This window comes from Curtobacterium sp. APC 4022 (assembly GCF_030407555.1).
GTDB lineage: Bacteria > Actinomycetota > Actinomycetes > Actinomycetales > Microbacteriaceae > Curtobacterium.
In genome coordinates this window covers 1-43,025 of sequence record NZ_JASDDD010000027.1, presented here as the reverse complement: position 1 = coordinate 43,025, position 43,025 = coordinate 1, and the positions used below count along the sequence as shown (strand labels likewise).

34 protein-coding genes are annotated in these 43,025 nt (G+C 72.8%); 17 read left to right on the top strand and 17 right to left on the bottom strand.

Features of this window, described 5'->3' with window-relative positions:
• The 4 genes from QL987_RS10155 to QL987_RS10140 form a co-directional block, all read left to right on the top strand.
• On the top strand, window positions 1-566 hold a 566-nt coding region (locus QL987_RS10155; protein WP_290157539.1), incomplete at its 5' end, for a glycosyltransferase.
• A gap of 27 nt (window positions 567-593) precedes the next feature.
• Entirely contained in the window at window positions 594-1,205 is a 612-nt protein-coding gene (rfbC, locus tag QL987_RS10150; protein WP_111074239.1) for a dTDP-4-dehydrorhamnose 3,5-epimerase, read from the top strand.
• Window positions 1,206-1,217: 12 nt separating this feature from the next.
• Complete coding sequence (gene rfbA / locus QL987_RS10145; RefSeq protein ID WP_111074238.1) at window positions 1,218-2,081, top strand: glucose-1-phosphate thymidylyltransferase RfbA; 864 nt, start codon at window positions 1,218-1,220, stop codon at window positions 2,079-2,081.
• Between the two features lie 113 nt (window positions 2,082-2,194).
• A complete protein-coding gene (locus QL987_RS10140) occupies window positions 2,195-4,027 on the top strand; it encodes a glycosyltransferase (protein WP_290157536.1) in 1,833 nt (610 codons plus the stop codon).
• 3 nt (window positions 4,028-4,030) lie between these two features.
• On the opposite strand, the gene QL987_RS10135 is transcribed toward QL987_RS10140, so the two are convergent.
• From QL987_RS10135 to QL987_RS10105, 7 genes are all read right to left on the bottom strand, one after another.
• Entirely contained in the window at window positions 4,031-5,359 is a 1,329-nt protein-coding gene (locus tag QL987_RS10135; RefSeq protein ID WP_290157534.1) for a hypothetical protein, read from the bottom strand.
• Between the two features lie 29 nt (window positions 5,360-5,388).
• Window positions 5,389-6,534 carry a glycosyltransferase family 2 protein gene (locus QL987_RS10130; RefSeq protein ID WP_290157533.1) on the bottom strand — a complete coding sequence of 382 codons (1,146 nt, stop codon included), beginning with the start codon at window positions 6,532-6,534 and terminating at the stop codon, window positions 5,389-5,391.
• A 64-nt stretch (window positions 6,535-6,598) separates the two neighbouring features.
• Window positions 6,599-7,456: a glycosyltransferase family 2 protein gene (locus QL987_RS10125; RefSeq protein WP_290157531.1), complete on the bottom strand. Its 858-nt coding sequence runs from the start codon at window positions 7,454-7,456 to the stop codon at window positions 6,599-6,601.
• Window positions 7,453-8,580 (bottom strand): glycosyltransferase family 1 protein, encoded by a 1,128-nt coding sequence (locus tag QL987_RS10120; RefSeq protein WP_290157530.1) that lies wholly within the window; start codon window positions 8,578-8,580, stop codon window positions 7,453-7,455. Before QL987_RS10120 ends, QL987_RS10125 begins: the two co-directional genes overlap by 4 nt.
• Window positions 8,581-8,582: 2 nt before the next feature.
• The gene (locus QL987_RS10115; protein WP_221849647.1) at window positions 8,583-9,824 is read right to left on the bottom strand and encodes an ABC transporter ATP-binding protein; all 1,242 of its coding nucleotides are present in this window, start codon (window positions 9,822-9,824) and stop codon (window positions 8,583-8,585) included.
• A gap of 4 nt (window positions 9,825-9,828) precedes the next feature.
• On the bottom strand, window positions 9,829-10,725 hold the full coding sequence (locus tag QL987_RS10110; RefSeq protein ID WP_290157528.1) for an ABC transporter permease: 897 nt from the start codon (window positions 10,723-10,725) through the stop codon (window positions 9,829-9,831).
• 69 nt (window positions 10,726-10,794) lie between these two features.
• Entirely contained in the window at window positions 10,795-13,362 is a 2,568-nt protein-coding gene (locus QL987_RS10105; RefSeq protein ID WP_290157526.1) for a glycosyltransferase, read from the bottom strand.
• Between the two features lie 115 nt (window positions 13,363-13,477).
• On the opposite strand from QL987_RS10105, the gene QL987_RS10100 reads away from it, so the two are divergent.
• The 4 genes from QL987_RS10100 to QL987_RS10085 all read left to right on the top strand — a co-directional run bounded on the left by QL987_RS10100 (window position 13,478) and on the right by QL987_RS10085 (window position 19,344).
• Window positions 13,478-14,509 (top strand): glycosyltransferase family 2 protein, encoded by a 1,032-nt coding sequence (locus tag QL987_RS10100; RefSeq protein ID WP_290157525.1) that lies wholly within the window; start codon window positions 13,478-13,480, stop codon window positions 14,507-14,509.
• Between the two features lie 229 nt (window positions 14,510-14,738).
• Window positions 14,739-16,814, top strand: a complete 2,076-nt coding sequence (locus QL987_RS10095) for a hypothetical protein (protein ID WP_290157524.1) — start codon at window positions 14,739-14,741, stop codon at window positions 16,812-16,814.
• 308 nt (window positions 16,815-17,122) lie between these two features.
• Window positions 17,123-17,884: a polyprenol monophosphomannose synthase gene (locus QL987_RS10090; RefSeq protein ID WP_290157523.1), complete on the top strand. Its 762-nt coding sequence runs from the start codon at window positions 17,123-17,125 to the stop codon at window positions 17,882-17,884.
• Window positions 17,885-17,964: 80 nt separating this feature from the next.
• On the top strand, window positions 17,965-19,344 hold the full coding sequence (locus QL987_RS10085) for a hypothetical protein (RefSeq protein ID WP_290157521.1): 1,380 nt from the start codon (window positions 17,965-17,967) through the stop codon (window positions 19,342-19,344).
• Between the two features lie 19 nt (window positions 19,345-19,363).
• Here the strand turns inward: QL987_RS10085 and QL987_RS10080 are convergent, their stop codons facing one another.
• Together QL987_RS10080 and QL987_RS10075 are read right to left on the bottom strand one after the other, a co-directional pair.
• Window positions 19,364-21,238 carry a hypothetical protein gene (locus tag QL987_RS10080; protein WP_290157519.1) on the bottom strand — a complete coding sequence of 625 codons (1,875 nt, stop codon included), beginning with the start codon at window positions 21,236-21,238 and terminating at the stop codon, window positions 19,364-19,366.
• Window positions 21,239-21,302: 64 nt separating this feature from the next.
• The gene (locus QL987_RS10075; RefSeq protein WP_290157518.1) at window positions 21,303-22,604 is read right to left on the bottom strand and encodes an exopolysaccharide production protein; all 1,302 of its coding nucleotides are present in this window, start codon (window positions 22,602-22,604) and stop codon (window positions 21,303-21,305) included.
• 92 nt (window positions 22,605-22,696) lie between these two features.
• On the opposite strand from QL987_RS10075, the gene QL987_RS10070 reads away from it, so the two are divergent.
• Complete coding sequence (locus tag QL987_RS10070) at window positions 22,697-24,121, top strand: hypothetical protein (RefSeq protein WP_290157516.1); 1,425 nt, start codon at window positions 22,697-22,699, stop codon at window positions 24,119-24,121.
• Between the two features lie 94 nt (window positions 24,122-24,215).
• Here QL987_RS10070 and QL987_RS10065 read toward each other — a convergent pair whose 3' ends face one another.
• Window positions 24,216-25,595, bottom strand: coding sequence for an O-antigen ligase family protein (locus QL987_RS10065; RefSeq protein WP_221849639.1), 1,380 nt, complete (start codon window positions 25,593-25,595; stop codon window positions 24,216-24,218).
• A 43-nt stretch (window positions 25,596-25,638) separates the two neighbouring features.
• Here QL987_RS10065 and manA point away from each other — a divergent pair, with 43 nt between their 5' ends.
• The 5 genes from manA (at window position 25,639) to QL987_RS10040 (ending at window position 32,751) form a co-directional block, all read left to right on the top strand.
• A complete protein-coding gene (gene manA, locus QL987_RS10060) occupies window positions 25,639-26,865 on the top strand; it encodes a mannose-6-phosphate isomerase, class I (protein ID WP_290157515.1) in 1,227 nt (408 codons plus the stop codon).
• Between the two features lie 51 nt (window positions 26,866-26,916).
• On the top strand, window positions 26,917-27,879 hold the full coding sequence (gene galE, locus QL987_RS10055) for a UDP-glucose 4-epimerase GalE (protein ID WP_290157514.1): 963 nt from the start codon (window positions 26,917-26,919) through the stop codon (window positions 27,877-27,879).
• Window positions 27,880-28,105: 226 nt separating this feature from the next.
• Window positions 28,106-28,429 carry a WhiB family transcriptional regulator gene (locus QL987_RS10050; protein WP_290157513.1) on the top strand — a complete coding sequence of 108 codons (324 nt, stop codon included), beginning with the start codon at window positions 28,106-28,108 and terminating at the stop codon, window positions 28,427-28,429.
• Window positions 28,430-28,504: 75 nt separating this feature from the next.
• Window positions 28,505-31,357, top strand: a complete 2,853-nt coding sequence (locus QL987_RS10045; RefSeq protein WP_290157512.1) for a glycosyltransferase — start codon at window positions 28,505-28,507, stop codon at window positions 31,355-31,357.
• Complete coding sequence (locus tag QL987_RS10040) at window positions 31,354-32,751, top strand: DUF5719 family protein (protein ID WP_253463523.1); 1,398 nt, start codon at window positions 31,354-31,356, stop codon at window positions 32,749-32,751. The genes QL987_RS10045 and QL987_RS10040 overlap by 4 nt, the downstream gene beginning before the upstream one ends.
• Before the next feature lie 79 nt (window positions 32,752-32,830).
• Here the strand turns inward: QL987_RS10040 and QL987_RS10035 are convergent, their stop codons facing one another.
• Window positions 32,831-33,271 (bottom strand): metallopeptidase family protein, encoded by a 441-nt coding sequence (locus tag QL987_RS10035; RefSeq protein ID WP_111074221.1) that lies wholly within the window; start codon window positions 33,269-33,271, stop codon window positions 32,831-32,833.
• A 68-nt stretch (window positions 33,272-33,339) separates the two neighbouring features.
• Here QL987_RS10035 and QL987_RS10030 point away from each other — a divergent pair, with 68 nt between their 5' ends.
• Together QL987_RS10030 and ahcY are read left to right on the top strand one after the other, a co-directional pair.
• On the top strand, window positions 33,340-33,567 hold the full coding sequence (locus QL987_RS10030) for a DUF3499 family protein (protein ID WP_110904719.1): 228 nt from the start codon (window positions 33,340-33,342) through the stop codon (window positions 33,565-33,567).
• Between the two features lie 108 nt (window positions 33,568-33,675).
• Entirely contained in the window at window positions 33,676-35,154 is a 1,479-nt protein-coding gene (gene ahcY / locus QL987_RS10025) for an adenosylhomocysteinase (RefSeq protein WP_111074220.1), read from the top strand.
• Window positions 35,155-35,201: 47 nt separating this feature from the next.
• On the opposite strand, the gene QL987_RS10020 is transcribed toward ahcY, so the two are convergent.
• The gene (locus tag QL987_RS10020) at window positions 35,202-36,071 is read right to left on the bottom strand and encodes an RDD family protein (RefSeq protein WP_290157511.1); all 870 of its coding nucleotides are present in this window, start codon (window positions 36,069-36,071) and stop codon (window positions 35,202-35,204) included.
• A gap of 77 nt (window positions 36,072-36,148) precedes the next feature.
• Here QL987_RS10020 and QL987_RS10015 point away from each other — a divergent pair, with 77 nt between their 5' ends.
• Complete coding sequence (locus QL987_RS10015; RefSeq protein WP_290157510.1) at window positions 36,149-37,144, top strand: stage II sporulation protein M; 996 nt, start codon at window positions 36,149-36,151, stop codon at window positions 37,142-37,144.
• Between the two features lie 42 nt (window positions 37,145-37,186).
• Here QL987_RS10015 and QL987_RS10010 read toward each other — a convergent pair whose 3' ends face one another.
• The 5 genes from QL987_RS10010 to QL987_RS09990 form a co-directional block, all read right to left on the bottom strand.
• Complete coding sequence (locus QL987_RS10010) at window positions 37,187-38,536, bottom strand: DUF58 domain-containing protein (RefSeq protein WP_290157509.1); 1,350 nt, start codon at window positions 38,534-38,536, stop codon at window positions 37,187-37,189.
• The gene (locus QL987_RS10005; protein ID WP_111074405.1) at window positions 38,536-39,468 is read right to left on the bottom strand and encodes a MoxR family ATPase; all 933 of its coding nucleotides are present in this window, start codon (window positions 39,466-39,468) and stop codon (window positions 38,536-38,538) included. Before QL987_RS10005 ends, QL987_RS10010 begins: the two co-directional genes overlap by 1 nt.
• A 95-nt stretch (window positions 39,469-39,563) precedes the next feature.
• Window positions 39,564-40,877: a DUF4350 domain-containing protein gene (locus tag QL987_RS10000; protein WP_290157508.1), complete on the bottom strand. Its 1,314-nt coding sequence runs from the start codon at window positions 40,875-40,877 to the stop codon at window positions 39,564-39,566.
• Window positions 40,874-41,515, bottom strand: coding sequence for a DUF4129 domain-containing protein (locus tag QL987_RS09995; RefSeq protein ID WP_290157507.1), 642 nt, complete (start codon window positions 41,513-41,515; stop codon window positions 40,874-40,876). The genes QL987_RS10000 and QL987_RS09995 overlap by 4 nt, the downstream gene beginning before the upstream one ends.
• On the bottom strand, window positions 41,512-42,969 hold the full coding sequence (locus QL987_RS09990) for a glycerophosphoryl diester phosphodiesterase membrane domain-containing protein (RefSeq protein WP_290157506.1): 1,458 nt from the start codon (window positions 42,967-42,969) through the stop codon (window positions 41,512-41,514). Before QL987_RS09990 ends, QL987_RS09995 begins: the two co-directional genes overlap by 4 nt.
• Window positions 42,970-43,025 lie beyond the last annotated feature (56 nt).

The window sequence follows — 43,025 nt, the reverse complement described above, 5'->3', positions numbered from 1 at the left end:
AGGTCGTCGCCGTGCGTCGCGGACCCCATGTAGAGGACCCGACCGGCCCCCGCCGGGTCCTCTACATGGGGTCCGCGACGCACGGCGACGACCTGGCGCTCCTCCGGCCCGCCTTCGACGGGTTCGTGGACGACGACGGGCGTGCGGTCCGCCTCGAGGTGGTCGGTGTGACGGACTCCGACGCCGACTGGTTCGACCGCCTGGACCTGCCCGAGGGGGCGACGCACTACCCCGAGTTCGTGGCGTTCCTCCGGGACAATGCGCACCGTTGGTCGGCGGGGGTCGCACCGCTCACCGACGACCCGTTCAACGACGCCAAGAGCGACCTCAAGTTCCTCGAGGTCAGCATGCTCGGGCTGCCGTTCGTCGCCTCGGACCGGCCCTCCTACGCCGGCATCGACGCGCACGGCGGTCTGCTCGCCCCGAACGAGCCGGCCGCGTGGCAGCAGGCACTGCGGACCGCCTTCCGGGAGGCCGACGACCGGGTGGCGCAGGCCCGGTCGTACGTGCGTGCCGAGCGGCTCGTGACGGCCGAAGGCGACTGGCGAGGAGCCCTCGGCCTCTGAGCGCAGCCGTCTTGCTAGGCTGCCCCGGTGCAGATCCGAGAACTGAAGATCCAAGGCGCGTGGGAGTTCACCCCCGTCCAGCACGGTGACGCCCGGGGCGCGTTCCTCGAGGCCTACCGCGCGGACGTGCTCGAGGAGACCGTCGGTCACCCGCTCGACCTCCGTCAGGTGAACATGTCGATCTCGTCGCGCGGCGTCGCGCGGGGGATCCACTACGCCCTGGTCGCACCGAGCCAGGCCAAGTACGTCACGGCCGTCCGCGGAGCCTTCATCGACTACATCATCGACATCCGCGTCGGTTCGCCGACGTTCGGCCAGTGGGACTCCGTCCGGATCGACGACGTCGACCGCCGTGCCGTCTACCTGTCCGAGGGGCTCGGTCACGCCATCGTCGCGCTCGAGGACCAGTCGACGGTGAACTACCTGGTCAGTGCGCACTACGACCCCCAGCGCGAGAAGGGGATCAGCATCCTCGACCCCACCGTCGGGCTCGAACTGCCCGACGGCATCGGCGAGCCGGTGCTGTCCGAGAAGGACACCAGCGCGCCCACCCTCGAGCAGGCCGCCGAGCAGGGGCTGCTCCCCACGTTCGAGGAGTGCCTCGCCTACACCGAGTCCCTCCGGACCACGACGAAGTAAGGACGCACCCCCATGAAGGGCATCATCCTCGCCGGTGGCTCCGGCACGCGCCTCTGGCCGATCACCAAGGGCATCAGCAAGCAGCTCATGCCGATCTACGACAAGCCGATGGTCTACTACCCGCTGTCGACGCTGATGATGTCCGGCATCCGCGAGGTGCTGATCATCACGACGCCGGAGTACAACGACCAGTTCAAGGCGCTGCTCGGCGACGGGTCGGCCCTCGGCATGGACATCCAGTACGCGGTGCAGCCGTCGCCGGACGGGCTGGCCCAGGCGTTCGTCATCGGTGAGGACTTCATCGGCGACGACAGCGTGGCCCTGGTCCTCGGCGACAACATCTTCCACGGCACCGGGCTCGGTACGAACCTCCGCAAGAACACCGAGGTGCAGGGCGCGACGATCTTCGCGTACCACGTGGCCGACCCGAAGGCGTACGGCGTCGTGGAGTTCGACGACGACTTCACCGCCGTCTCCATCGAGGAGAAGCCGGCGGAGCCGAAGTCGAACTACGCCGTGCCCGGTCTGTACTTCTACGACAACAAGGTCATCGAGATCGCCAAGACCATCGAGCCGAGCGCCCGCGGCGAGCTCGAGATCTCGACCGTCAACGAGCGCTACCTCGAGGCGGGGGAGCTCGGCGTGCAGGTCCTCGACCGTGGCACCGCCTGGCTCGACACCGGCACGTTCGAGTCGATGATGCAGGCGTCCGAGTACGTGAAGGTGATCGAGGACCGGCAGGGCTTCAAGATCGGCTGCATCGAGGAGATCGCCTGGCGCAACGGCTGGATCGACGACACGCAGCTCGCCGACCTCGCCGCACCGCTCGTCAAGGGCGGCTACGGCGTCTACCTGCAGAACCTGCTGCGCGGCTGACGATGGCCCGGCCCGGGTGGCGTCGGCTCCTCGGCCGGTCCGACGGCCCTGGCGCGAGCCCGTCGGCGACTGACGGTGCCCCATCGACACCCGACGCGACCCCGGCGGGACCGGTGCCGACGCACCCGGACGAGCCGCGCCTCCCAGTCGACACGTCGCTGGTCACCGGGCCTGCACGAGCCGGTGACCACGGCGTCGACGTCGTCGTCACGGTGGCGGAACCCGCGTTCCGTGACGGCGCCCACCTGCCGGCCGTCCGGGCCGCGCGGGACGCCGGTGCCGCGACCGTGGTCGTCAGCGTGTACGACGTGCACGCGGGGCCCACGAGCGTCTACCCGCCGGTCGTCGCCGGGGCGGACCACGTCGTCGCCCGCGCGACCGTCGCGGCGACCTGGGGCGGTGCCGTCGCTGCGGCGCGACCGCTCCTCGGCAGCGCCGTCGTCGTCGTGCAGGACGCGTCTGTGGCGATCCCCGTCGGCGGGTACGCGACCCTGACGGCGGCACTCGACCGCGCGGCCGTCGCGGTGGGTGTGGTCCGGACCGGTGACGACCTCGTCGCCAGCGCCGGAGCCGTGCTGGTCCGCGGCACCGCCCCGGTTGCCTCCCTGCTGCGCGGCCACCCCGCCGAGGACGCGGACCTGCTCGACGGTGCCGAGGTGTTCGCCGCCGACGAGCCCTGCTTCGCCGTCCGCACCCGGGACCTGGCACTGCCGGTCCGGACCGTCGACACCCGGACCGCCATCGCGCGACTCACGCGGGACAGTGCGGACGCTGCCGACGGGCCCTGCGTCGCCGTCGCACTGGGACGGGTGTACCGGACGAGCGTGCTCCGTGAACGGCGCTACGACACGGATGCGGCATCGGCCCTCGTGCACTGGCGGACGCGGACCGACGACAGCGCGGCTGTGGCCCTCGCCCGCGCCGGACTCGTACCGGGCGTCCCCACCGCCGACCCGGCAGGCGCCCCCGTCGCCCTCCGCGAGCCCGTCGTCCGCGCCGAACGCGGCCCCGAACGGCTGGCGCTGCGTGACCGCGGTGTCCGACTGCGCTGGTCGATCCGGATCGCGGCCCACCCGGGACCCGGTGGCGACGACTGGGGTGACACCTTCTTCGCGCGCGACCTCGCGACGGCGCTGCGGTCGCTCGGGCAGGAGGTCGTCGTGGACCACCGCGAGTCGCACGTCCGTCCGTCGTCCGAGAACCTCGACGACGTCGCGCTGACGCTCCGCGGCCTCGACGACACCCCGGTGCACCCCGCAGCGACGAACGTGCTCTGGGTCATCTCGCACCCCGACCTCGTGTCGGCGGACGAACTGGCCCGCTACGACCTGCGCTTCGCCGCCGGGCCGGTGTGGGCCGCCCGGGTCTCCGCGGAGACCGGCCTCGACGTGGCACCGCTCCTGCAGGCGACGGACCCGGCCCGGTTCCACCCGGGGTCCGCCGCACCGGAGTACGCCGACCTCGACACCGCGTTCGTCGGCAAGACCCGCGAGGTCTTCCGCCCGGTGGTGCGCGACGCGGTGGCCGCCGGACTCGACCTCGCCGTCTGGGGCGAGGGGTGGGAGGGGCTGCTGCCGGACGGGGTGCACCGCGGGGTCTTCATCGCGAACGACGCGCTGCCGTCGCTGTACCGCAGCGCCAGGGTGGTGCTCAACGACCACTGGGACGACATGGCCCGCGACGGGTTCGTGTCCAACCGGCTGTTCGACGCCGCCGCCACCGGGGCGCTCGTGCTCACCGACCCGGTACCGGGCGTCGACGAGTTGTTCCACGGTGCCGTCCGGAGCTACCGGGGCGTGGACGAACTCCGGGAGCTGGTCCGGCAGGGGGAGACCGCGTCGGCCGCAGACCGGGCCGCACGCGGGGCGCGGGTCGGGTCGGAGCACGCGTTCGTCCGCCGGGCCGAGGTGCTCCTCGACGCGGTGCGCCGGCACCGGGGCGTCTGACGGTCAGCGCTGCACGTAGGCGCAGGACGCCGCGAGCTTCCAGTTCGGGTTGGGCGCTGCCGGGATCAGGATCGTCGTGTCGGCGGGCTTGCCGACGCACTGCTCGGTCGCCGTCACCACGCCGTCGCTGAACAGCGGGCCGACGTCGCGGGTGGACCACGGCACCGTGAAGTTGACGACCGCACTGACGACGAGCGTCGCCGTCACCACGCCACCGAGGGCCGGACCGGTCCAGCGGGGCAGTCGGGACCACCGGGTGCCGGCCGCCACGTCGACGACGACGAGCAGCGCCATCATGATGAACATCGACGCGATCGCGGTGTAGCGGACGACGTGGAACTCGCCGAACTGCTCGAGCGTGTAGTGCGCGAAGAGGAACCCGGTCGACGGGGTGATGATGAGCGGCGCCGCCCACGACGCCGCCGATCCGACCACCAACGAGCCGAGGATGATGCGCTGCGGTGCGAGGCCCCGCCAGAACCCGACGGCGACCACCAGGAGCACCACCGCGAAGGGGACCGCGAGGACCCACCAACCGTGCCGGAAGACGATCGAGCCGACGCGGGCCGCGTCGGTCGTCCACGTGCTGGCGAACGGCTGCACGAGGTAGCCGCCCGCGATGTCGGAGAGGCCGAGGTCGACGTCGTTGCGCCCGGTCCGGGGCGCCAGGTTCAGGGAGATCAGCTGCGTCGCGAGCCCGAGGACGGCACCGACCACCACCGGCGACTTCCGGACCCGGTTGATGCCGATGAGCAGCAGCGGCACGAACAGCAGGGTCTGCGTCTCGGACAGTGTCATGAGCAGCGCCGCGACCCCGAGCAGACCGCCGGACACCCAGTGGCGCGGGACGAACGCGAACAGGAACGGCGTGGCGACCAGGACGTACCAGTGCAGGTTCGCCAGGTTGCCCGCGGTCTCCATCGGGATCGTCGGGACGAACGCCGGCACCAGGCCGATCAGCACCCGGACCCAGGTGTGGCGGACGAACTGCGCCGAGAGCACGAACACCAGGGCGCCGAAGAGCCCGGCGATGCCGCAGGAGACGATGGTGACGTCCCTGGCCAGCCCCGAGAAGTCGCCGGCGCGGAGCGCCAGCCACCCGCCGATTCGCGGGACGAACTGCAAGTACCCGCCGTAGGGTATCGCCAGCGACTCGAGCAGACCGACCCGGATGTTCTCACCGACGAAGCGGGACGCGTCGTCGGCCCACATCGTGTTGCGTGCCGTTTCGGGGATCCGGACGAACGTCACGAGGGCGACGACGACCGTGATGGCGGCGGCGACGACCGGGGTGAGGACGCGACGCGAACGGGCCTCGAGAGTCAACTGCACCCGACGACGATACCGGCTACGAGGACCGCTCAGTGTCGACGGAGGCGGCGCGCCATCGCCTGGGCCTTGTCGGCGTAGCGCACGGCTCGACGCCCGCGCATCGCGGCGAGCTCCGACTCCAGCCCGGCCGCCCGGTGCAGCGCGGCCTCGGCGCGGTCCCGCTCGAACTGCACGGTGGCCCGCAGCATCTCGGCGGTCTCCTCGCTCGCGAGGAGGGCGTCCTCGAGCGTCTCGATCCGGTGGTCACGGACGACGACCGCGTGGCCGACGGCCTGCAGGCGCCGCAGCTCGGCCTCTGGCACGACCGGGTCCGGTGCGGTGTCCAGGGCGGTCGACCCGACCGAGCGCAGCACGTCGGCGATGCCGTCGTCACGGGTGAAGGGCCCTGCAGCAGCGTCCTCGTCGGTGACGAAGCGCAGCGCGAAGGTCGCCTGCAGCACGCCCTCCCGCAGGCGGTGGAGGTCCCGCATGCCGTGGTGGCGGGGACTCGGGGTCAGGTCGGGGTTCGCCTCGTACGCCCGGCCGCTGACGTCGACCCGGTGCTCGTACTGGGCCCAGGACCGCCAGGGCAGGTGCAGGACTTCGAGCTCGAGCCCGTCGGGCACCGGGGCGCCGTTCGCGACGCTGACCTGGTGGTTGCCCTGCACGACCGTCACGTCGGGGTCCCCGACGTGTACGGCGTTGGTGCTCGGGGGGCCGATCAGCCCGATCGCCTGGAGCTCGGGCACCGATCGCTCGTCACGCCAGTGCAACCGCTCGACGCCACCGCCGGACTCGGCGAGCATCCCGGTCATGTTGACCACCGGCACCGTGAAGGCACCGACCGCCGGGTCCAGACGCTCGAACACCTGGCGCACGGTCAGGGAGCGGTCGATCGGCAGGATGAACTCGTCGGCGTCGGCGTTCACCACCCAGTCGGCGTGGTGCGTGCGTGCGGCGTCGCGGGCCATCCCGGTGACGACGGTGCCCTGCTGCTTCCGGTGCACCGGGTCGTGCCGGAGGTCCACGGTGACGTCGGTGCGCGCGGCGAAGGCGGTGAGGAGTTCCGTGGTCCCGTCGACCGAGCCGTTGTCGGTGATGACGAAGACGTCGAAACCCTGGGCCACGTGGTGGTCCAGCCAGGCCGGGACGACGTCCGCTTCGTCGCGGACCATCAGGGTGACAGCGAGGGTCATGGGTGGGGCTCTTCCGGGTTCAGGGTCGCCGGGGGAGGCGGTCGGATCGAGCGACGATACCGTGTCAGCGGGTCTTCGTGGCGTGGGCGCGCACAGCGAGGGCAGCACGGAGCACGAGCCGGAGCGGCCAGAGCCACCAGGCCGGGTACTTCCGTGCCAGGAAGCGGTACGCGCTCTCATGGTGTGCGCGGCGCATCCGCTCGGAGGACCCCTGCGTCGCGGTCCCGCCGATGTGGGTCGCGGTCGCGGCGGGCTCGTACACGTTCCGCAGTCCGAGTCGTCCGATGCGCCAGCCGAGGTCGACGTCCTCGAAGTACATGAAGTAGCCCTCGTCGAAGCCGCCGAGCCGGTCGAGGACGTCGCGGCGCACCAGGACGCAGGCCCCGGAGAGCCACCCGGCGTCTCGTTGCCCGTCGTGCTCGCCGTCCTGCCGGTACCGCCGGGTCCACGGGTTGCCGGGCCAGACGTTCGCGAACACCGCGTGCCCGAGGCCGGTGCGGAGGGACGGCACGAGGCGGGCGGAGGGGTAGACCTCGCCGGTGGGTTCGAGCAGCCGGGGACCGGTGGCACCGATGCCCGGGTCGCTCTCCGCGGTGGCGACGAGCCGGTCCAGCGCGCCCGGCTCGAGGACGACGTCGGGGTTCGACACGAGGACCCACCGCACGGCCGGGTCGAGCGTGGCGACCGCCCGGTTCACGGCGCCGCCGTAGCCGCGGTTCTCACCGAGTGCCAGGAACCGGGCGCCGGCGGCCTCGGTCACGGCACGCAGCGCGTCGGCGTCGGCCGAGTCGTTGTCGGCGACGACCACCGGGACGGCGTCCGTGCTCGCCGCGGGCACGGAGGCGAGGAACGCCGGCAGGACGTCGCCGGAGTTGTAGGAGACGGTGACGATCGCCGCGCGTGCCGCGGCCTCGCCGCTCACCGGTACACCCCGAGGTGCGCGCGGGCACAGGCGGCCCAGGTGAACCCGTCGGATCGCCGGCGTGCGCGCGCGATCCGGTCGGCCCGGTCGGCGGGGTCGCCGTCGAGCAGTCCGGCCAGTGCGGTGCGGATGGGGCCGGCGTCGGGCTCGGTGTACGTGACGGTGTCGCCGCCGACCTCGGGGATCGCCAGGCGGTCGGTGGTCAGGACGTCGGCACCGGAGGCCATCGCCTCGAGCACCGGCAGGCCGAAGCCCTCCGCGATGCTCGGGTAGGCCACGACGCGCGACCCGCCGAGCAGCGCCCGCAGCTCGTCGACGGGCAGGTACCCGAGGTGGCGCAGCGGTGCTCCCGGACGGTCACCAGCAGCCGTCAGCTCGCGTTCGGCAGCTTCGTCCCAGCCGAGCCCGCCGGCGACGAGCAGCGCGGGGACGTCGGACCGCTCGGCGCCGAGCGCCCGGTGTGCCGCGATGAGTTCCGGCACGCGCTTGCGCGGTTCGACGGTGCCGAGGAAGGCGATCCACTCGGCGTCCGCCGCCAGCTCGTGCGCCGCGCGGAAGGCGGCGAGGTCGGCGTCGGTCGGCGGGTGGAACAGTGCGCGGTCGACGCCGAGGTGCGCGACGACGGTCGCGCGACGCGGTCGGCCGGCGAACCGGTCGAGTTCGCGGACGGTCGCCGCGCTGGGCGCGACGGTCGCCCGGGCGAGACGGCGGGCCAGTCGCGTCCACGCGCGGAAGAACCGCACCTTGAGCGTCGAGTGCGCGGCCGGGTCGCTGAAGAAGGTCGCGTCGTGCAGGGTGACGACGGTCCGGGAGGCCCGGATCACCGGGAACGTGTAGTGCGGGCTGTGCAGGACCGCGGCTCCCACCCGCCGGGTCAGGGCGACCAGGCCGGTCTGCTCCCACACGAGGCGCAGCGGCCGGGAGGCGGTCCAGCCCGGAGCGGCGTGGTACCGGTGTCCCGGGGCCAGGCCGCGGAGCCACTCGACGTCGCCCGGCTTCGCCACCACGTCGACGTGCTCGCCGAGTTCGTCGAGCCCGGCCAGGAGCCCGGAGATGTACCGGGCCACGCCGCCGCGGTTCGGTGGGATCGACGTGGCGTCGACCAGCACCGGGAGTCCGCCCAACGTCAGCCCTTGACCTGGCGCTCGGTGGTCTTCGTCCAGGCGATCCCCGACTGCGTGTCCTCGTCGACCACGACGAAGCGGGCGGCCTCGCGCTCCATGACGATGTGCTCGCCGTTCGTCTTCGCCAGGAACACGTGCACGAAGTACTGGCCACCGCCCAGGCGCAGGTCACTGAGGTGCCACTCGACCGTCGCCGTCCCACGGAGCGGGTCGTGCCGGACCTGGGTCTGGCGGCTGTCGATGCCGAAGGCCGGGTTGCCGAGGTGGTTCTCGATCTTGATGCCGGCACGCCACTCGGGCAGGACGTCCTTGTGCGAGAACGTCGCGCGGATGACGAGGTCGTCGCCGTGGTGGTGCTCGGCGCCGGGGGCACGGCCCGGGATCGAGAGCTCGACGTGCTCGACCTTGCCGGGGTTCGCGTCCGCTTCCGGGTGCGCGGCCTCGGCCTCGGCGATGCGGCGGCCCTCGAGGATCTCGCGGAAGTTCTTCACCGCCAGGCGCGCGGAGCCCTGGAACTTCACCTCGCCGTGGTGCAGCACGACGGCGGAGTCGCAGAGTTCCTGCACCTGTCCCAGGGAGTGCGACACCAGGATGATCGTGCGACCCTGCGCCTGGAACTCGCGGATCTTGTCGAGGCACTTCTTCTGGAACTGCTCGTCACCGACGGCCAGGACCTCGTCCACGAGCAGGACGTCCGGGTCGGTGTTGATCGCGACCGCGAAGGCGAGTCGGACGTACATGCCGGATGAGTAGAACTTCACCTGGGTGTCGATGAAGTCGCCGATGCCGGAGAACTGCAGGATGTCGTCGAAGCGTGCCTCGGTCTCCTCCTGCGTCTGGCCGAGGATCGCGGCGTTCAGGTACACGTTCTCGCGACCGGTCAGGTCGGGGTGGAAGCCGGCGCCGAGCTCGATGAGCGCGGCCAGGCGACCGCGCCGCTCGACGGACCCGGTGGTCGGTTCGAGGATGCCGCCGATGGTCTTCAGCAGCGTCGACTTGCCGGAGCCGTTCGGGCCGAGCAGGCCGATCGTCGTGCCGGCCGGGATGTCCAGGCTGATGTCCTTGAGCGCCCAGAAGTCCTCGCTGTGGCGGCGTCCGGCGCGACCGAGCGTGACGATGCGCTCTTTGAGGGAGTTGTCCTTGCGGATCGTGAAGCGCTTCGAGACGTTCTTCACCGTGACCACGGCGGGGGCGTCCGAGAACGGGGAGCGGGTCTCCTGCGTCAGGTTGGCGTCGATGGTCATCGGATCAGATCTCCTGGGCGAAGTTGCCCTGCAGCTTGGCGAACACACGCTGGCACAGCAGCAGCGCGACGAGGCCGACGAGCCCGGCGACGCACAGGCGCAGCAGCAGGTGTGCCGGGTACTCCGAGTCGGGGCCCGCGGTCCAGAAGGCCCGGTGGATGCCGAGCACGGCCAGCGTGATGGGGTTGGACGTGTAGAGCGTGAGGAGCCACTCCGGTGCCCGCGTCGCGACCATCTGCCAGGCGTAGACGATGGGGGAGCCCCACATCAGCAGGAGCACCAGGACCTCGACCAGGTACTGCATGTCGCGCAGGTACACGTTCGCCGCGGCGAGCAGCAGTGCGAACGCGGTGGCCCAGATCAGGATCACCAGGGTCGCGGGGAAGAAGTAGAGCAGGTCGAGCCGCACCCAGGCGAAGCCGCTCTGCAGGATCGCGGCGGCGAGGAGCACGACGAGCTGGACGCCGAAGTTGAACAGCGCCGCGCCCACGCTCGCCAGCGGGTAGATCTCACGCGGCAGGTAGATCTTCTTGATCAGCCCGCCGTTCGAGACGATCGACGCCGTCCCGGACGCGACGATCTCGCTGAACAGGCCGTAGAGCGTCAGACCCGAGAACACGTAGATCGCGAACTCGGGGATGTTGCGGGACGCGCCGAGGATCTGGCCCAGGACGAAGTAGTAGATCGCGAGCTGCACGAGCGGACGGATCAGCGTCCATGCGAAGCCGAGCGCGCTGTCCTTGTACCGGGACTTCAGGTCACGACGGATCAGCAGGTCGAGCAGCTGCCGGTGCGCGAAGACCTCTCGGATCGACCCGATGACGGCGGTGGCCGGGCGACCGGCCGGGATCATCCGCTCCTGGCGGAGCCGATCGAACCGCTCGGTGACGATGTTGCTCAAGGTGTTTCCTCACATTCGACGCGGGCGACGGACAACTGTACATCGGCGGCCACAGGGGGTCGCCGGACGTCAGCGCCCGTTCTTGCTCTCCCGCATGATGCGCACACGGTTCTGGACCTTGTCCCGGAGCCCGGTCACGCCGTTCTCGCGGAGGTACCAGGTGGCCAGGCGCACGTCGCGCGAGATGCCGTGCCGGCTGTTCGCGATCTGGTGGAACTGGAGCTCGCGCTGCCGGGCCGGGCTCAGCTGCACGCGCGGGCGTCCGGCCGCGGCGACGGAGCCGGCCGGGACCGCTGCTTCGTGGGCGCGGTCGGCGGCGACGTGCGGGTCCTTGCAGAACTCGACGAGGGGTTCGAGCGCCCGCTCCCACGTGAAGTCGGACCGGACGCGGCTCACGGCGTCGCGGGCGGCCTGGGCGGCCTCGGGGTCGTACAGCATCGACTCGAGCGCAGCGGCGAGTCCGTCGACGTCGCGCTCCTTGACCGCGACGCCCATGCCCTCGGCCGCCACCAGGTCGCCGAAGCTGTCGCCGTCGGTGGTGACGATCGGCAGGTTCGCCCACATGTAGTCGAGGATGCGGGTGCGGAACGAGAACGTCGTCTCGATGTGCGCGAAGTGCGTCGAGACGCCGGCGTCGGCCTCGAGCAGGTAGTTCTGGCGGTCGTCGAGGGCGACCCACTGCTCGTTGAAGAACACGTGCTTGTTCGTCAGACCGAGCTGGTCGCTGAGACGGCGGGTCTCGGACACGATCGCCATCTCCGGCACGTCCGGGTTCGGGTGCGCGACGCCGAGGAAGAACAGGCGGATGTCGTCGTGCGTCTCGGCGACCTTGGCGATCGCGCGCACCAGCGACGGGGTGTCGAACCAGTTGTAGATGCCGCCGCCCCAGATGACGACCTTGTCGTCCTCGCCGATGCCGGGCGTGACGCCGCGGATGGCCTTGCGCTCGTGCGCCGGCGGGGTGGAGTCCATGCCGAACGGTGCGATGGCGATGAGCTTCTTCAGGTTGTCGTCGGCCAGGTAGTTGTCCGGGTTGATCCGACCGACCCCGGCGAGCTGTCCCAGCCAGAAGAGCCGCTGCCGCTCGGAGGCACAGAGGAAGAAGTCGCCGCGTTCGAGCTGGCGGTTGATCACCTCGGTCGTGCTGGTCACCTGGTTGCGCCAGCCGACGTCGCCGTTGTCGCGCGCCTGCTCGAGCTGCTCGAGGTGCATCGGGTCGTACAGGTCGACGACCATGACCTTGTTCGAGTTCTGCAGGGTCTGGAAGTGGTGGAGCGCGTAGCCCTGGAAGAAGATGACGTCGGCCCACTCCTCGTGCTCCCGCATGGCGCGCTCGTGCTGGAGCGGGACGCGGGACACCTCGAAGCGGTCGGTCTTGCGGTTCGCGACGTTCCAGGTCACCAGGCGGACGTCGTTGTGCTCGCTGAGGGCCTCGGCGATCTTCCACGCCCGCATGCCCGGGCCGGCCATCTTGGCGCCCAGGGCGTCGCCGGTGATGACGAGCACGCGGGTGCGGTGCATCGGCTGCTCGACGTCGAACGCCTCGATGATGGCCTGGTAGCCCTCGAGGAAGTAGCCGTCCTCGAACAGCGGCTTGAAGGCGTCGCCGAACAGACGGAAGACCTCTTTGTCGGTCTTGACGCGCTGCCCCTGGATGCGTCGCCGTTCCTCCGACAGGCGGGGGAGGTCGGAGACGAACTGATCGAGCGCGTACAGCCCGGCCACCGCCTCCTTCGACATCGGGGTGGTCGGGTCGAACTCGTCCGGGGCGCCGGTGAAGCGACGGATGTCGAACTCCTCCGAGTCCCGGCCGCTCTTCGCCACCGCGCGGCGGGCGAGCAGGGCGAGGGCGGCGGGCAGGAAGACGCCGAGGTTCTCGTCGGAGAGGTTCTTGTAGAGCAGGTGCAGGGCGTTCCGCTCGAGCAGGTACATCTCGCGGTGGTCGCCGAACGACTTCATCGAGCCGTGGTGCTTGTGGTAGACGACCGACCGCGGTGCGAACCGGACGCGGTAGCCGAGCAGGTTGAGGCGCCAGCCGAGGTCCACGTCGTCGTAGAACATGAACAGGCCCTCGTCGAAGCCACCGACCTCGAGGAAGACGTCGCGGCGGACGAACAGCGCCGAGCCGGTGCCGAACAGCAGGTCCTGCGGCTCGTCGAAGCGGCCGTCGTCGAGCTCGGCGATGTGGTTCTTGTAGCCCATGCCGAACCAGCTGAGGCCGGACTCGACGAAGTCGATCGTCTTGCCCTCCCAGTCGAGGACCTTGCTGGCGACGGCTGCGACGCGGGGGCTCGGGGCGAACCCGGCGATGCCCTCCTTCACCCAGTTGACGTCCGGCTTGGCGTCGTTGTTGAGGAAGGCGACGACGTCACCGCTCGCCTCACGTGCACCGAGGTTGCTGCCGCCGGTGAAGCCGAGGTTCTCGGCCGACACGATGATCTTCACGTTCGACTGGGCACCGAGCGCGGCCCGGAGCCGCTGTTCGCTGTCGTCGCCGGAGCCGTTCTCGACGACGACGATCTCGAGGCGGTCCGCCGGCCAGTCGACTTCGCTGAGGCGGGCGATGCACTCGAGCGTGTCGTCCGTCCCTCGGAAGTTGATGACGACGACGGACACGCGGGGCGCGGAGGTGGACACGGAACGGACTCCATACGTCGGCTGGCGAAGGTGCCTGCGGAAGGCGGGTACGACTATACCGACGCGATCTCCGGACACCCCTGACCCGGAAGAGGCGAGATGGGAGACTGACGCCGTGGACGTCTCCGTGGTCATCATCGACTGGCACCAGCCCGAGCTCACCCGCCGGGCCGTCGAGTCCGTGCTCTCCCAGCGGGTCGACGCGTCGGTCGAGGTGGTGCTCGTCGTCAACGAGGCCGACGACGCCACGGTCGCCGCGTACCGCGCGGACCTGCCGGACGTCGTCGTGGTGCCGGAGCCCACCAACTCCGGGTTCGCCGGTGGTGTCGTCCGGGGGATCGCCGCCTCCTCGGGCGAGGTCGTCGTGCTCCTCAACAACGACGCGGTGGCCGACCACGGGTTCCTCGACCGCGGACTCGCCGTCCTCGCGGCGGGCGGGCCACGGGTCGCGGCAGTCGCCGCCACGGTGGTCCTCGAAGGACGGTTCGCCCCGGTCCCCGCCGGTGACCCGCGGTCCGCGGACGACCTCGTCGCACCCGACGGTCGACGCTGGCGACGCGCGGAGGTCGGTCAGACCCTGGTGAACGGCACGGGCGTCGTGCTGGACCGCTCCGGCAACGGTCGCGACCGCGACTGGCTCCGCCCGCTCGACGACGGGCCCGAGGCCACGCCGCTGTTCGGCTTCTCCGGCGGTGCGGCGTTCCTCCGTCGCGAGCCCCTCGACGAGGTCGGCGGTTTCGACCCGTCCCTCTTCATGTACTACGAGGACCTCGACGTCGCGTGGCGCCTCCGCCTCGCCGGCTACGAGGTCCGGCACGCCCCCGACGCGGTCGTCGTGCACCGGCACGCGGCCAGCTCCGGCAGTGACTCACCCCTGGTCCGCTCGCAGAGTATGCGGAACCGTCTGGCCGTCGTGCTGCGGAACGCCTCGGCCGGGTTCGCCCTGCGGGTCGTGGTCCGGACCGCGGGTCGCCTGGTCAGGGACCTGCTGCGGCCGTCGTCGGCGCAGCTCACGCCGGCCGCGTGGTGGCGGCTCTGCCGGGAGGCTCCTGCCGTCCTCCGCCACGCCCGTCGCGCCCGGCGCGGCGACGGCGTGGGTGCGGCGGTCCGTCGCCGGGTCGAGGCGTCACTCGAGTCGACTGCCTGAACCGATGCTCAGGCGTGCCGGACGCTGGCGGCCGCGGTCCGGAGCGGACGCGACGGGCGTGAGTCGGGCCTCCCGTTCGGGGGCAGGACTGGGGGCTGTGTGATCACTGTGATCCAGGTAGCCTGATGTGACCCGTGTGCACCGGCCGTTCGTCAGGGGTCGACCGACTGCGCAGAGCGCATCGCGCACGCCACCCAACCCCGTCGACGCCAACGGAAGGCCCCACGACGTGAAGAAGGTCGTCGCCATCATCGCGAGCATGCTCGCGCTCGCGAGTGTGCTGGTCGGTTTCCAGCTGTCCGGTCCGAACACCGCCCAGGACTCCGCGTCCGCGGTGACGGGATCGTCGTTCTCGGCGGGCAACATCATCTCGGACGCCAACTTCTACGACGGCGCCTCGATGAGCGCCGCGCAGATCCAGTCGTTCCTCACGACCCAGGTCGGCACCTGTGCGTCGAGTTCCTGCCTCAGCAACGGGAGGTTCAGCATGAACTCCCGCGGCAGCGACCCGATGTGCCGCGCCGTCACCGGGGGGTCGAACCTCTCGGCCGCGGTGATGATCTCCCGCGTCGCTGCCGCCTGCTCGATCAGCCCGAAGGTCATCCTCGTGACGCTCCAGAAGGAGCAGACCCTGGTCAGCGGCGCCACCGCGCGCAACCCCTCCGCCTCCCGGCTCGAGCGCGCGATGGGCTACGCCTGCCCCGACAACGTCGGCGGCCACTGCGACCCGGCCTACGCCGGCGTCGGCAACCAGGTCTACTGGTCCGCGTGGCAGTGGAAGCGCTACGGCAACCCCGCCGGCACCAGCAACTACTTCACCTGGTTCAACCCGGGCGTGCGCCAGATCCAGTACAACGTGCCGACCTCCTGCGGCACCAAGTCGGTCTCGGTCCAGAACAAGGCGACCGCCGCGCTGTACTACTACACGCCGTACACCCCGAACACGGCCGCGCTGAACAACCTCTACGGCACGGGTGACTCGTGCTCGGCGTACGGCAACCGCAACTTCTGGCGGATGTACACGGACTGGTTCGGCTCGCCGACCTCGAACGCCCAGCCCCAGGGGCGCCTGGACGGCGTCACCGGTGGCGCCGAGAGCGTCACCGTCAACGGTTGGGCGATCGACCCGACCGACAAGGCCTCGACCAAGGTCGACGTGACCGTGGACTCCACCGTCACCCGGATCACCGCATCGGCGTCCCGCCCGGACATCGGCCGGGCACACCCCGGCTTCGGCAACGCGCACGGCTTCAAGTCCAGCATCGCGGCCGCGCCGGGCTCCCGGAAGGTCTGTGTCACGGCGCTCGGGACCGACGGCCTGCGCAGCCAGAGCCTCGGCTGCAAGACCGTCACCGTCATCAAGGCGGCCCCGTTCGGTGCCGTCAACGGCGTCACCGCGGTCCCCGGCGGCCTGCGGGTCAACGGCTGGACGATCGACCCGGACAAGAAGTCGACGTCGATCAAGGCCCGCATCGCGGTCGACGGCAAGGCCACCACGGTGACCGCGTCGGCGTCGCGGTCCGACGTCTCCCGCGCCTACCCGGGTGCCGGGGCGAAGCACGGCTTCGACGTCACGGTCCCCGCGGCCGGCGGGACGCGCTCGGTCTGCGTCACCGGTGTGAACGTCGGACCCGGTGCCGACAAGCTCCTCGCCGCGTGCCGCTCGGTGCGCGTTCCGGGCTCGACCCCGACCGGCTCGGTCGACTCGATGACCCCGACCGCCGCGGGCATCGCGATCCGTGGCTGGACGGTCGACGGTGACGTCACCAGCCCGATCTCCGTGGACGTCTACGTCGACGGTGTCGGACGCCGGATCAGCGCGAACCAGAGCCGCTCGGACATCGCGAAGGTGTTCCCGGTCTACGGCGCAGCGCACGGGTTCTCGACCACCGTCGCCGCGAAGCGAGGTTCCCACAAGGTGTGCGTCTACGCGATCAACGCCGGCGCGGGCACGACGAACCCGGCGCTCAAGTGCGCGACGGTCCAGGTCGGCTCCGCCCCGGTGGGTGCGTTCGACAGCGCCACCGCGGTCAGCGGCGGCATCGCCGTGTCCGGTTGGGCCTGGGACGCCGACACCACGGCGCTCATCCCGGTCGACGTGACCGTCGACGGCAAGGCCACCCGCGTCCAGACCGGCGCCGTCCGCGCCGACGTGGCACGCGCCCACCCGACCGCGGGACGCCTGCGTGGGTGGACGACGACGATCACGGCCACCGCCGGGACGCACCAGGTGTGCGCCACGGCGGTGGACGCCTCCGGGTCGTCTGGCACCGCGCTCGGCTGCAAGTCGGTCGTCGTCCGCTGAGCCGTCCGACGCTCCGTGTCACCGTGCCCGTCCGCTCCTGCGGGCGGGCACGGCTGTTCCTCCGACCACCGTGAATCGCGACCGGACATCGTGTCTGGCGATCGGACCGAGTCTGGCGACCGCGCTGTGTCCGGCGATCCGGACGCTGTGTCTCCGATCAGACACCCCGGCCCCTCGGGACGGCAACCGGGCCGCGACACCGTACGATGTCGCGAGGTCGGACGGCAGCGTCCGGTGCGCCGGACCGATGAGGGGCCCGGCATCCGGGCGGGTGACGTCCGTGCTCGTCCGAGACCGTAGAGAGAACCATGGCTGAATCCGTTTCCCCCCGCACGCTCGTCATCGTCCCGACCTACAACGAGGCCGAGAACGTGACGGACATCCTGGACCGCGTGCTCGGCGTGGTGCCGGAGGCGCACGTGCTCGTGGTGGACGACGGCAGCCCGGACGGCACCGGCGACCTGGTGGCCGCCCGCGCGACCGACGACGACCGCGTGCACCTGCTGCGCCGGTCCGGCAAGCTCGGTCTCGGCACCGCCTACGTCGCGGGGTTCCGCTGGGGACTGGAGCGCGGGTACGAGTTCCTCGTCGAGATGGACGCAGACGGGTCGCACCCGGCGGACCGGTTGCCGGCGCTGATCGCGGCCGTGGCGGACGCGGACCCGGCCGACGGGGTCATGCTGTCGATCGGGTCGCGGTGGACCGCCGGTGGGTCGGTGGTCGACTGGCCGAAGCACCGTGAACTGCTGAGCCGTGGCGGCAACGCCTACGCGCGGATCATGCTCGGGTTGAACGTGCACGACATCACCGCAGGCTTCCGCGTGTACCGCGCCGACGCGATCGCGCGGATGGCGCTGGACGAGATCGACTCGAAGGGCTACTGCTTCCAGGTCGACATGACGCTGCGGGTGCACGACCTGGGCGGCACGATCGTGGAGGTCCCGATCCGGTTCCGCGACCGGGTGCACGGGGTGTCGAAGATGAGCCAGGCGATCGTGGTCGAAGCGATGCTCCGCACGACGCAGTGGGGCCTGCAGCGCCGGTTCGGGCGCGGGTCCCGTCGGCGCTGACCTGCTCTGACCCACTCTGGCCTGCAGTGCGCGAGCCTGCGGGTTCGCTCACCCGGGTGGTGCTCCGACATCATGTCGCCATGAGCTCCCTCGTCGCCGAGCCGGCCGGGCCCGCCGATCGCTTCGCCGCACTGTCGCGGGCCGCCCGGCGCAGTCGAGGTGCCCTCCTCCCGCTGCTCGTCGGGGCCGTCGCGACCGGGCTCGCCTGGTTCCGACTCCTGCCCGGCGCGCGGAACACGCTGTGGGCCGAAGACGCCGCGGTGTTCCTCACCCAGCGCTTGCACTCCGGGCCGTTCGTGTCGCTGGTGCTGCCGTACGACGGCTACCAGCAGCTCGTCCCGCGCCTGCTGACCGACCTCGCGACCGCCGTGCCGGTCCCGGACTACGCCCGGATGGTCACGCTGCTCTGCTGCCTCGTCGTGGGCCTCGCCGCCGCGGGGGCGGCCGTCTGGACCCGGGAGGCGCTGCAGCACCCCGCCACGCGGGTCCTGTTCGCCCTGGTGCCGGTGCTGACCCCGGTCGTCGCCTTCGAGGTCCTCGGCAACACCGCGAACCTGCACTCGTTCCTGCTGTTCCTCGTCCCGCTGCTGCTGCTCGTCCGGCCGAGCAGCACCCGCGGCGCGCTGCTGCCGGCGCTCGTCGCGTTCGTCGTCGCGATGAGTGAGATCCAGGCGCTGTTCTTCGTCCCGATGCTGCTGCTCGGGGTCCGGCACCGGCGGTCGTGGCCGATCGGCGGGGCGCTGCTCCTCGGCCTCGTGGTCCAGCTGTCCACGGCCGTGCTGGTGCCGCGCGTCCGCGTCCCGGTGGCCCAGCAGCCCCTCGACGTCGTCCGCGGGTGGTTCCTCGAACCCCTGCTCAGCATCGTCTGGCCGCGGGTCGGGCCCGCGGTCACCCGGCTCGTGCAGGTCGGGCCGGTGCTGCTCGTCGTCCTGGCCCTCGCCGTCGCCGCCGCCGTGGTGGTCGCGCTGTGGGGCCGGTGGCGGCGCGACGACGGACTCTGCACGCTCCGGACCCTGACGGTCGCGCTCGTGGTCGCCTCACCGCTGGTGTGGTGCGTCGCCCTGGCGGTGAACCCCACGCCACGGATCGACTTCACGCACCACGGCGTCGAGCTGCTCGCGGCCGCCGGCTACCTGCGGTACGCGGCCGTGCCGTCGATGTTCGTCCTGGGCGTCGTCGTCCTCGCCGCCGAGCGCCTCCTGCGGGTGCGGCGCCGTGCGGCGACGGCTGCCGGTGTGGTGGTCCTGGCACTGCTCGTCGGGCTGCTCGGATGGCGCGCGCTGCCGGGCGAGAGCGCTCGCACGGGGGCGCCGAGCTGGTCGGCCGAGTACCGCGCCGCCCGTCGGCACTGCGCCGAGGGGGCGACGGAGTACCGGTTCGACCAGGCACCGCAGGGGTGGAACGTGACGCTCGGGTGCGCCACCGTCCGGCGGGGTGCGTTCCCGACCACCGAGCGCTGACGCACCCGACGTCGACCGGTCAGACGCAGCTGACGTTCCGGTCGATCCCGCCCGCGACGTACTGCGTCATGACGACCTTGCCGCCGCCGGTCAGCGGGGAACCGGAGCACGCTCGCTGTGCGACGGCCGGCGACGACGCCCCGGTGGCGACCCAGCTCGGCAGACGGTACAGGGAGCTCGAGGACGGGACCGGACCTGTCACGAGCCCGAGCTGGTAGCTGGTGGAGTAGAGACCGACCTGCGCGCCGATCCCCGAGAAGTACGCGGTCATCCCCTCGAGGTCCGCGCGGTTCTGCGCCGTGTCGGTCTGCCAGGTGCCACCTGTGGGGCCGCCGATCTCGACGTCGAGCCACCACCGGTACGCGGACGGCGACGTGATGCCACGGGAGGTCGCGTCTTCGTAGGCCCGGGTGTAGCCGTAGACGTACGAGCAGGGCTTGTCGAACCCGCCCGTACAGGTGCCGTAGGGGTTCCGCACGGTCGGACCGCCGGGGATGGTGTTGCTCCTCGGCCAGACGCTGGCCTTGCTGCCGGGGTTCGCGGTGTTCACGTAGAGCTGCACCTTCGGCTGGCTGGTGCCGCCACGGGATGCGGCGGCCCACGCCAGCTCGGGGGCGAGGCAGCTGTTCGTCTGGTTCGCCAGTCCGCCGTTGACGCCGACGACGCCGAACGCCTGGTCCGACGGGACCGAGCCGGAGATGGCGGCGGAGCCCTGCGCGACACACTGCGGCGAGGAGATGTCCGCGCCGAAGCCCGACCCGGAACTGCCGTCGAGGAAGTACCCGGAGACGTCGACGAACACGGTCGCGGTGCCGGCGCTCACCTTCGCCTGCACCCGGCGGTCGACGCTGCTGCCGACGACCTTGGGCATGGTCAGGGCCGAGATCTCCTGCCCGCGGACGTGGTCCTGGGTCGCGACACGGGCGTCCTGGCCCGACGGCGTGACGCGGAGGTAGCCGGTCGCGGTCGGGGCCGAGACCTCGACGTTCGCGACGACGGCGGTCGCGGTGCCCGGGACGCCGGCGGTCCCGGTGACCCGGACGGTCCGGGGCGTGGTGGACACCGCGGTGGTGGCGACGCGGACGGTGTCGACCGGCACGAAGACGGAGCCGGTGGTGGACGGGGAGTAGTACCCGACGACGTCCATGAACACCGTCGCGGTGCCCCGCGAGACCTTCACCTGCGCGGCGCCACCGGTGAGCCCCACCACGACGAGGTTCGACACGGCGGTCCCACGCTGGTAGACCTGCGCGGCGACCGAGGGGTCCTTGCCCGCAGCGGTGACCCGGACGTACCCGTCGGCGGTCTGCTGCTCGACGGCGACGTTCACGGCCACCGCGGTGGCGTTCGACGGCACGCCGCCGGTGCCGGCGAGCGGGACCCGGACGGGGCTCGTGCCCACCTTCGACCCCGCGAACACCCGCGCCGCGTCGACCGGCGTGTACGTCGACCCCGCTCCGGAGCCGTAGTACCCCGAGACGTCGAAGTGCACGGTCGCGGACCCGGCCGAGAGCTTCGTCTGCACCTTGCCGCCGGTCAACTTGACGGTGGTGAGGTTCGAGATGGTCTGGCCGGCCCGGAACTCCTGGGTGGCGACGCTGGGGTCGGACCCGGCGGGCGTGACCCGGACGTACCCGGCACGGGTGGGGACGTCGACCTCGACGTTGAGGACGACCGCCGTCGCACCGGCCGGGACGCCGTTCCGCCCGGCGATCGTGACGACCTTCGGGGTCGTGCCGACCGTGCCGCTGAACGCGCGCGCGGTGGCGACGGGGAAGTAGCGGCCGGTGGTCGGTGCGGCGGCCTCGGCCGCTCCGGGAGCGACGACCACGAGGCCGGTGACGACGAGGACGATGCCCAGGCCGAGGACGAACAGGTGGTGCAGGCGCGACATCGCGTTCCTCCGGGTCGACGGCCGTCCCCCTGACGACCTGGCTGGCCTCGCGGCCACGAGCAGCTTAGGGGCGCTCGAGCCGTCGGCGCCAGGACCGCCGACGAGCGGACACGACCAGCACGGTCACGAACACCATCAGTCCGGCCCCGTGCAGCAGGGTGCTCTCGGCGGCGCTGGTCACCCCGAGCAGCACGAGGACCGCGGCGGGCCAGACGTAGGCCACGCCCGGGTACGTCGTGGCGGTGACCCAGGCGCGGGCGAACGCGAGCAGGGCCGCGGCGACCAGCAGCAGCATGCCCGCCAACCCGACCTGCAGCCATGCGTCCACGACGACGTCGAGGCCCGATGTGAACCGGACGCCGGCCGGGTCCACGAAGGTGACGTAGGGGACGACGGGTTCGCTCGGCCACGACCCGACCCAGCCCCAGCCCTGCACCGGGTGCTGTTCGATGAAGTCGCGGATCTGGGACCAGAGCGCCAGCCGGGTGGACGTCCCACCGGCGGCCCCTATCTCGGGCAGGACCCGGTTCCGGGCGACCACCAGGACCGTCCCGATGGCGAGGACGAACACCCCGAGGACGGTGTTGATGACCGGGCGGGACGTGGCCGGTGCCCGCCGGAGGGACCACATCGCCAGGGCGGCGACGGTGAGGGCGATCATCGCGAGCCCGGTGATGGGGGACTGCACGAGCATCAGTGTGACGACGGCCAGGGCGGTGGAGCCGATCGCGCGCCAGTGCGGCACGGATCGGGTGAGGTACTCGACGACGAAGGTCACGAGTGCCGTCGCGGCGATGAAGCCCATCACGTTGCGGGTGCCGCCGATGCCCTGGATCGGGCCGCCGTACGCGATGTCGCCGTGGATGCCGAACGCGGGGAACGGGACGTCGATGACCAGGCCGGAGAGGACCTCCAGGGCGAGCGCGACCACCAGCAGGATCCGGAACGCGTCGCCGCACGCCCGGATGACCTGCACGAGGTCGCGGCCGAGTGCCAGGTAGAGCCCGAGCCCGACGAAGCCGAGCGTCTCGGCGAACCCGCGGAGGGCGACCCAGGAGTACTCGCTCCACAGCACGCTGAGCCCGCAGTACCCGATGAAGGCGAGCAGGGACAGCGGCAGCACGCCGTGCCACTCGATGCGGTAGCGCTGCCCGAGCAGGCTGAGCCCGGCGAGGACGACGAGCGTGACCAGGACGGCCCAGGTGCCGGCGCTCCCGACGAGCACCCGCACCGTCGGCTCGCCGAAGGCGAAGAGGACGATCGCGGTCGCCAGCGCCTGACTGAACCGTCCGCCGGCCGAGAACCCGATCCACGCGGACAGGTACCGGCGCGCGAGGGTGAGTCGCGTCGTCCGGGCATCCGTCATCCGTCCATGATGACGCAACCCGCGGGGAGGGTCCGACGCATCGCGGTGCGTCGATATCGCGGATCGTCGTCATCGCACTACCGTCGAGCGCGATGGGACACACGCGGCGGGGCCGGGAGACCGCACTCGCCGCGACGGTCACGGCGCTGCTGGTGGGTGCGCTCGCCGCCGCGACCGCGTGGCTGCGGCTCGGACCGGTCGCCCGCGGCACCGCCTGGGCCGAGGACGGCGGGGTCTTCCTCCGCGAGCACCTGGCACTCGGACCGGTCGCGAGCCTGGTCCACCCGTACGCCGGGTACCTGCACCTGGTCCCGCGGCTGGTCGTGGACCTGGCGCTGTCGTTCCCGGTCGCGGACTACGCCCTCGTGGTCTCCGCGACCTCGTGCCTGCTCGCCGGTGCGGTCTGCGCGGCGGTGTTCCTGCTGGCGCGCGACGTCGTGCCGTCGTGGCCGCTCCGGCTCGTGCTCGCCGTGGTCCCGGTCGTCCTGCCCACCGCGCCGTGGGAGGTCTCCGGCAACGCGGCGAACCTGCACACCTTCGCGCTGTTCCTCACGCCCTGGCTGCTCGCCTACCGGAGCCGGACCTGGTGGGGTGCCGCGGGTCTCGCCGTGGTCACCGTCCTCGCCCTCGGCACCGAGGTGCAGGCCGTCCTCTTCCTCCCGCTCCTCGTCCTGGCCTGGCTGCCGACGCGGACGCCGTACCCCTCGGGCCCACTGGCCGTCGTGCAGCCACGCCGCCTCGTGCCCCTGCCCGTGACCCTGGCTGCCCTCGCCACGGGGACCGCGCAGGTCGTGACGGCGCTCACCACCACCCGGGTCGCCCGCCCGGGTGACCCCACCGCCGCCGACGTCGTCGCCGGCTGGCTGCTGCAGACCGTCGGCGGGCTCTGGGACGCGGACCTGACGGCGGTGGCCGGCACGGTCGTCGACCACGGGTGGTGGGTGCTCGTGGTGCCCGCCGTCCTCGTGCTCGTCGTCGTCCTCCTCGGCAGCGTCGTCGCGCTGCGCAGTGGCCGCTGGCGGGCCGCGGTGCTCGCCGTGTCGCTGCTGGTCGGCGCCGGCGTGGTCTGGACCGCGGCGCTCCTGGCGAACCGTTCGGCCGACGGCCGGTGGTCGACGGCCCCGCCGACGGCGCTGGTCACCGCCACGCCCTCCCGGTACGCGGCCGCCGCCGGCATGCTCCTCACCGCGGCCGTCGTTGTGGCCGCCGCCGTCCTGGTCGAGCGTGTGGTCACGTCGGGCCGCAGCGGACGTCGCCTGGTGGGGCGGACCTCCCGGTCTGGAGGCGCGGCACACGTCGTCCGGTCGGCCGTCGGCTGGTGCGTGGTCGCGGTCCTGGTGACGACGTGTGTGGCGAACGCGTCCACCGTCACGCGCCGGGACGCCGGACCGGAGTGGCAGCCGCAGTTCCGTGACGCGGTCGCGACCTGCCGGGCGGACCCACGGGCCGTGCTCGACGTCCGCACGGCCCCGTGGACCGCAGTGGTGCCGTGTAGCCTCGTGCTCCGCGACCGCTGAGTCCGGCACAAGGTCGCGACGTCGCTCGTCGGCCCGTCGGCTCGTCCGGGCAGCCGGGCAGCCGGTCAGTCGGTCGGGCGGGTGGCCCGGCGGTTCAGGGGTTCGCCGCCCACCGGAACGCGCGCTTCGCGATCGGCGTGCGTGGGCCGTCGCCGACCGACGGGGGCTCCTCGGTGACCAGGACGATGCGTGACTTGATCGCGAGCAGGGCGAACAGCACCCAGTTGCCCTGGTAGAGCAGCCGCGACTCCGCGATCGCCTGCACCAGCAGGGCGACGACGACCAGCAGCGGGAACAGCCCGACCGCGTCGAAGGGCCGCGGCGCCAGGTCGGGGCCGAAGCCGACGCGGGTGGCGCCCGCCCAGGAACGGCTGAGCGTCGTCACGACGTAGACGGCGAAGAGCACGAGACCGACGAGCCCGGTCTGCATCCAGACGTCGAGCGCCGCGTCGTGCGCCTGCAGGTAGGTGACGCCGTTGCGCGGCGCGAGGTGCGCGAGCAGGGGGATGTCCGGCCACCAGTAGCCGATCCAGCCGAACCCGAGGACCGGGTGCTGCTCGATGAGCCCCCAGACGGCTTTCCAGATCGTCCCGCGACCCGTGAGGTCGGAGGACCGACCCAGCACGGCGACCAGGGAGTCCTTCGCGAGCACCACCCCGACGACCACGACCACCAGACCGAGGGCGATCGCCCCGTACCGCGGCGCCCGGCGCTCGGTCGGGACCCGACGCATCCCGAGCGCGAGCGCCAGGACCACGAGCACGACGAACGCGGCGACGAGCACGGTGCTCGAACGGGTCAGCGCGGTCACCAGCACGGCGACGACGAGCCAGCCGATCGCCCGCATCCGGCGCATCCGGCCCTCGGCGAGCTGTACGGCCACGACGATCGCCGCGAGCAGGGCGACCATCGCCAGCAGGTTCGCGTTGCCCGGCAGCCCCTGGATGCGACCACCGGTGAAGAGCTCGGCCCGCGAGAAGTAGAACGCGTCCGGGATGTCCCGGTCGCCGTAGTCCGTCCAGATCGGAGCGATCGGGTGCCGGACGACGACGGCGACGACGGCCTCGAACAGCAGGGACAGCCCGAGCACCCAGCGGAACGCCAGGCTCATCGCGTCGAGGATCCGCCGCCAGGTCAGGGTCGAGGCGATCGCGAAGGCGACCAGCGCGCACAGCACCTGCGCCACGGTGCTCGCCAGCGTCGCCGGCCGCCAGTGCGACCAGAGCACGGAGACCAGGCACCAGGCCAGGAAGAGCCAGAGCGCGCGCGGCGTGCGCGTCAACGGCGGACGCGCCCGGACCACGACGCTGACACCCCAGGCGCCCTCGAGCGCCCAGACCGCCGCGGCACCCCACCACGTGATCGTGTTCGGGACGGCGTCGCCCGCCGACAGCGTCAGCAGGACCGTGGCGGCGAGGGCGAAGGCCTCTCGTTCGGGCACGGAGCCGCGCGCCAGTGGCCAGGTGTTCGTCACGGAGGACAGGTTAGTGCCGCGCATCGCCGGATACGCTCGACCCATGTTCCTCGGCATCACGAACACCCCGCGCGACTACGCCTGGGGGTCCGTCTCCGCGATCCCCGAACTGCTCGGACGGACCGTCACCGGCGTCCCGCAGGCCGAACTCTGGCTCGGCGCCCACCCCGGCAGCCCGAGCGTCGTGGTGAACCCCGCCATGGTCGGCGGCGCGGACACCGTCCTCGACTGGATCGACGCCGAACCGCAGACCGCCCTCGGCGACGACCGGACCGGCCTGCCCTTCCTGCTCAAGGTCCTGGCCGCCGCCGCCCCGCTCTCCCTGCAGGCACACCCGACGCCCGAGCAGGCACGCGAGGGCTTCGACCGTGAAGAAGCCGCGGGCGTCCCGATCGACGACCCGGCCCGCAACTACAAGGACCCGTTCCCGAAGCCCGAACTCGTCGTCGCGCTGAGCGACCGGTTCGAGGCCCTCAGCGGCTTCCGCCCCGTGGCCGACGCGCTCGCCGAGGTCGAGACCCTCGACGCCGGGTCCGGTCGACTCGGCCCGCTCGTCGTGCACCTGCAGCAGGGGCTCGAGGACACCGTGCGCTGGCTCGAGGAGACCGACGACTCCGCCCGCGCCGTGATCGGTGCGGTCGGTCACCTGGCCGCAGCGGCCGTGGACGCCGCGACCGCCGCCGACACCACCGTCTCGCCGAACACCGCGACCGCCGCCGACCTCGCCCGGGCCTACCCGGACGACCCCGGCGTCGTCGTCTCGCTCCTCATGCACCGCGTGACGCTGACCCGCGGCGAGGCGATGTACCTGCCCGCCGGCAACATCCACGCGTACCTCGACGGCCTGGGCATCGAGCTGATGGCCCCGTCCGACAACGTGCTCCGCGGCGGCCTCACCCCGAAGCACGTGGACGTCCCGGAACTGCTGCGCGTCCTCGACTTCACGGCGTACCCGGCACCGCTGCTCGAACCGGAGCACCTCAGCCCGGTCGTCGACCGCTTCGCCCCGGAGGGCGTCGGGTTCGCCCTGGTGCGCGTCACGAGCGACGGACGCCCGGTCGGGCTCACGACCGGCGGCACCGCACCGCTGTCGGGTCCGTCGATCGCGATCTGCACCGAGGGGGTCGTCACGCTCGTCGGGGCGCACTCCGCGACGCTGCTCCGCCAGGGGGAGTCGTGCTACATCACCCCGGACGAGGGCGACGTGTCGGTCGAGGCGGACGCCGGCAGCGGCCGCACCGCGACGGTCTTCATCGCGACCGGCGCGTAGGGGAGCGCACCGGACGCCCGGGGCGGCCGGCCGGTCCGCTAGCGTGGCGGCATGAGTTGGTTGGTCACCGGCGGTGCCGGGTACATCGGGTCCCACGTCGTCCGAGCGCTGGTCGCGGCGGGTCTCGACACGGTCGCGTTGGACGACCTCTCGAGCGGCTTCCGCGCGTTCGTGCCGGAGAGCGTGCCCTTCGTCGAGGGCACCATCCTGGACGGTGAGCTCCTCGCCCGCACGCTCCGCGAACACGACGTCACGGGTGTCGTCCACGTCGCGGGCTTCAAGTACGCGGGCGTCTCGGTCGAACGGCCGCTGCACACCTACGAGCAGAACGTGACCGGCATGGCGACCCTGCTCCGTGCGGCCGCCGACGCCGGCGTCGACAAGGTCGTGTTCTCCTCGAGCGCGGCCGTGTACGGCACGCCGGACGTCGACGTGGTGGTCGAGGAGACCCCGAAGGCCCCGGAGTCCCCGTACGGCGAGTCGAAGCTCATCGGTGAGTGGCTGCTCCGGGACATGGAGGTCGCCGCGGGCTTCACGACGACCTCGCTCCGCTACTTCAACGTCGTCGGGTCGGGGGAGCCGGACCTGTACGACGCCAGCCCGCACAACCTCTTCCCGCTCGTCTTCGACGCCCTGCTGGCCGGTCGGACGCCGCGGATCAACGGGGACGACTACGCGACGCCGGACGGCACCTGCGTCCGCGACTACGTGCACGTCGCCGACCTGGCGCACTCGCACGCGGTCGCCGCCCGCAAGCTCGAGGCGGGGGAGCCGCTGCAGCGCGCGTACAACCTCGGCAGCGGTGACGGCGTGAGCGTCCGCCAGATCATGGACGCGATGGCCCGGGGGACCGGCATCGACTTCCGCCCCGAGGTCGCCCCGCGTCGCGCCGGCGACCCGGCCCGCATCGTCGCCACCGGCGAGGCGGCCGGGCGGGACCTCGAGTGGGCGATGCGGCACACGCTCGACGACATGGTGACGAGCGCCTGGGAGGCCCGGCAGCGCGCGAAGTAGACAGCGTCCGGCCGCCACGCCCCGCCTCCACCCCGGACGCGGGGCGTCGCTGTCCCCCGAAAGGCCCGCAGACACGCCGCGACACGCCCGAATGGGGGACATGCCACGGCAGAAGCCGGAGCGGCTTCTATGATCCGCGACTTGACTCCGGGGAATCACACCGATGTAATTACACCGACGACACCGTCGTCAGGGACCCGAACCGAGACGTCAAGGGGTGATCAGGGTGAGCGCATCCGACTTCGAAGCCGGAGTGCCGGACGACTGGCACGTCGATCCCGTCGCCCTCGGCGTCCCGGGGGTCCGACGGTCGTCCGAGGCCGACGAGGAGAACCCGCTCTCGTGGCAGGTCGACTCGCTCTGCGCCCAGACCGACCCCGAGGCGTTCTTCCCCGAGAAGGGCGGCTCCACCCGCGAGGCGAAGAAGATCTGCACCTCGTGCGAGGTCCGCTCCCAGTGCCTCGAGTACGCACTCGAGAACGACGAGCGGTTCGGCATCTGGGGCGGCCTCTCCGAACGCGAGCGTCGCAAGCTCCGGAAGCGCGCCTGAGGCTCCCACAGGTTCACGCCGCGCCGCCGTCGGCGGCCGGCACCGCGCCTCCCGGCCCGTAGAGTCGCTCCCGTCATGCAGCCCAGTGCCTCCACGCCCCGCGTCACCGCGATCCTCGTCGCAGCCAACGGGTCGGACCATCTCGACCGCACCCTGAACGCCCTGGCGGCACAGACCCGCCCGCCGGAGGGGCTCGTGGTGGTCGACGTCGGCTCGACCGACGGATCCACCTCGGAACTGTCCTTCGGCGGCAGCGCCCAGCTCTCCCGCATCGCGGCCGGTCGCCCCTTCGGCGAGGCCGTCCGCCACGGCGAACAGGTCGCACCGCGCGCCGAGGCCGGAGACGGCGTCGACGAGTGGCTGTGGCTCCTGGGCCACGACAACAGCCCCACGCCCGGCACGCTCGCCGCCCTCCTCGGTGCCGTCGAGATCGCCCCCTCCGTCGCGATCGCCGGTCCGAAGCTCGTCAACGTCGACGACCCGGCCCGCATCGCCGCCTTCGGCGAGAGCATGACCCGGATGGGCCGCTCGATCACCCTCGTCCAGGACGAACTCGACCAGGGCCAGCACGACCGGCACACCGACGTGCTCGGCGTCTCCGCCGGCGGCATGCTCGTCCGCCGGTCGGTGTGGAACAGCCTGGGCGGGTTCGACCCGGCGCTGCCGGACGTCGATGCCGCGCTCGACTTCTCGGTGCGCGCACGCCTGGCCGGCCACCGTGTCGCCGTCGTCCCGGAGGCCCGCGCGACCAGCGCCGGGCCGATCGAGGAGTTCGGCCGCGCCAAGGTCTCCGAGCGTCGCCGCGTGCGGATGCACCGCCAGGCGCAGCTGCACCGCCGACTGACCTACTCGTCCGCCGGGGTCCTCTGGATCCACTGGCTGACCCTCGTGCCGTTCGCCCTCGGCCGCGCGATCGGCCACCTCGTCGCGAAGCACCCGGCCGCCGTCGGTGGCGAACTCGCCGCGGCGTTCGCGGTCGCGTTCGGCGGCGGCGTCGGCCGTGCCCGGAAGACCCTGGCGGCGAACCGGAAGCTCGGCTGGGCCGCGATCGAACCGCTCCGGATCAGCTGGCGGCGGGTGCACGAACACCGCACGACCTCCCGCGACGTCGAGCTCGCGCGGGTCGAGGACGCGCCGATCGCCCGCGCCTCGTTCCTGGCCGACGGCGGCATCTGGGTCGTCCTCGCGGCGGCCGTGCTCAGCGTCGTCACGCTCTTCCCGCTGCTCGGGTCGCCCGCGCTCACCGGCGGCGGACTGCTGCCGCTGAGCACCGACGTCGGCGACCTCTGGCGGAACGTCGGGTTCGGCTGGCACTCCCTCGGGACCGGGTTCACCGGCCCGTCGGACCCCTTCGCCGCGGTCGTCGCGGTGCTCGGCTCGATCACGTTCTGGTCGCCGTCCACCTCGGTCGTCGTGGTCATGCTGCTGTCCTTCCCACTCGCCGCCCTCGGTGCCTGGGCCGCGGTGCGCAAGGTGACGACGCGCACCTGGGTGCCGGTCATCGGCGCGGTCCTCTACACAGTCGCTCCCGCGCTCGTCGGCGCGGTCACCACGGGTCACCTCGGCGCCGTGATCGCCCACGTGCTGCTGCCCTGGCTGTTCCTGACCCTCGTCGAGGCGCACCGCTCCTGGGCGTCGGCCTCGGGCGCCGCCCTGCTCTTCGCCGTCATCGCCGCCTCGGCACCGTCACTCCTGCCGGTGCTGCTCATCGGCTGGCTCGTCGCCCTCGCCGTCGGCTGGCGGCACGCCCACCGACGCGTCTTCGTGCCGGTGCCGGCCGCGGTGCTCTTCGTCCCGCTCGTGCTCGCGCAGATCGCCCGGGGCAACCCGCTCGCGGTCTTCGCCGACCCGGGCGTCCCCTCCGCCACGCCCGCGCCGAGCGCCCTGCAGCTCGCGATCGGGCAGCCGCTGCCGGACTGGAACGGCTGGCTGTCCGCGGTCGCGCCGCTCGGCCTCGGTGACGCGGTGCTGCCGATCGTGATGGCGGTGCTGGCCCTGCCGGTCGCCGTCAGTGCCGTCGGAGCCGTCCTCGGTCACCGCTGGTCGCTCGCCGGCACCGCGCTGGTCGCCGCACTCCTCGGCTACGCGACCGCGTTCGGCGCCACGCACCTGGCCGTCACCGGCGTCGGGTCCACCACCACGATCGTCTGGCCGGGCAGCGCGCTGTCGGTGTTCGCCCTCGCGATCGTCGTCGCCGCCTGCATCGGTGTCGACACCGTCCCCCGGGCCGCACCGGTGGTCGGACTCGTCGCGACGGTGTTCGCCGCCGTCGCGGTCGCCCCGGCCTTCGCCGCCTTCTACCTCGACCGCGCGGCCATCCAGCCGACCTCGGGCCGGGTGCTCAGCGCCTACGTCAACGCCGAGGCGCAGGCGAACCCCGACGTCGGCACGCTCGTCGTCCAGCCGCAGACCGACGGCTCGCTCGCGGTCGCCCTCGAACGCGGTCAGGGCTCGACGCTCGACGACCAGTCCACCCTCGACGCCACCGCGCTCTCGTTGAGCCGGTCAGGCAGCCGCCTGGCGACCCTGGCCGGCAACCTCGCGAGCCGCAGCGGCTACGACCCCGAACCGGCCCTCCGCGACCTCGGCGTCAGCTTCGTCCTGCTCGACGACGCCCCCGCCGACCCGGAGGCCCGCGCCGTGCACGACCGTGCCGCCGGCGCGATCGGACAGGACGCGCGCTTCACGAGCATCGGCGAGACCACCAACGGGTCGCTGTTCCACTACGAGGGCGACGTCGACCGGACCAGCACGGGCTCGGCCGCCGCGAAGGCCACCCACGTGCTCTACCTCGTGGTGATCGGCGTGGTGTTCGGCGCCGCCGCACTGCTCGCCGTGCCGACCGCGCCGCGCCGCCGCCGTGCGACGTCGAACGTCCTCGAAGCCGACGAACCCGCCACCACCTTCGACGAGGAGCGCGACGAATGAGCACGAGCACCGCGCGCCGCTGGGCCCTCCGCGGCACCGCCACCGCCGTCGCCGTGATCGTCGCGGCCGGCACGATCGCCGCCGCACACACGATCGGCACCACCGAGGACCCGGGACACCCCGCCGGTCGGACCGTCATCCCGGTGCCGGCCGCCGCGGAGCGCGTCTGCGCCGGCAGCGCCCTGCGTCTGTCCGACGACGCCGGAAACGACGCCACCCGCGCGAGCACCATCGGGTCGCCGCAGATCGCCACGGCCACCACCGGCGACCGGGTCGACCGCAGTGAGCTCGGCAGCGCGAGCACCGGCAGCAGCGCACCGACCCTCCTCACCGCACCGGCGGGGGAGACCGCGCCGCAGGTGGCGGGCAGCAGCTACCAGAGCGTGTCCGACGGTGACGTCGTCGGCGTGGGCGCAGCCTCCTGTGACGACCCGTCGCAGTCGACGTGGTTGGTCGGCGGATCGACCGAGACCGGCCGCACCAGCCTGGTCACGCTCAGCAACCCGACCGACGTCAACGCGACCGTCGACCTGACCATCGCGGACGCCACCGGCACCGTCAGTGCCCCGGGGACCACCGGCATCGTGGTCGCCCCGAACTCGCAGAAGGTCGTGCCGCTCTCCGGCTTCGTCACCGACCAGGGCTCGACCGTCGTGCACGTCACCTCGTCCGGCGGCCAGATCGTCGCCCACATGCAGGAGACCGTCGTCCGGACGCTCACCCCCGGCGGGTTCGACATCGTCTCCGGCGGGGCGGCACCGTCGCGGAGCCAGGTCATCCCCGCGGTCGTCCTCGACGACGCCGAGGGGGCCCAACGCGGTGAGGACACCGCCGACGCCGGCCCGGTCCTCCGCCTCTACGTGCCGGGCACCGAGGTCGCACGCGTCACCCTCGGCATCACCACGGCGGACGGCGGCGGCACGACGGTCGACGCCACCGCCGAGCCGGGCGTCGTCACCGACGTGCCGCTCGACGACTTCCCGGACGGGCGCTACTCGTTCACGATCGACTCGTCGGTGCCGATCGTCGCCGGAGCCCGCACCACGACCCCCACCGACGACGACCGGACCGACCTGGGCTGGTTCGCCTCGGCCGAGCCGCTCTCGGGCACCACGGTCACCGCGGTCGCCGCCGGCTCCGGGGCGCGGCTGAACCTCGTCAACCCGACCCGGCAGGACGCGACCGTCACCGTGCGCTCGGGCGACGACTCGCAGGAGGTGCAGGTCACCTCCGGTTCGACCGCCACGGTGAAGGTGCCGACCGCACAGCAGGTCACGATCAGCGGTGCGGACGGGCTGGTCGCCGGGGTCACGTACCAGGGGGACGACGGCATCGCCGGGTTCCCGGTGCGGCCGGAGACCGAGGTCTCGAGTCCGGTGCGCATCTACCCCTAGGGCTCGGACCGGTCTGCTGTCCGCCCGGTCTGCTGTCCGCCGTCGGCCGTCCGCCCGGCGGGCGCCGCCGACCGGTGCGTCACCAGTGGCGGTAGCGGTCCGGTGCCAGGTCCCACGGGTCCTTGTCGAGCAGCTCCGCCACCGCGCGGAACACCGCGGTCTCGACGACGATCCGCCGGTCCACGTCGTCCTTCTCGGGGCTGTGGGTGACCCGCTCGACCGGGATCCGGAAGACCGTCACCCGGCGGTCGTCGCGCTCGATGCGCCACCGGGGCAGTTCGTCCGGCAGGCCGGTGTCGGTCGGCATGTCCGCGACCTGGAACACCACGCCCGCCAGTTCTCCCGGCCAGAGCCCGACCAGGTAGTGGGCGGTGTCGCCGACTATGCGGTCGAAGGTCTCGGCACGGGTGATCACCGGCGCGAGCTCGGGTCCGGTCACGCTCGACCGGTGGCCGCGGCCGTGGCGGGAGCGTCCGCGTGCACGGTCGACCGGGGTGACGATCCTGGGCTTGCGGCGCATCCGGCCATCGTACGCGGCCGCACCCCGGGCAGGGTCCCCGGGACACGGCCGGTAGGGTCGTCTCCGGTATGGACGTACGGATCTGCAGCAAGGTCGCCTGTGGCGCGGGCGCCTCGGCGACCCTGACGTACGACTACGCCGACTCGATGGTCGTCGTCGGGCCGCTCTCCGGTCGCGTCGAACCGCACGGGTACGACCTCTGTGCCCGGCACGCCGCGACGCTGCGGGTCCCGCAGGGCTGGCGGGTGATCCGCCGCGACCCGCCGCCGCGGACGCCGGAGCGTCACCCCTCCTGACGGGAGGCCCGTCCAGCGCTCTCCTGCACCGGCGGCCCTTCCCGTGGTGCTGTCCACGGACGTCATGAGCCCCCACCGTCGTCGGCAGCGCGTGGAAGACTGACGATCATGCCGACCGACACCCGCGCCGCCGTCCCGTTCCGCGTCGCCGACCTCTCGCTCGCCGAGGCCGGACGCCACCAGATCCGTCTCGCCGAGAACGAGATGCCCGGCCTGATGGCCCTCCGCGACGAGTTCGGCACCGCGCAGCCGCTCGCCGGGGCGCGCATCGCCGGCTCGCTGCACATGACCGTCCAGACCGCGGTCCTCATCGAGACGCTGGTCGCCCTCGGGGCGCAGGTCCGCTGGGCCAGCTGCAACATCTTCTCCACGCAGGACGAAGCCGCGGCCGCTGTCGCCGTCGGGCCGACCGGCACCCCGGACGCCCCCGCCGGCGTCCCGGTGTTCGCCTGGAAGGGCGAGACCCTCGACGAGTACTGGTGGTGCACGAACCAGGTCTTCGACTGGAGTGCCGAGGCCGCCGCTTCCGGCGCCGACTGGACCGGCCCGAACCTGATCCTCGACGACGGCGGTGACGCCACGATGCTCGTGCACACCGGTGTGGACGCCGAAGCGGCCGGTCGCGTGCCGGACGCCGAGCCGGACGCCAGCGCCGAGTGGAAGATCGTGCTGGCCACGGTCGCGTCCTCGCTCGAGCAGTCCGCCGACCGCTGGACCCGGATCGCCGCCGACATCGAAGGCGTGACCGAGGAGACCACCACGGGCGTGCACCGCCTGTACGAACTGGCGCGCACCGGTGAGCTGAAGTTCCCGGCGATCAACGTCAACGACTCGGTCACCAAGTCGAAGTTCGACAACAAGTACGGCATCCGACACTCGCTGCCGGACGGCCTGAACCGGGCAACCGACGTCCTCATCGGCGGCAAGGTCGCCTTCGTCGTCGGCTACGGCGACGTCGGCAAGGGGGCGGCCGAGGCCCTCCGCGGCCAGGGTGCCCGTGTCATCGTCAGCGAGGTCGACCCGATCTGCGCGCTCCAGGCCGCGATGGACGGCTACCAGGTCGCCCGGCTGCAGGACGTCGCCGACCAGGTGGACATCGTCGTGACGTGCACCGGCAACCTCGGCGTCGTCGGGGTGGACGACATGCTCGCCCTGAAGCACCTGGCGATCGTGGCGAACGTCGGGCACTTCGACAACGAGATCGACATGACCGGCCTCGAGTCGATGGCCGGTGCCGAGAAGGTCGAGATCAAGCCGCAGGTGCACGAGTGGCGACTGCCGAACGGCCGCTCGATCCTGGTGCTCAGCGAAGGCCGCCTGATGAACCTCGGCAACGCGACCGGGCACCCGTCCTTCGTGATGAGCAACTCCTTCACGAACCAGGTGCTGGCGCAGATCGAGCTGCACACCCGGCTCGACCAGTACCCGATCGGCGTGTACGTGCTGCCGAAGCACCTGGACGAGAAGGTCGCCCGGCTGCACCTCGACGCCCTCGGGGTCCGGCTCACCGAACTCCGGCCGGAGCAGGCCGCGTACATCGGTGTCCCGGTCGACGGCCCGTACAAGTCGGAGCAGTACCGGTACTGAGCCCGGACCGGTGCGCAGCGTCGTTCGAGCGTCCGGGCGTCCGGGCGTCAGCGCGGGAAGCCCGGCGGACGCGCGCCCGCCGCGACGCTCGCCCGCTCGAGGGTGCGCGCCCGCCCGGTGAACGCCCGCAGGTCACGGGCGCGGCGCAGGGCGACCACCCCGGCGAGGAACTCCTCGGCCGGCACCGTCGGCACCGGCTGGGCGTACTCGGCCACCTCGGCTGCCAAGGAACGAGCGACCTCGGCACGCAGACCGGGCTGGACCGACCCCGCACCCCGGAAGAACGAGGCGATCCGGTTCTCCAGCCGCTGCGGCAGCCGCCGGACGTCGGCGACGCCGGCCCACCCGACGAGCGACGGCGGCAGCGTCACGACCGGGTCGACCGACCGACGCAGGCGCTCGTGCTGCACGACGGTGCCGGCCAGCAGGTCGCCGAGTCGCCGAGGGCGGGACCCGAACAGGGCGACGAGCAGCGCCAGCGACCCCACGGTCAGCCAGAGCTCGAGGAGCCCGACGAGCGCCCGGGTGAACGCGTGCCGGAACGACACCGCGCCGCCGTCGACCCGCACCACCCGGGTGCCGAGGGCGTACCGGCCGACGCTCCGGCCACGCGTCGCGGTCTCGACGGCCGCCGGTACGAGCACGAAGACGACGACCATCACGACGATCTGGGTCGCGGCGGCCCAGCCGGAGTCGATGTCGGCCGGCATGACGCGCGACAGCCCGAGCAGCAGCATCACCAGGAGCGCGACGAGGCACAGCGCGTCGAGCAGGGCCGCCGCGCCCCGCAACACGATGCTCGCGGGGACGACGTCGAGCGCGACCGCCTCACCGACGACGAGTGCGTCGTCGGTGTCGTCGAGGGCGCGGACGAAGCGGCGGTCCGCGAGGTCCCGGGGCGTGGCGCGCTTCGGCATGGGATCATTCTGTCGGAAGACGACCACGAGCGGTCGGGGACCCGGAGCGCGGCTCCGACCAGCACGAGGGGGAGCGCATGGACCTGGACGCCTACGCGGAGACACATCGTGCGCGGTGGGACGAACTCGACCGGCTGGCACGGCGTCGTCCGACCTCCGGTGACGACGTCGACCGGATGCTCGCGGACTACCAGTCGGCCGCGACGGACCTCGCCCGCATCCGGCAGGTGTCCCCACGCTCGGCGACCGGGGACCGGCTGTCGCTGACCCTGCACCGTGCGCGGCTCCGCTTCACGGGCACGCCGGTCGACCCGGTGACCGCCGTCGTCGGCTTCTTCGCCCTGCAGCTGCCGGCTGCGCTGTACCGGATCCGCTGGGTGACGATCTGGGTCGCCGTCGCGACCGCCCTGATCGCCGCCGTGACGGCCGTCTGGATCAGCTCGACGCCCGGTGCCGTCGCGACGTTCGGCTCGGACTCGGCGCTCCGCCGGTATGCCACGCAGGACTTCGTGGACTACTACTCCGACCACGGGCTCGGCGCCTTCACCGCGCAGGTGTGGACGAACAACGCGTACATCGCCGCGAGCATGGTGGCGTTCGGCATCACCGGGCTCTTCGTGCCGTACTCGATCGTGCAGAACGCGGTGAGCCTCGGCGTGTCGGCGTCGATCATGCACTCGCAGGGGCGGCTCGGGGACTTCTTCCTCTACATCGCACCGCACGGGCAGCTCGAGCTGTACTCGATCTTCCTGGCGGGTGGGGCCGGCCTGATGATCGCGTGGTCGTGGATCGCCCCGGGACACCGGACCCGCGCGCAGGCCCTCGCCGAGGACGGCCGCGCGCTCATCACGGTCGCGATCGGGCTCGTGCTCACCCTGCTGCTCTCCGGGATCGTCGAGGGGACGGTGACCCGGCAGGACTGGCCGTGGCCGGTCAAGATCGGCATCGGCACGGTGGCGCTCGCGCTGGTCCTGACCTACCAGTGGGTGGTCGGCGGGCGCGCGCACCGTGCCGGGGAGCGCGGCGACGTCGACGAGTTCGACCGGGGAGCCTCCGAGATCGTCGCCGGCTGACAGTGCCGACCAGCGCCTCCCGGCCGGCGCCTCCCGATCAGATCAGAGCCGCCCGGCGGCCTTCGCCCGCAGGTACGCGTCGGCGGTCCGCGGCGGGACCTCCTCGGGCAGACCACGGATGACCTCGGCGCCGGCGCGACGGGCGACGTCCGCGACGCCGTCGGCATCGAGCAGCGACCGTTCCGCGGCCGCCCGCCGGTACACGTCGACCGACCCGGGGGTCGCAGCGGTCCCGGTCGGGAGGCCCGCCTCGCTCCCGCCCCGCCGGTCACCCTCGCCGGTCGCCGCCATCCGCGCCACGGCCGGGTCCTCGACGGACGTCACGACGACGGCGTGCCGCCGGGCGAGCAGGGGAAGGACCGTCAGCAGGTCGCCGGAGGCGCCGACCGAGTCCAGGCTGGTCGCGAGCACCACGAGGGCGCGCTGCGTGGTCACGGCGTCGACGATGCCGGGGACCGCGGCCCAGTCGGTCGGCCGGAGTTCCGGCTCGGCCAGCGCGAGGGTCTCGCCGAACCGCTGGACCACGTCCGAGCGGGTCGCGCTGTGCACCCGGCCGCGCACGGCGTCGTCGAGCACGACGAGGTCGACCCGGTCACCGGCCGCCGCCGCGAGGGCGCCGACGAGGAGCGCCGTCTCGATGGCGGTGTCCAGGCGGGGTTCGTCGTCGACCCGGCCGGCGCCCGCGCGTCCGGCGTCGACGATGACGACGACGCGGCGGTCGCGCTCGGGGCGCCAGGTGCGGACGACCAGGTCCTGGCGGCGCGCGGTGGCCCGCCAGTCGATGGACCGGACGTCGTCACCGCGGACGTAGTCGCGGAGGGAGTCGAACTCGGTGCCGTGTCCACGGAGCTGCAGCGTGGTCTCGCCGTCGAGTTCGCGGAGCCGGGCGAGTCGGGAGGGCAGGTGGCGCCGCGACCGGAACGGCGGCGTGACGACGAGTTCGCCGGGAGCCGGGACGACCCGCTGGCGGGCGACGAGGCCGAGTGGACCCGAGGCCCGGACCGCGATCCCGGTGGTGGTCCGTCGTCCGCGTCGGAACGGGGTGAAGCGCATCCGGGCGGTGCGGCGTTCGCCGGACGGCACCGTCAGGCGGACGCGACGCGGTTCCTGGCCGGCCGACGGCTCCCACATGTCCCGGACGAGGGCGCGGAGGACGCGGCTACCGTCGTTGCTCAGGACGAGCGTGCCCTCCGCCGCGGTGTCCCGCCGCGCGAGTCGCGGCATCCGGCGGTCGACCCGGACGCGGGTGAGGTCCGCGGCGAGCAGCAGGTCGACGGCGCTCGCCAGGAGCAGCAGGCCGATCCACGCCAGCGCGCCCCATCCGCTGCCGAGCAGCACCGTGGGGACGACGGCGACTGCCAGCAGTGCGACGAACCGACCCGAGACCGCCACTAGATCGGCACCCGGACCTGTTCGAGGACCTGCTGCAGCACACCGTCCGCGTCGACGCCCTCGAGCTCGGCGTCGGCGGCGATCCGCAGTCGGTGCCGCCACACGGGCAGCAGCATCGCCTGGACGTGGTCGGGGGTGATCGCGTCGTAGCCGGTCAGCCACGCCCACGCCTTCGCGGCGGCCAGCAGCGCCGTGGACCCGCGCGGGCTGACGCCGATCCGGACGGAGGGGGCCTGGCGGGTGGCGCGGGCCAGGTCCACGACGTAGGCGAGCACGTCATCCCGGGCACCGACGGCACGCACCGCGCGCTGCGCGGCCCGGACCTCGTCGACGCCGACCACGGGGACGATCCCCGCCGAGCGGACGTCGCGCGGCACGAACCCGTCGGCGTGGCGTCGGAGGACCTGCCACTCGACCTCGCGCGGCGGCAGGTCGAGCGTCAGCTTCATGAGGAACCGGTCGAGTTGTGCCTCGGGGAGCGTGTAGGTGCCCTCGAACTCGATCGGGTTCATCGTGGCGGCGACGAAGAAGGGGTCGGGCAGCATCCGCGCTGCGCCGTCGACGCTGACCTGCCGTTCCTCCATCGCTTCGAGCAGGGCGGACTGTGTCTTCGGCGGGGTCCGGTTCACCTCGTCGGCCAGCAGGACGTTCGTGAACACCGGTCCCTCGCGGAACGGGAAGGTGCCGGTCGAGGCGTCGTACACGAGCGAGCCGGTGACGTCGCCGGGCATCAGGTCGGGCGTGAACTGGATCCGCTTGGTGTCGAGCGACATCGCCGCGGCCAGGCTGCGGACCAGCAGGGTCTTCGCGACACCGGGGACGCCCTCGAGCAGCACGTGGCCCTGGGCGAGCAGCCCGACGATCATGCCGGAGACGGCGCCCTCCTGTCCGACGACGGCCTTTCCGACCTCGGTGCGGACACGGCCGAGCACCTCGCGGAGCGCATCGCCGCCCGGGGTCGGCCCGGAGGTGGGCCCGGCGGCAGGCACGGCGGCCTTGCCGGAGGGCGGGGTGGTGGGCAGGTCGGTCACGATCGTCCTCCTGGTCGTTCGGGCGTGGTCGGTGGTGTCGGCTCCGCGGGTGCCCCGGTGGGCGCCGACCGGGAGGCCCGTCCCGCGTCCCCGGAGCGGGCTCGGTGGACCGCGTGCTCGAGTTCGTCCAGGGCGGCTGCCCCGTCGACGAGCGCGCGGTCGTCGTCGGTGCTGCCGCCGACGAGCACGGCGCCGACGCGGTCGGCGGACCGCCCGGTCACGGCGGCGGTGCGTCGGACGACCTCGTCGACGTGGGCGGACCGGGGGAGCCCGAGGCTGCGTCCGATCCGCCGGACGGCCGCGAGCCGGAGGGTGTCGAGGGCGTGGGTGCGGTCGCGGACCCGGGCGTAGAGGCGGGCGCGTCCCTCGGTGGTCTCGGCGGCGCGGACGACGACGGGCAGGCGTTCGACGACGAGGGGCCCGAGCCGGCGGCCGCGCCAGAGGGCGGCGGCGACCGCGACGAGCCCGAGGACGGCGATGGCGCTCGGCACCCACGGCGGGGCGAGGTCACCGAGGGACGGGGCCGCGTCGCTGCCCGCGGCGGTGGGGACGTACCAGACCAGGCGGTCGCCGCTGCCGAGCAGACCGAGCGCGAGGGCGGCGTTGCCGGCACGGGTGACGGTGTCGTTGCGGAGGACGCCGGTGGTGCCGAGGAGGGTGACCCGACCGTCCGCCGTGGTGGTCCGGAGCAACCCCCAGTGGGTGTCCGCCCCCGTGCCGGACGGTGCACAGCGTTCCACCGTCGGGTCGTCGGTGTCGTAGGTGGCACCGACGACGGTGACGGAGCCCGCGGTCCGCGCCGCCGGGATCGGGCAGGACGCGGTCGAGGCCACGCGGGTCGACGAGGTGCTGCCCGCCGGACGGGCGTCGACGTCGAAGGACTCCAGGACGCCCGGGTCGTTCGTCACGAGCACCACGTCGGGAGCCGTCCGTGCGATGCGACGGGCCACGCCACGGTCGAGCACCCCGGCGGAGTCGTCGACCAGGACCGTGTCGCCTGTGCCGACGTCGAGCGCGTCGGCGTCGTGGACCACGTCGACCCGGGTGCCCTGCTGTTCGAGGACCCGGACCACGGCTCGGGAGCCGCTGGTCGCCGTCGAGGTCGGGTCGAGCGGGACGGGTCGCAGCGGGTCACCCTGGCCCACCGCGGCGGTCAGGGCGGCGAGCAGCAACCCGACGACGACGACCGCGATCCAGCCGCCGATGCGGAGGACGCGGTCCGAGCGCGGCCTCCGGTCCTCGCCGGCGGCGGCGGGAGCGGGAACCCCGGTCGGCGCCGGTGCCGGTGCGGGTGCGGTCGGGGCGCTCATGCGGGGACCGCCGGCCGGTCCGTGGGAGTGGGGCGGGCCTCCCGGACGGCGCGCTCGGTCTCGAGGACGCGACGGGCGGCGGACTCGTCGGCTTCGGCGCCCAGGTAGCGGACGGCGTCGAACGTGTCGGAGGCACCGCGGAGCACGTCGCCGAACTGAGGGAACGGGACGGTGGCGCGGTCGGCGATCGCGCGCGCGGTGGCACCCGGCACGACGAGGACCAGGTCGCGTTCGCCGAGCCCGCGGGCGAGGGCGCGGTACCCGTCGAGGACGGCGGTCGCCCAGTCCCCGGCACGGAAGGCGGCCGAGGCGGCGGCGGAGACGGCCTGTGCCGAGCGGAGGTCGTCGTCGTCGAAGACGCCGCCGGGTGCCGTCGGCCGGAGGCGGGCACGGCGGCGGGGGAGCCCTCGTGTGACGACGACCAGGACGACCACGGCGACGAGCACGAGGACGGCGATGACGAGCAGGGTGCGGCCGACGCCGGGCGAGCCGACACCGTCCGGGGCCAAGGAGCCGAGCCAGTCGAGGAACGACCGCGAGGCCCGGTCCCACCACGTCTCCTGCGCGCCGCGGTACTCCCGGTGGGCGAGTTCCTGCTCGAGCAGTCGGCGCGCCTCGTCGGGCCCTGGGGTGCTCATCCGCGGGCGTCCGGCGGCTGCGGGGTCCAGGGCTGTGGCGGCTGCTGTGGTTGCTCGGGCTGCCAGCCCTGCTGCGGTTGCCACGGCTGCTGCGGGCTCCACGGCTGCTGCTGCGGCCAGCCCTGCTGGGGCTGCCACGGCTGCTGGGGCTGCCACTGTTGCTGGGGCTGCTGCCACGGCTGCTGCTGCCACGGCGCGCCCGGCGTCCACGGCGGACGCGCCACCGGGGCGTGCGGGGCGAACGGGTCCGCGGGCTGCCCGGTGTCCAGGTGCGACGCGATCCGCTGGTCGAGCGCCTCGGTGCGGATGCGGCGGTCGATCGCCAGGAAGGTCACGACGGAGGCGCTCAGCACGTCCGTCACGGACTGCACCGCGATCACGAGCAGGCTGCCGATGACGAGGGCGATGACGCCGCCGACCGAGGGGCTGCCGCTCGTGGACGCGGTCTGCCCGAGCGGGTCGAACACGCCGGAGAACAGACTCAGCCCGAGGGTGAGCGGGATGCTGGCGATGCTGCCCGCGATCCCGAGCACGACCTGCACGAGGAGCAGGATGCCGAACGTGCGCCAGAACGCGCCGCGGGTGAGCCGCCACGACTGTCCGGCCGCCGAGAAGACCCCGCGTCCCTCGAGCGCGATCGTCGGCACCGTGAAGGCGAACCGGGTGACCAGGAACGCCAGGAGCACCGTGAACCCGAGGGCCATGACGACGATCGCCAACACGTACCAGCCGGCCGAGCTCCGGCCCGCCGCGAGGGCGGCCACGAACGCGATCACGACCACGACGAAGACGACGGCGACCGCGATCCCGGCGACGAGCTGCAGGACGATCCAGCCGATCACAGCACCCCGGCGTCCGGCGAGCAGCGACCACAGGCCACGGAACGTGCCGCGCCGCCCGAGCACGCGCTGCCCGGTGTCGACCGCGACCGGGGCGACGAGGAACCCGCGCGCCAGGTAGGTGAGGAAGGGCAGGCCGATCGACAGCACCGCGTACAGGGTCACCGTGCCGGCGATGATGCTGTCCGTCTCCCCACGGCCCCCGCCGTCGACGGCCGAGAGCACACGGCTCTGCAGGATCCGCTGACCGGCCGTGGTGCCGAGGGTGGCCAGCAGCCCGAGGACACCGGAGAGCAGGACGGCCCAGAGGAGCAGCACGCGGGCGTTGCGGCGGAAGACCGTGAAGGCGCCGGCCAGCACGTCCGCGAGACCCAGAGGCCGGAGTGGGATCACCGGGCGGGACGCGGGCGGCAGTGGGGCCGGCCCACCGATGGGCGGGACGGGGAAGCCGGGGGCGGGCGTGCCTCCCGGCTGTCCGACCGGGCCCCAGGCCGTCGGGTACTGCTGCGCTGTCGGGTACTGCGGTGCCTGCGGTCGCGGCGTCGCCGGCGGCTGCGCACCGCCGTCGTGCTGCGGCCCGTTCGCCCCCGGGACCTGCCATCCGTCGTCGACCATCGAACGGCCCCCTCGCCTGGTCGCTGCCGGAACAGCGCGACCGTGTCCATCCTGTC

Excerpts from the sequence above, each read along its gene's own strand:
- QL987_RS10090 (WP_290157523.1), top strand. The coding sequence starts at position 17,123 with ATGGCTGAATCCGTTTCCCCCCGCACGCTCGTCATCGTCCCGACCTAC.
- QL987_RS10020 (WP_290157511.1), bottom strand. The coding sequence starts at position 36,071 with ATGCCGAAGCGCGCCACGCCCCGGGACCTCGCGGACCGCCGCTTCGTC.
- QL987_RS10115 (WP_221849647.1), bottom strand. The coding sequence starts at position 9,824 with ATGACCATCGACGCCAACCTGACGCAGGAGACCCGCTCCCCGTTCTCG.
- QL987_RS10000 (WP_290157508.1), bottom strand. The coding sequence starts at position 40,877 with ATGAGCGCCCCGACCGCACCCGCACCGGCACCGGCGCCGACCGGGGTT.
- QL987_RS10015 (WP_290157510.1), top strand. The coding sequence starts at position 36,149 with ATGGACCTGGACGCCTACGCGGAGACACATCGTGCGCGGTGGGACGAA.
- QL987_RS10045 (WP_290157512.1), top strand. The coding sequence starts at position 28,505 with ATGCAGCCCAGTGCCTCCACGCCCCGCGTCACCGCGATCCTCGTCGCA.
- galE (WP_290157514.1), top strand. The coding sequence starts at position 26,917 with ATGAGTTGGTTGGTCACCGGCGGTGCCGGGTACATCGGGTCCCACGTC.
- QL987_RS10030 (WP_110904719.1), top strand. The coding sequence starts at position 33,340 with ATGGACGTACGGATCTGCAGCAAGGTCGCCTGTGGCGCGGGCGCCTCG.
- QL987_RS10085 (WP_290157521.1), top strand. The coding sequence starts at position 17,965 with ATGAGCTCCCTCGTCGCCGAGCCGGCCGGGCCCGCCGATCGCTTCGCC.
- QL987_RS10080 (WP_290157519.1), bottom strand. The coding sequence starts at position 21,238 with ATGTCGCGCCTGCACCACCTGTTCGTCCTCGGCCTGGGCATCGTCCTC.
- QL987_RS10075 (WP_290157518.1), bottom strand. The coding sequence starts at position 22,604 with ATGACGGATGCCCGGACGACGCGACTCACCCTCGCGCGCCGGTACCTG.
- rfbA (WP_111074238.1), top strand. The coding sequence starts at position 1,218 with ATGAAGGGCATCATCCTCGCCGGTGGCTCCGGCACGCGCCTCTGGCCG.
- QL987_RS10130 (WP_290157533.1), bottom strand. The coding sequence starts at position 6,534 with ATGACCCTCGCTGTCACCCTGATGGTCCGCGACGAAGCGGACGTCGTC.
- QL987_RS09990 (WP_290157506.1), bottom strand. The coding sequence starts at position 42,969 with ATGGTCGACGACGGATGGCAGGTCCCGGGGGCGAACGGGCCGCAGCAC.
- manA (WP_290157515.1), top strand. The coding sequence starts at position 25,639 with ATGTTCCTCGGCATCACGAACACCCCGCGCGACTACGCCTGGGGGTCC.
- ahcY (WP_111074220.1), top strand. The coding sequence starts at position 33,676 with ATGCCGACCGACACCCGCGCCGCCGTCCCGTTCCGCGTCGCCGACCTC.
- QL987_RS10040 (WP_253463523.1), top strand. The coding sequence starts at position 31,354 with ATGAGCACGAGCACCGCGCGCCGCTGGGCCCTCCGCGGCACCGCCACC.
- QL987_RS10070 (WP_290157516.1), top strand. The coding sequence starts at position 22,697 with ATGGGACACACGCGGCGGGGCCGGGAGACCGCACTCGCCGCGACGGTC.
- QL987_RS09995 (WP_290157507.1), bottom strand. The coding sequence starts at position 41,515 with ATGAGCACCCCAGGGCCCGACGAGGCGCGCCGACTGCTCGAGCAGGAA.
- QL987_RS10035 (WP_111074221.1), bottom strand. The coding sequence starts at position 33,271 with ATGCGCCGCAAGCCCAGGATCGTCACCCCGGTCGACCGTGCACGCGGA.